This window comes from Micromonospora sp. NPDC048999 (assembly GCF_040649295.1).
GTDB lineage: Bacteria > Actinomycetota > Actinomycetes > Mycobacteriales > Micromonosporaceae > Micromonospora.
Window position 1 is genome coordinate 1 of record NZ_JBEZFI010000032.1, and the last position, 55,942, is coordinate 55,942.

At 71.8% G+C, this 55,942-nt stretch carries 56 protein-coding genes, 1 pseudogene and 1 riboswitch (1 of these 58 cut by a window edge); of the genes and pseudogenes, 24 read left to right on the top strand and 33 right to left on the bottom strand.

All coding sequences use genetic code 11. The features are described 5' to 3' along the window. Nucleotides 1-106: 106 nt before the first annotated feature. Entirely contained in the window at nucleotides 107-472 is a 366-nt protein-coding gene (locus AB0C02_RS25165; RefSeq protein WP_357551292.1) for a VOC family protein, read from the bottom strand. Between the two features lie 55 nt (nucleotides 473-527). Beyond that, nucleotides 528-2,234: an acyl-CoA dehydrogenase family protein gene (locus AB0C02_RS25170; protein ID WP_357551294.1), complete on the bottom strand. Its 1,707-nt coding sequence runs from the start codon at nucleotides 2,232-2,234 to the stop codon at nucleotides 528-530. 109 nt (nucleotides 2,235-2,343) lie between these two features. Between AB0C02_RS25170 and AB0C02_RS25175 the strand changes: the two genes are divergently transcribed. After that, nucleotides 2,344-2,802: a hypothetical protein gene (locus AB0C02_RS25175; RefSeq protein WP_357551295.1), complete on the top strand. Its 459-nt coding sequence runs from the start codon at nucleotides 2,344-2,346 to the stop codon at nucleotides 2,800-2,802. Between the two features lie 4 nt (nucleotides 2,803-2,806). Here the strand turns inward: AB0C02_RS25175 and AB0C02_RS25180 are convergent, their stop codons facing one another. From AB0C02_RS25180 to AB0C02_RS25190, 3 genes are all read right to left on the bottom strand, one after another. Continuing rightward, complete coding sequence (locus AB0C02_RS25180) at nucleotides 2,807-3,415, bottom strand: thymidine kinase (protein WP_357551421.1); 609 nt, start codon at nucleotides 3,413-3,415, stop codon at nucleotides 2,807-2,809. A gap of 166 nt (nucleotides 3,416-3,581) precedes the next feature. Next, nucleotides 3,582-4,976 carry an MFS transporter gene (locus AB0C02_RS25185; protein ID WP_357551296.1) on the bottom strand — a complete coding sequence of 465 codons (1,395 nt, stop codon included), beginning with the start codon at nucleotides 4,974-4,976 and terminating at the stop codon, nucleotides 3,582-3,584. A gap of 16 nt (nucleotides 4,977-4,992) precedes the next feature. Further along, a complete protein-coding gene (locus AB0C02_RS25190; protein WP_357551424.1) occupies nucleotides 4,993-5,760 on the bottom strand; it encodes a glycerophosphodiester phosphodiesterase family protein in 768 nt (255 codons plus the stop codon). A 99-nt stretch (nucleotides 5,761-5,859) separates the two neighbouring features. On the opposite strand from AB0C02_RS25190, the gene AB0C02_RS25195 reads away from it, so the two are divergent. Both AB0C02_RS25195 and AB0C02_RS25200 read left to right on the top strand, forming a co-directional pair. Continuing rightward, the gene (locus AB0C02_RS25195) at nucleotides 5,860-6,315 is read left to right on the top strand and encodes a helix-turn-helix domain-containing protein (RefSeq protein ID WP_357551298.1); all 456 of its coding nucleotides are present in this window, start codon (nucleotides 5,860-5,862) and stop codon (nucleotides 6,313-6,315) included. Further along, complete coding sequence (locus AB0C02_RS25200) at nucleotides 6,308-6,676, top strand: DUF4180 domain-containing protein (protein WP_357551300.1); 369 nt, start codon at nucleotides 6,308-6,310, stop codon at nucleotides 6,674-6,676. Before AB0C02_RS25195 ends, AB0C02_RS25200 begins: the two co-directional genes overlap by 8 nt. A 20-nt stretch (nucleotides 6,677-6,696) precedes the next feature. On the opposite strand, the gene AB0C02_RS25205 is transcribed toward AB0C02_RS25200, so the two are convergent. Further along, nucleotides 6,697-7,473, bottom strand: coding sequence for a lysophospholipid acyltransferase family protein (locus AB0C02_RS25205; protein ID WP_357551301.1), 777 nt, complete (start codon nucleotides 7,471-7,473; stop codon nucleotides 6,697-6,699). Nucleotides 7,474-7,651: 178 nt separating this feature from the next. Between AB0C02_RS25205 and AB0C02_RS25210 the strand changes: the two genes are divergently transcribed. The 4 genes from AB0C02_RS25210 (at nucleotide 7,652) to AB0C02_RS25225 (ending at nucleotide 11,802) form a co-directional block, all read left to right on the top strand. After that, nucleotides 7,652-9,064 (top strand): cytochrome ubiquinol oxidase subunit I, encoded by a 1,413-nt coding sequence (locus AB0C02_RS25210; protein WP_357551302.1) that lies wholly within the window; start codon nucleotides 7,652-7,654, stop codon nucleotides 9,062-9,064. Nucleotides 9,065-9,076: 12 nt separating this feature from the next. Next, nucleotides 9,077-10,075: a cytochrome d ubiquinol oxidase subunit II gene (cydB, locus tag AB0C02_RS25215; RefSeq protein ID WP_357551304.1), complete on the top strand. Its 999-nt coding sequence runs from the start codon at nucleotides 9,077-9,079 to the stop codon at nucleotides 10,073-10,075. Between the two features lie 162 nt (nucleotides 10,076-10,237). Then, nucleotides 10,238-10,849: a dihydrofolate reductase family protein gene (locus AB0C02_RS25220; RefSeq protein WP_357551305.1), complete on the top strand. Its 612-nt coding sequence runs from the start codon at nucleotides 10,238-10,240 to the stop codon at nucleotides 10,847-10,849. Beyond that, on the top strand, nucleotides 10,846-11,802 hold the full coding sequence (locus AB0C02_RS25225) for a GNAT family N-acetyltransferase (protein WP_357551306.1): 957 nt from the start codon (nucleotides 10,846-10,848) through the stop codon (nucleotides 11,800-11,802). Before AB0C02_RS25220 ends, AB0C02_RS25225 begins: the two co-directional genes overlap by 4 nt. 89 nt (nucleotides 11,803-11,891) lie before the next feature. Here AB0C02_RS25225 and AB0C02_RS25230 read toward each other — a convergent pair whose 3' ends face one another. Next, nucleotides 11,892-12,572, bottom strand: coding sequence for a hypothetical protein (locus tag AB0C02_RS25230; protein ID WP_357551307.1), 681 nt, complete (start codon nucleotides 12,570-12,572; stop codon nucleotides 11,892-11,894). A 67-nt stretch (nucleotides 12,573-12,639) separates the two neighbouring features. Then, nucleotides 12,640-13,098, bottom strand: a complete 459-nt coding sequence (locus AB0C02_RS25235; RefSeq protein WP_357551309.1) for a peroxiredoxin — start codon at nucleotides 13,096-13,098, stop codon at nucleotides 12,640-12,642. A 145-nt stretch (nucleotides 13,099-13,243) separates the two neighbouring features. Between AB0C02_RS25235 and AB0C02_RS25240 the strand changes: the two genes are divergently transcribed. The 7 genes from AB0C02_RS25240 (at nucleotide 13,244) to AB0C02_RS25270 (ending at nucleotide 21,162) form a co-directional block, all read left to right on the top strand. Then, entirely contained in the window at nucleotides 13,244-13,972 is a 729-nt protein-coding gene (locus tag AB0C02_RS25240) for an SDR family oxidoreductase (RefSeq protein ID WP_357551311.1), read from the top strand. An 83-nt stretch (nucleotides 13,973-14,055) separates the two neighbouring features. Next, nucleotides 14,056-14,505, top strand: a complete 450-nt coding sequence (locus AB0C02_RS25245) for a helix-turn-helix transcriptional regulator (RefSeq protein ID WP_357551313.1) — start codon at nucleotides 14,056-14,058, stop codon at nucleotides 14,503-14,505. A 5-nt stretch (nucleotides 14,506-14,510) separates the two neighbouring features. Further along, entirely contained in the window at nucleotides 14,511-14,921 is a 411-nt protein-coding gene (locus AB0C02_RS25250; RefSeq protein WP_357551314.1) for a VOC family protein, read from the top strand. Between the two features lie 223 nt (nucleotides 14,922-15,144). Next, a complete protein-coding gene (locus AB0C02_RS25255) occupies nucleotides 15,145-17,538 on the top strand; it encodes an excinuclease ABC subunit UvrA (RefSeq protein ID WP_357551316.1) in 2,394 nt (797 codons plus the stop codon). Between the two features lie 840 nt (nucleotides 17,539-18,378). After that, the gene (locus tag AB0C02_RS25260; protein WP_357551318.1) at nucleotides 18,379-19,005 is read left to right on the top strand and encodes a GPP34 family phosphoprotein; all 627 of its coding nucleotides are present in this window, start codon (nucleotides 18,379-18,381) and stop codon (nucleotides 19,003-19,005) included. Nucleotides 19,006-19,051: 46 nt separating this feature from the next. Continuing rightward, nucleotides 19,052-20,575, top strand: coding sequence for an APC family permease (locus AB0C02_RS25265; protein ID WP_357551319.1), 1,524 nt, complete (start codon nucleotides 19,052-19,054; stop codon nucleotides 20,573-20,575). After that, entirely contained in the window at nucleotides 20,572-21,162 is a 591-nt protein-coding gene (locus AB0C02_RS25270) for a GNAT family N-acetyltransferase (RefSeq protein WP_357551321.1), read from the top strand. Before AB0C02_RS25265 ends, AB0C02_RS25270 begins: the two co-directional genes overlap by 4 nt. Here AB0C02_RS25270 and AB0C02_RS25275 read toward each other — a convergent pair. Together AB0C02_RS25275 and AB0C02_RS25280 are read right to left on the bottom strand one after the other, a co-directional pair. Beyond that, nucleotides 21,138-21,492: pseudogene (locus tag AB0C02_RS25275) on the bottom strand (FtsK/SpoIIIE domain-containing protein); the annotation flags it as partial. The gene AB0C02_RS25270 and the pseudogene AB0C02_RS25275 overlap by 25 nt on opposite strands. Before the next feature lie 254 nt (nucleotides 21,493-21,746). After that, the gene (locus AB0C02_RS25280) at nucleotides 21,747-23,852 is read right to left on the bottom strand and encodes a cellulose binding domain-containing protein (RefSeq protein ID WP_357551426.1); all 2,106 of its coding nucleotides are present in this window, start codon (nucleotides 23,850-23,852) and stop codon (nucleotides 21,747-21,749) included. Between the two features lie 372 nt (nucleotides 23,853-24,224). Between AB0C02_RS25280 and AB0C02_RS25285 the strand changes: the two genes are divergently transcribed. From AB0C02_RS25285 to AB0C02_RS25295, 3 genes are all read left to right on the top strand, one after another. Then, complete coding sequence (locus AB0C02_RS25285) at nucleotides 24,225-25,229, top strand: hypothetical protein (protein WP_357551323.1); 1,005 nt, start codon at nucleotides 24,225-24,227, stop codon at nucleotides 25,227-25,229. Nucleotides 25,230-25,237: 8 nt separating this feature from the next. After that, nucleotides 25,238-26,236, top strand: a complete 999-nt coding sequence (locus AB0C02_RS25290; RefSeq protein ID WP_357551327.1) for a tyrosine-type recombinase/integrase — start codon at nucleotides 25,238-25,240, stop codon at nucleotides 26,234-26,236. Nucleotides 26,237-26,531: 295 nt separating this feature from the next. Further along, entirely contained in the window at nucleotides 26,532-27,680 is a 1,149-nt protein-coding gene (locus AB0C02_RS25295; RefSeq protein ID WP_357551329.1) for a divalent metal cation transporter, read from the top strand. A 369-nt stretch (nucleotides 27,681-28,049) separates the two neighbouring features. Here AB0C02_RS25295 and AB0C02_RS25300 read toward each other — a convergent pair whose 3' ends face one another. The 3 genes from AB0C02_RS25300 to AB0C02_RS25310 form a co-directional block, all read right to left on the bottom strand. Beyond that, complete coding sequence (locus AB0C02_RS25300; RefSeq protein WP_357551331.1) at nucleotides 28,050-29,069, bottom strand: alpha/beta fold hydrolase; 1,020 nt, start codon at nucleotides 29,067-29,069, stop codon at nucleotides 28,050-28,052. A gap of 3 nt (nucleotides 29,070-29,072) precedes the next feature. Continuing rightward, nucleotides 29,073-30,020, bottom strand: a complete 948-nt coding sequence (locus AB0C02_RS25305) for a hypothetical protein (RefSeq protein ID WP_357551336.1) — start codon at nucleotides 30,018-30,020, stop codon at nucleotides 29,073-29,075. Nucleotides 30,021-30,130: 110 nt separating this feature from the next. Continuing rightward, a complete protein-coding gene (locus AB0C02_RS25310; RefSeq protein ID WP_357551338.1) occupies nucleotides 30,131-30,919 on the bottom strand; it encodes an endonuclease/exonuclease/phosphatase family protein in 789 nt (262 codons plus the stop codon). Between the two features lie 191 nt (nucleotides 30,920-31,110). On the opposite strand from AB0C02_RS25310, the gene AB0C02_RS25315 reads away from it, so the two are divergent. Beyond that, nucleotides 31,111-31,869, top strand: coding sequence for a TSUP family transporter (locus AB0C02_RS25315; RefSeq protein WP_357551340.1), 759 nt, complete (start codon nucleotides 31,111-31,113; stop codon nucleotides 31,867-31,869). A gap of 40 nt (nucleotides 31,870-31,909) precedes the next feature. Here AB0C02_RS25315 and AB0C02_RS25320 read toward each other — a convergent pair whose 3' ends face one another. Further along, nucleotides 31,910-32,509, bottom strand: coding sequence for a malonic semialdehyde reductase (locus AB0C02_RS25320; RefSeq protein ID WP_357551342.1), 600 nt, complete (start codon nucleotides 32,507-32,509; stop codon nucleotides 31,910-31,912). A gap of 95 nt (nucleotides 32,510-32,604) precedes the next feature. On the opposite strand from AB0C02_RS25320, the gene AB0C02_RS25325 reads away from it, so the two are divergent. Then, nucleotides 32,605-32,964, top strand: a complete 360-nt coding sequence (locus AB0C02_RS25325; protein WP_357551343.1) for a helix-turn-helix domain-containing protein — start codon at nucleotides 32,605-32,607, stop codon at nucleotides 32,962-32,964. Nucleotides 32,965-32,988: 24 nt separating this feature from the next. Further along, nucleotides 32,989-33,762 carry a GNAT family N-acetyltransferase gene (locus tag AB0C02_RS25330; protein ID WP_357551346.1) on the top strand — a complete coding sequence of 258 codons (774 nt, stop codon included), beginning with the start codon at nucleotides 32,989-32,991 and terminating at the stop codon, nucleotides 33,760-33,762. A 22-nt stretch (nucleotides 33,763-33,784) separates the two neighbouring features. Here the strand turns inward: AB0C02_RS25330 and def are convergent, their stop codons facing one another. Together def and AB0C02_RS25340 are read right to left on the bottom strand one after the other, a co-directional pair. Further along, the gene (gene def, locus AB0C02_RS25335) at nucleotides 33,785-34,294 is read right to left on the bottom strand and encodes a peptide deformylase (protein ID WP_357551350.1); all 510 of its coding nucleotides are present in this window, start codon (nucleotides 34,292-34,294) and stop codon (nucleotides 33,785-33,787) included. A gap of 80 nt (nucleotides 34,295-34,374) precedes the next feature. Beyond that, nucleotides 34,375-34,863, bottom strand: coding sequence for a MarR family transcriptional regulator (locus tag AB0C02_RS25340; RefSeq protein ID WP_357551354.1), 489 nt, complete (start codon nucleotides 34,861-34,863; stop codon nucleotides 34,375-34,377). Between the two features lie 52 nt (nucleotides 34,864-34,915). Here AB0C02_RS25340 and pip point away from each other — a divergent pair, with 52 nt between their 5' ends. Further along, nucleotides 34,916-35,863, top strand: a complete 948-nt coding sequence (gene pip / locus AB0C02_RS25345) for a prolyl aminopeptidase (RefSeq protein ID WP_357551356.1) — start codon at nucleotides 34,916-34,918, stop codon at nucleotides 35,861-35,863. A gap of 78 nt (nucleotides 35,864-35,941) precedes the next feature. Here pip and AB0C02_RS25350 read toward each other — a convergent pair whose 3' ends face one another. From AB0C02_RS25350 to AB0C02_RS25360, 3 genes are all read right to left on the bottom strand, one after another. Further along, complete coding sequence (locus tag AB0C02_RS25350) at nucleotides 35,942-38,479, bottom strand: FtsX-like permease family protein (protein ID WP_357551359.1); 2,538 nt, start codon at nucleotides 38,477-38,479, stop codon at nucleotides 35,942-35,944. Next, nucleotides 38,472-39,233, bottom strand: a complete 762-nt coding sequence (locus AB0C02_RS25355) for an ABC transporter ATP-binding protein (protein ID WP_357551363.1) — start codon at nucleotides 39,231-39,233, stop codon at nucleotides 38,472-38,474. Before AB0C02_RS25355 ends, AB0C02_RS25350 begins: the two co-directional genes overlap by 8 nt. A gap of 213 nt (nucleotides 39,234-39,446) precedes the next feature. Then, nucleotides 39,447-40,658, bottom strand: coding sequence for a chorismate-binding protein (locus AB0C02_RS25360; protein ID WP_357551366.1), 1,212 nt, complete (start codon nucleotides 40,656-40,658; stop codon nucleotides 39,447-39,449). Nucleotides 40,659-40,781: 123 nt separating this feature from the next. Here AB0C02_RS25360 and AB0C02_RS25365 point away from each other — a divergent pair, with 123 nt between their 5' ends. After that, a complete protein-coding gene (locus tag AB0C02_RS25365; RefSeq protein ID WP_089000314.1) occupies nucleotides 40,782-40,982 on the top strand; it encodes a DUF5999 family protein in 201 nt (66 codons plus the stop codon). Nucleotides 40,983-41,084: 102 nt separating this feature from the next. Here the strand turns inward: AB0C02_RS25365 and gcvP are convergent, their stop codons facing one another. Together gcvP and AB0C02_RS25375 are read right to left on the bottom strand one after the other, a co-directional pair. Continuing rightward, nucleotides 41,085-43,919, bottom strand: coding sequence for an aminomethyl-transferring glycine dehydrogenase (gene gcvP, locus AB0C02_RS25370; RefSeq protein WP_357551371.1), 2,835 nt, complete (start codon nucleotides 43,917-43,919; stop codon nucleotides 41,085-41,087). Nucleotides 43,920-43,993: 74 nt separating this feature from the next. Further along, nucleotides 43,994-44,091: riboswitch (glycine riboswitch) on the bottom strand. A gap of 65 nt (nucleotides 44,092-44,156) precedes the next feature. After that, complete coding sequence (locus AB0C02_RS25375) at nucleotides 44,157-45,089, bottom strand: NAD-dependent protein deacetylase (protein ID WP_357551373.1); 933 nt, start codon at nucleotides 45,087-45,089, stop codon at nucleotides 44,157-44,159. Nucleotides 45,090-45,147: 58 nt separating this feature from the next. Here AB0C02_RS25375 and AB0C02_RS25380 point away from each other — a divergent pair, with 58 nt between their 5' ends. Then, complete coding sequence (locus AB0C02_RS25380; RefSeq protein WP_357551376.1) at nucleotides 45,148-45,807, top strand: NAD(P)H-binding protein; 660 nt, start codon at nucleotides 45,148-45,150, stop codon at nucleotides 45,805-45,807. A gap of 138 nt (nucleotides 45,808-45,945) precedes the next feature. Here AB0C02_RS25380 and AB0C02_RS25385 read toward each other — a convergent pair whose 3' ends face one another. From AB0C02_RS25385 to AB0C02_RS25440, 12 genes are all read right to left on the bottom strand, one after another. Beyond that, on the bottom strand, nucleotides 45,946-46,698 hold the full coding sequence (locus AB0C02_RS25385; protein ID WP_357551378.1) for a DivIVA domain-containing protein: 753 nt from the start codon (nucleotides 46,696-46,698) through the stop codon (nucleotides 45,946-45,948). Nucleotides 46,699-46,750: 52 nt separating this feature from the next. Further along, the gene (locus tag AB0C02_RS25390) at nucleotides 46,751-47,917 is read right to left on the bottom strand and encodes a globin domain-containing protein (RefSeq protein ID WP_357551380.1); all 1,167 of its coding nucleotides are present in this window, start codon (nucleotides 47,915-47,917) and stop codon (nucleotides 46,751-46,753) included. A 2-nt stretch (nucleotides 47,918-47,919) separates the two neighbouring features. Then, entirely contained in the window at nucleotides 47,920-48,315 is a 396-nt protein-coding gene (locus tag AB0C02_RS25395; protein ID WP_357551382.1) for a group 1 truncated hemoglobin, read from the bottom strand. A 474-nt stretch (nucleotides 48,316-48,789) separates the two neighbouring features. Then, the gene (locus AB0C02_RS25400) at nucleotides 48,790-49,377 is read right to left on the bottom strand and encodes a MerR family transcriptional regulator (protein ID WP_357551384.1); all 588 of its coding nucleotides are present in this window, start codon (nucleotides 49,375-49,377) and stop codon (nucleotides 48,790-48,792) included. 210 nt (nucleotides 49,378-49,587) lie between these two features. Then, nucleotides 49,588-50,052, bottom strand: a complete 465-nt coding sequence (locus AB0C02_RS25405) for a bifunctional nuclease family protein (RefSeq protein ID WP_357551386.1) — start codon at nucleotides 50,050-50,052, stop codon at nucleotides 49,588-49,590. Nucleotides 50,053-50,260: 208 nt separating this feature from the next. Further along, nucleotides 50,261-50,962, bottom strand: a complete 702-nt coding sequence (locus AB0C02_RS25410; RefSeq protein ID WP_357551429.1) for a MerR family transcriptional regulator — start codon at nucleotides 50,960-50,962, stop codon at nucleotides 50,261-50,263. Nucleotides 50,963-51,012: 50 nt separating this feature from the next. Next, nucleotides 51,013-51,462, bottom strand: a complete 450-nt coding sequence (locus AB0C02_RS25415; RefSeq protein ID WP_357551389.1) for an FHA domain-containing protein — start codon at nucleotides 51,460-51,462, stop codon at nucleotides 51,013-51,015. A gap of 216 nt (nucleotides 51,463-51,678) precedes the next feature. Then, nucleotides 51,679-52,059, bottom strand: coding sequence for a glycine cleavage system protein GcvH (gcvH, locus tag AB0C02_RS25420; RefSeq protein ID WP_357551391.1), 381 nt, complete (start codon nucleotides 52,057-52,059; stop codon nucleotides 51,679-51,681). A 55-nt stretch (nucleotides 52,060-52,114) separates the two neighbouring features. After that, nucleotides 52,115-53,014, bottom strand: a complete 900-nt coding sequence (locus AB0C02_RS25425; RefSeq protein ID WP_357551431.1) for a DUF881 domain-containing protein — start codon at nucleotides 53,012-53,014, stop codon at nucleotides 52,115-52,117. 10 nt (nucleotides 53,015-53,024) lie between these two features. Next, nucleotides 53,025-53,357, bottom strand: a complete 333-nt coding sequence (locus AB0C02_RS25430) for a small basic family protein (RefSeq protein ID WP_357551394.1) — start codon at nucleotides 53,355-53,357, stop codon at nucleotides 53,025-53,027. Beyond that, a complete protein-coding gene (locus AB0C02_RS25435; RefSeq protein ID WP_357551396.1) occupies nucleotides 53,354-54,298 on the bottom strand; it encodes a DUF881 domain-containing protein in 945 nt (314 codons plus the stop codon). The genes AB0C02_RS25430 and AB0C02_RS25435 overlap by 4 nt, the downstream gene beginning before the upstream one ends. Then, a complete protein-coding gene (locus tag AB0C02_RS25440) occupies nucleotides 54,295-54,879 on the bottom strand; it encodes a CDP-alcohol phosphatidyltransferase family protein (RefSeq protein WP_357551434.1) in 585 nt (194 codons plus the stop codon). Before AB0C02_RS25440 ends, AB0C02_RS25435 begins: the two co-directional genes overlap by 4 nt. A 426-nt stretch (nucleotides 54,880-55,305) precedes the next feature. Between AB0C02_RS25440 and AB0C02_RS25445 the strand changes: the two genes are divergently transcribed. After that, nucleotides 55,306-55,942: the 5' portion of a universal stress protein gene (locus AB0C02_RS25445; RefSeq protein WP_357551436.1), read on the top strand. The gene runs 245 nt beyond the window's last position; only the first 637 of its 882 coding nucleotides appear in the window; the start codon lies at nucleotides 55,306-55,308; its stop codon lies beyond the right edge, outside the window.

Here is a 55,942-nt window from a genome sequence, read left to right on the forward strand (position 1 = left end):
AACGCGAACGCCTGAACACACTCGGCCTGCACCTGTGCACCGATCTCGACTGCGCGGTCAATACGCACACCAAGCTGGTGCCTGCCGAGCCGACGCCGGGCCAGCCTTACGGGCGGGGGCAGATGCAGAACGGTTGGCCGATCGGGTCGAGCAGCACGGTCCACCGCTCGCCGCCGGGCTGGAAGTCGGGCCTCGTCGCACCGGCTGCCAGGAGGTCCTTCTCCGCGACGGTCAGGTCGTCGACGTACAGGTCGAGGTGGTAGCGCTTGCCGGCGGTCTCGTCCGGCCAGGCCGGCGGGGCGTACCCGTCCACCAGGCCGAAGCCGATCGAGGTCCCGTTATTGCTGATCATGGCGTATTCGGCCTGGCTGTGGGTGACCTCCCAGCCGAGGGCGTGGGCGTAGAACGCGGCGTGGGCGGCCGGGTCGCAGCTGTCAAGGTTGACCATCGCGAGGTCAGCGTGCACTGTCATGCCGACGATCCTGCCGGCAGATCCTGACATCCTCTGGCAGGTACCGTCCGGAGTTTCAGCAGAGCAATTCCAGGTGCCGGTGGGCGTCGGCGGCGATGTCCTCGTGCCGCAGCCGGCGGCGCGCCCAGAGCCGGGCCGCCACCTCGGCCTGCTCGTCGCCCCACGCCGCGTGCTCCACCAGCAGCGCGGTGGTCAGCGCGTACGCCGCCCGCAGCGCCAGCCCGCGCGCCCCGGCGACCAGTTCGACGGCGGTCGGGTCGGCGGTGACCTCGCCGAGCCTGGTCCGCAGCTCGTCGGTGACCGCGGCCAGGGTGTCGGCCAGGGCGGGGGAGAGCGGTCGGGCCAGGTCGACGGCGGCGGCCAGCCGGCGCAGCAGCGGTACGCCGGCGTCCTCCCGGGCGACCGCGCGCAGCACGTCCAGGGCGAGCACGTTGGTGGTGCCCTCCCAGATCGGCAGCACCTGCGCGTCGCGCAGCAGCCGCGGCACCCCGGTGTCCTCGACGTAGCCGGCGCCGCCGAACGCCTCCACGTACTCGCTGGCGCAGGCCACGGCCAGCCGGCCGGTGGCCAGCTTGGCCAGCGGCGCCACCACCCGCAGCTCGTCGGCGGCGGCCGGGTCGCCGCCCACCTCGACTCGGCCGAGTAGCGCGAACGCGTGCCCGGCCAGGACGAACGCGCCGGCCGTGTCGACCGCGAGGGCGCCGAGGGTGGCCCGGTGCAGCGGCGAGTCGGCCAGCCGCCCGCCGGCGACCTGCCGCGCCTGCGCGTACGCGAGGGCGCGGGCCAGGCCCCGGCGCATGCCGGACGCGGCGGCGGAGGCGTTGTGCACCCGGGTCACCACCACCAGGGTCATCGCCCGGACCAGGCCGGGCACGGCCGGGTCGCCCAGCGGCAGCGCGTACGCGTCGCGTAGCCCGATCTCGGCGGTGGGCAGCGCCCAGGTGCCCAGCTTGTCCTTGAGCCGGTGCACGGTCACCCCGGGCGCCGGCGCGTCGGCGGCGACGGTCGCGCCGGCCAGGGGCGAGTCGCCCGCGTAGCGGGGCACCAGGAACGGCGCGAGCACCCGGCTGCCCCGGCCGGCCCCGTCGGGCCGGGCGAGCGCGACGGCCATCGCCGCGTCGGCGGCGGAGCAGAACCACTTCTCCCCGGTCAGCCGCCACGACCCGTCGGCGGCGGGCCGGCCGATGGTGCTGGAGCCGGACAGGTCGGACCCGCCCTGCGACTCGGTCATCCACTGCCCGCTGACGATCGCGGCGGCCGGGTCGGTGGAGATCAGCCGGGGCAGCCACGCGTCGCGGACGCCGCTGTCGACCTCGGGGAGGCTGAGCAGCGCCGCGGCGCCGTCGGCCATGGCCACCGGGCAGGAGAAGGTGGCCGACTCCGGGGCGTACAGGTGCAGCAGGGCGTGCTGGACGACCCGGGCGGCGGCCCCCCAGGTGCCGCGCGCGGACTCCAGGTAGGGCAGCGCGACCACGGCGTGCCGGGCGGCGGCGGCCCGCTGGGCCTGCCAGCCGGCGGAGGTGTCGATGCGGTCGACGCGGGCGCCCCACGGGTCATAGCGGACCAGGGCGGGCGGGTGGGTCTCGGCGTCGGTGTGCGCGGCCCGCAGCGGACCGGTGACGTCGGCGGCCAGGTCGGCCAGGCGCCCTTTCGCGGCGGCGTGCCCGGCCGGGCCGAGGTGCCGGTCCAGCCAGGAGTGCAGCAACGGGTCCGCGGTGTACGGGTCGTCGGGAGTGGGCACCGGCTGCACGTAACGGGTCATCCGTGGCTCCTGCTTTGAGGGTATGCACCGACGGTAGTCGATGCGGTCGCACCGGCGACAGGGCGCAACTTCCTGCGCGCCGCCGGTGCCGCTGCCTACGGTGCAGGTGATGGGCAAGGAGCGGGAGTGGGGCAAGCCGGGCCGACGCGTCCGGCCGGGACGCGCCGGGCTGCTGTTCGGCGGCCTCGGGATCGGCGTGTGCCTGATCGGGGTGGCCGGCCTGGCGTTGTGGAACGTGCAGGTGCTGTGGCGGGCCAACGGCCCGGTGCGGGAGACCGCCGACAACTTCCTGCACGAGGTCGCCGCCGGGGAGACCGACCGGGCCTACGACAGGCTGTGCCGGCAGGCGCGCAAGAAGTGGAGCGCGGTCGGCTTCGGCAGCTGGGTGCGTACCCCGCCGGAGGTCCGCGGCTACGAGATCACCGACGTGTCGGTGGCCACCCAGCGTGGCGTCCCGCGCGCTACGGTGAAGGCGCGGCTGACCCGCGACGGCGGGGCCAGCGAGGAGCGGACGCTGTCGATCGTGCAGGAGGACGGCAAGTGGCGGGTGTGCGGGGACCCGTTCTGAGTGATCAGCCGCGCGGGCCGAGGTCGCCGGAGCGGTAGTGCCGGCGGCACAGCACCTGGTAGCGCACGTCCGCGTCGTCGACGGTGTCGCCGATGACGACCTGTTCGCCCTGGCGTACCACCCGCCCTTGGACGACCCGGGCGTTGAGCCGCCCTTCCCGGCCGCACCAGCAGAGCACCTCGACCTGGATGCGGGCCACCTCGTCGGCGAGTTCGAACAGCCGCTGCGCGGCGGGGAACAGGCAGGACCGGAAGTCGGTGGCCAGGCCGAACGCGTACACGTCGACGTCGTAGTCGTCGACCAGCTCGGCCATCTGCTCGACGTGGTCCAGGTTGTAGAAGGACGCCTCGTCGCAGATCAGGTAGTCGACCCGGGCCCCCTGGTCGAGGGCGTCGCGGACCAGGTCGCGCAGGTCGAGGTCGTCGGTGACCTCGATGGCGGCGTGGGCCAGGCCGATGCGGGTGGTGACCTGCGGTCCGAGCGAGCGGTCGATGCGGGTGGTGACCAGGCCGCGGCGGCCCTGCCGGGCGTGGTTGTGGTTCATCTGCAGCGCCATCGTGGACTTGCCGCAGTCCATCGGCCCCCAGAAGAACTTCAGCGCGGCGGCGTGCAGCGGCCGCCCGTCGACGCCACGGGCGGCGGCGCAGCCGCCGCGACGGTCGTCGCCGGGGCCCGGGAGGGGCCGGGCCAGGCAGGTCGGGGCGGCAGCGTCGTCGTCGGTCACGTCCGGGCAGCCTAGTCGATCGACCACCCTTGATCAGGTCGGTGCGGCGGCGGTCCTACAGCACCCGGGGCGGGGTGTTGCCGGCCGCGACGATGGCCCGGCGCATCGGCACGGCGGCCAGCAGCGCGAACCCGACCACGAAGAAGATCAGCAGGGAGATCAGGCCCACCCGGTAGGAGGCGGTGAGCTGGAACACCAGCCCGAAGAACAGCGGCCCGAGCCAGCTGGTGCCCTTGTCGCTGATCTTGTAGAAGCCGTAGTACTCGCCTTCCTTGCCGGCGGGGATGAGCTGGCTGAACAGTGATCGGCTCAGCGCCTGGCTGCCGCCGAGCACCAGGCCGATGCAGCCGCCGAGGATCATGAACGGCAGCGGCGCCTCGGCGGGCAGCCAGAACGCGGCGATGATCACCCCCGTCCACCCCACCAGGGACAGCAGCACCGTCTTCCAGGCGCCGATCCGCCGCGCGAGGGCGCCGAGGGCGAGCGCCCCGCCGAAGGCGACGAACTGCACCAGCAGGATGGTCACGATCAGGGTGCTCTGCTCCAGCCGCAGCTCCTCGCTGCCGTACTGGCTGGCCAGGGCGATGACGGTCTGGATGCCGTCGTTGAAGACCAGGAAGGCCAGCAGGAAGAACAGCGTCAGCGGGTACGCCTTGATCCCGCGTAGGGTGCGGCCGAGCTGCCGGAACCCGTCGGTGAGCACGTTGCCGCCGCCACCGGCCAGCGCCGCGGCGGTGGGACGCTCGCGCAGCCAGCGCAGCGGCAGCAGGGTGAACGCCGCCCACCACACCCCGGCCGACACGATCGACCAGCGGGCCAGGTCGAGGGTGCGTTGCGGGTTGCCCTCCTCGCTGAACATGCTGACCGCGACCAGGTTGAGCGCGAGCAGCAGCCCGCCCCCGAGGTAGCCGATGGCCCAGCCGCGGCTGGAGATGCCGTCACGCTCGTCCGGGCCGCCCAGCTGCGGCAGGAACGAGTTGTAGACCACGATGGCCGCGCCGAAGCAGATGTTGGCGATCAGGAACAGCGCCCCGCCGAGCAGATACCGCTCGCCGGTGACGAAGGCGAACCCGAGGGTCGCCCCGGCGCCGACGAACGTGGCCACCCCCAGCAGCCGCTTCTTGTGCACGGTCCGGTCGGCGACCGCCCCGACCACGGGCAGCACGAAGACGGTGAGCAGCACCGACAGCGAGACCAGGTACGGGAAGAAGGAGCCGGCGGCGACCTTGATGCCCAGCGGATACACGTACCCGGCGCAGCTGTCCGCGCCAAGCTCGCAGCCGGCCGCGAGCTTGGTGAGGGTGGTGAGGAACGGGCCGAGGAACACCGTGATCACGGTGGTTTGGAAGGCGGCGCTGGCCCAGTCGTAGAAGTACCAGCCGGTGCGTTCACGGCGAGTGCTGCCCGGCTGGGCGGGTTCGGTGACGGCGGGGCGGACCGTCTCGGCCATCGGTGTCCTTTGAAGTTCAGGCGGCCCAGTGGCCGCGGCTGCGGTAGACGTCGCGCAGCACGCCGACGTGATCGGTCATGATGCCATCCACACCGAGATCAAGTAAGTGGTGCATCTCGGTAGGTTCGTCGATGGTCCAGACATGCACCTGCAACCCGATCCGGTGGCAGTACGCGACGAACCGCCGGTCGACCACCGGGATGCGCCCGTACCGGACGGGGACCTGGGCGGCGACCACGGACGGGGGCAGCCGCAGCGGCCGCCCGTGCAGGGACGCCATCCGCAGCCGGGCCACCCCGCGCATGCCGAGGCTGGTGGCGACGTTCGGTCCGGCCAGGGCGCGCAGCCGGGCCAGCCGGGCGTCGCTGAACGAGGCGAGCAGCACCCGGTCGCCGGCGCCGGCCCGGTCGAGGGTGTCGAGGGTCGGCGCGACGCCGCCGTCGGCCTTGACGTCGATGTTGAACCGCACCTGCGGCCAGGCGGTGAGGACCTCGTCGAGGCGGGGGACGATGGTGGCGCCGCCGACGCGGATCGAGGCCAGGTCGGCCCAGCGCAGGTCGGCGACGCGTCCCGGCTCGCCGGTGACCCGGCGCAGGGTGGCGTCGTGGAAGATCACCGGCACGCCGTCGGCGGTGGCGTGCACGTCGGTCTCCACGTACCGGTAGCCGAGGGCGATGGCCCGGGCGAACGCGGCGGCGGTGTTCTCGTCGCCGTCGGCCGCGCCGCCGCGGTGGGCGAAGGCGAGGGGCGCGGGGGCGTCGAGGTAGCCGTAGCGGGGCTGCACGCCGGCAGTATGCCGCGCGCGGATGGCGGTGGGGTGACCGGCCGGCGTCACGCAAACCAACTTCCCCATCCTTCCCCATCGTGCGTACGATAGGGGGCGATGAGTAATGATCTGTATTCCGTTGAGCAGGTGGCCGAGCTGCTCGGCCTGCACGTGCGCACCGTGCGCGGCTACATCCGCGCCGGCCGGCTGCGGGCGGTGCGGATCGGCAAGCAGTACCGGATCGCCCGGGCCGACCTCGACGCGTTGACCGGCCACCCCGAGCCGGCGCCGTCGGCCGGCCGGCCGACGCTGGAGGTGTCGAGCATCGTGCAGGTCGACGGGATCGATCGGGCCGCCGCCGACCGGCTCGCCACCCTGGTGCTGGCCGGCGTCAACACCGGCCACGACCCTGCGCGCCCGCTGCGCGTACAAACCGTCCACGACGAGGAGCGACACCGCATGAAGCTCGTGATCCTGGGTGACGCCGCCACCACCGCCGACCTGCTGCAGCTGGTCGACGCGGTGCTGCGCGGCGACAACGGCCTGCTCGCGGGGGAGGTGCGCGATGCCTGACCTGATCCAGGAGCGGGCCGGGGTGCCGGTGCTGGTCTGCGACCCGGCCGGGCCGCCGGTGGCCACCACCGAGCAGGCCCTCGACCTGATCGGCGCGGCCTTCGGCGGCGCCGAGGTGGTCGCCGTGCCCGCCAGCCGGCTCGACCCGAGCTTCTTCTCGCTGGGCACCCGCTTCGCCGGGGAGATCATGCAGAAGTTCGTCAACTACCGGCTGCGGCTGGTCGTGGTCGGGGACATCAGCGCGCATCTGGCGGCCAGCGCGGCGCTGCGCGCCCTGGTGGCCGAGTCGAACCGGCACGACCACGTGTGGTTCGTCCCCGACCTCGACGCGCTGGACGCCCGCCTCGCCGCCGCCACCTGAGGCGCCCCTGCCCGCCCGAGTCAACCCTTGGGCGGGCGGCGGTGGGAGCGGGCGGTGTCGGCCGGGCGGCTGGGGTCGACGTGGCGCGGCCAGTACGGCTCAGCGGGGCGCAGCGGCGCCAGGTTGTCGGTGATCGCGTCGATGATCCGGTCAGTGGCCCGCCGAGCGGCACCGGGCGTGCCGGGGTTCAGGTGGCTCAGCACCACCGGAGTGCCGAAGTGCACCCGGATCACCGGTCGCCGGACGAGCGCCCGGGCGACGCCACCCAGCAGGCCCTTGGGCGCCTCGTACGGCAGCACCTCGTGCGAGCCCCACTGGGCGACCGGGACGACGGCGGCGCCACTGGCGAAGGCGAGCCGGGCCGCGCCGGTCTTGCCCCGCTCCGGCCACATCCCCGGGTCCAGGCCGATGCGCCCCTCCGGGTAGAGCAGCACCACCGAGCCGCCGGCCACGGCCGCGGCGGCGACCTCGAGCGACTGGCGCACGGAGGTGGTGCCCCGGTCGACGCGGATGTGCCCGGCACGGCGCATCAGCGGGCCGACCACGGGGGCGCGGAACAGCCCGCCGGTGGCCATGATCCGCGGTGCGACGCCGCGCGCCCGGCAGGCGGCGGCGAGCACCAGCGGATCGAACGGGCTGATGTGGTTGGCGGCCAGGATCAGCGGCCCGTGACGCAGCTGCGCCGGCACGTCGCCGGTGACCTCGAGGCGCCCCAGCAGGGCGACGACGACGCGGGCGAGCAGTTGCGCGGCCCGCCACAGCAGCGGCGCGCGCCAAGGGGCAGTCGGGGTGTTCATCAGTGCTGGATCGTCGCACGCGTCGGGGTGGGTGGGAGACCCCGGTCCCGGGCCGTGCGGCAGAGGTGATCAGGGCCATTGGTCCCGGGCCGGGTCGGGCCCCCCGGCCCTGCCGCTCCTTCTACGACGCCGGGTAGTATTTACTACGTCTCGTAGTATGTACGGCTGGGGGTTTCAGGTGGACGCGTTGGACGTCGCCCGCTGGCAGTTCGGTGTCACCACCGTCTACCACTTTCTCTTCGTGCCGCTGACCATCGGCCTGTCGATCCTGGTGGCCATCCTCCAAACCATGTGGCACCGCACCGGCAACGAGCGGTACCTCAAACTCACCAAGTTCTACGGCAAGCTCTTCCTCATCAACTTCGCGATGGGCGTGGTCACCGGCATCGTGCAGGAGTTCCAGTTCGGCATGAACTGGAGCGACTACTCCCGCTTCGTCGGCGACATCTTCGGCGCCCCCCTGGCCATCGAGGCCCTGGTCGCCTTCTTCCTCGAATCGACCTTCATCGGCCTGTGGATCTTCGGCTGGGACCGGCTGCCCAAACGCCTGCACCTGGCCGCCATCTGGGCCGCCGCCATCGGCACCAACCTGTCCGCCTACTTCATCCTCGCCGCGAACTCCTTCATGCAGCACCCGGTCGGCTACCGGATCAACCCCACCACCGGCCGCGCCGAACTGACCGACTTCTTCGCCGTACTCACCAACAAGGTCGCCCTGATCACCTTCCCGCACACCCTCGCCGGGGCGTTCCTGGTCGCCGGGTCGCTGATCGTCGCCGTCGGCCTCTACCACGTCATCCGGCACCGCGACAGCGCCGACACCGGCGCCTACCGCTTCGCCACCCGGTTCGGCTCCTGGGTCGTGCTCATCTCCTCGGCGCTGGTGCTGCTCACCGGCGACATCCAAGGCAAGATCATGACTGACGTGCAGCCGATGAAGATGGCCGCCGCCGAAGGCCTCTACACCACCGAGAGCCCCGCCTCGTTCTCCGTGCTCACCGTCGGCAGCCTCGACGGCAGCCGCGAGATCTTCGCCATCAAGATCCCGTACCTGCTGTCGTTCCTCGGCACCGGCGACCCCAACGGCACCGTGCACGGCATCAACGACCTGCAGGCCCAGTACACCGCCCAGTACGGCGCCGGCAGCTACACCCCGATCATCCCGGTCACCTACTGGAGCTTCCGCTTCATGATCGCCTTCGGGCTCGCCGCCGCCGCGATCGCCCTGCTCGTGCTCTGGACCCAGCGCAAGGGCCGCACCCCCCGCAGCCGCTGGCTGCTGCGCGCCGGCCTGGTCATGCCCGTCCTGCCGCTGCTGGCCAACTCCTTCGGCTGGATCTTCACCGAGATGGGCCGCCAGCCGTGGATCGTCTTCGGCGAGATGCTCACCCGCAACGGCGTCTCCCGCAGCGTCTCACTGACCGAGGTGCTCACCTCCTTCACCGCGTTCACCCTGATCTACGCCACCCTCGCCGTGATCGAGTTCAAACTGCTGGTCCGCTACGCCAAGGCCGGCGTACCCGACGTCACCCCGGCGCCCGTTGACGACGCCACCGACGACGCCGAGCGCCCGCTGGCGTTCGCCTACTGACCGGAGCCCACCGTGGAACTGACGACCGTCTGGTTTCTCCTCGTCGCCGTCCTCTTCACCGGCTACTTCATCCTCGAAGGCTTCGACTTCGGCGTCGGCATGCTGCTGCCCGTCCTCGGCCGCGACGACCGGGAACGCCGCGTCATGATCAACACCATCGGACCCGTCTGGGACGGCAACGAGGTCTGGCTGATCACCGCCGGCGGCGCCATGTTCGCCGCCTTCCCCGAGTGGTACGCCACCCTGTTCTCCGGCTTCTACCTGCCCCTGCTGCTCATCCTGCTGGCCCTCATCGCCCGCGGCGTCGCCTTCGAATACCGGCACAAGCGCCCCGAGGCATCCTGGAAACGCCGCTGGGACCAGGCCATCTTCCTCGGCTCCCTGCTGCCGGCGGTCCTGTGGGGCGTCGCCTTCGCCAACATCCTGCGCGGCGTACCCCTGTCCGCCGACCACGAGTACGCCGGCGGCCTGCTCGACCTGCTCAACCCGTACGCCCTGCTCGGCGGCCTGACCACCCTGGGCCTGTTCCTCACCCACGGCGCGGTGTTCCTCGCCCTCAAGACCACCGGCGACATCCGTGACCGCGCCGGCGCCCTCGCCGTCAAGGTCGGCGCCGGCACCGCCGTGGTGGCGGTGGCCTTCCTGGCCTGGACGCTGACCATCCGCTCCAGCACCGCCGCCGTCGTGCTCGCCGTCGGCGCGGCCCTCGCCCTGGTCGCCGGTCTTGCCGCCGCCCGGGTACGCCGGGAAGGCTGGGCGTTCACCGGCACCGCCGTGGCCATCGCCCTGGCCGTGGCCACCCTGTTCGCCGCGCTGTTTCCCAACGTGCTGCCGTCCACCCTGGATGCCGCCGGCACCCTCACCACCACCAACGCCGCCTCCACCCCGTACACCCTGAAGATCATGACCTGGGTGGCGGTGGTGTTCACCCCGATCGTGCTGGCCTACCAGGGCTGGACCTACTGGGTGTTCCGCAAGCGGATCGGAGTACAGAACATCCCGCAGCACTGACCGCAGGCGCGGGGCCGGGTGCGAGAAGGTCGCATCCGGCCCCGCGTGGCTCTCCTGGGGAGATCAACTGCGCTTGCCAAACCGCCTTGATCAACAGTTGGCGAATGGGCGAGGCTGGTGGGAGCCGGAACACCAGCCGGCACCCCAGGCAAGGAGATGTTCGTGCGTAAGCTCGTGTATTACATCGCCGCCACCGTGGACGGCTTCATCGCCGGTCCCGACGGCGCCGATCCCACCGGCCCCGGCGGATTCTGGCCGATCCCGCAGGACTACCTGCACCACCTCGTCGCCGAATACCCGGAGACGCTGCCGGGCCCGGCCCGGCAGGCGCTCGGCATCCTCGCCGAGGGCACCCGCTTCGACACCGTCCTGGAGGGACGCCACTCCTACGAGCTGGGCCTCAAGGTCGGGGTGACCGACGCCTACCCCCACCTGCGCCACCTGGTGTTCTCGCGCACCCTGGCCCAGAGCCCGGACCCGGCCGTCGAGATCATCTCCGGGGACCCGATCGCCACGGTACGCGAGCTGAAACGGCACGACGGCAAGGACATCTGGGTGATCGGCGGCGGAGCCCTGGCCGGCGCCCTGTATCCCGAGATCGATCAGCTGATCGTCAAGCTCGCCCCGTTGACCGTCGGCGCCGGCATCCCACTGTTCGGCCGCGAGGCCGTCTTCGCGCCGCGCACCTGGCAGCTGACCGACCACACCGTACTGGACAGCGGCGCGCTCTTCCTGACCTACACCCGCACGAACGCCGGACCGGAGTCAGCATGACCAACAGCGGCACCACCACCGGCGACGTCACGATCCGCCCCATCCACGGGCCGGACGAGATCGCGATGTTCAACCGCCTGCCGTACACCATCAACCACGAACTCGCCGACGACCTCGCCGCACACCGCCGCCGACCCGAGTGGATGTGGATGGCCCTGCGCGGTGAACGCCTGCTGGCCAGAGTCGCCTGGTGGGGTCGCCCCGGCGACCCCACCCCGCTGCTGCTGGACATCCTCGACATCGACGACGACGGCGAGGACCTGACCGAGGTCGCGCGAGCGCTGTACGCGACAGCGGCGGCCCAGGTCGTACCACCCGGCGCCATCCCGCCCGAATACGGCCGCTTCATCCCGGCAAACTGGCGCGAGGACCCGGCCACGTACCGGGCGGTGCGATCCCGGATGGCCGTCGTGGAAAGCACCGGCGCCAGCCTGACAGTCGAACGATTGCGCCTGGAATGGCGCCCCGGCACAGCGCTGCCCGCGCCCGATCAACGCCTGGCCTTCCGCCCGGCCGGCGACCCCGACGAGCTGATCGCGCTGATGACCCGCGCCCTGGACGGCACCCTGGATGCGCACAGCCGCGCGGACCTGGCGCAGATGTCCGCCCACGACGCCGCCACCAAGCACTACGAACAGGAACTCGCGACCTACTCCAGCCCTCGCCAATGGTGGCGGATCGCCACGCTGGGCGAGGACGGCGAGCCGGTCGGGTTCATCCTCCCGGCCCGCAACGCCTACCACCCGGTGATCGCCTACCTCGGGGTGGTCCCGGAACACCGCGGCCACGGCTACGTTCACGGCGTCCTCGCCGAAGGCACCCGCATCCTGGCAGGCGAGAACGTCCCGCGCATCCGCGCCGCCACCGACCTGGGCAACACCCCCATGGCGAACGCCTTCGCCCGCGCGGGCTACGTCAACTTCGAGCGCGCCATCAACCTGGCCTGGCACTGACTCGGCCCCGGCCGAGAAACGCCGCGGCGGCACCGTGCCAGACGGCCCGGGCCCCGGCCGAGGCGTTCCTCGGCCGGGGCCCGCTGGTCTCAGTGGGCCTCGCGCAGCTCCGCCAGCCGCGCCTCGATCTCCGCCAGCTCGGCGCGCAGCTTCTCCGCCTGCTGCTCCGCCTCGGCCCGCTCCGCGGCCAGGATCTGCTCCACCGCCTCCTGCACGCCCGGCACGTCCACCAGCGCCACCATCCGCAGCGCCTCCGCCGGCTTCACCACGTACGGCTTCGCCAGGGCCTTCACGCCCTGCTGCGCCGCCACCGTCCACTCGCCCTCGGCGTACGCCAACGTCACGGTCAGCCCGGCCGGGCTCTTCGGCTTGACCGCCTTCACCGCCCGCTTCGCCGGTTTCGCCAGCGCCTGCTGTTCCACCTTCGGCTCCTCCCGTGGCGCCGGCACCGGCGGTGTGTCCAACACGAACTCCGGCTCCGGCGCCGACTCCGCCTCTACCGGCGGCTCCGGCTTCGACTCCGCCGGCTTCCGCCCGGCCCCCTTCGGCGCGATCGCCACGTCGGCGGGGGAGAAGGGCAACTCGTCCCGGCCGAACCGCACCACCACGAACTCCTCGGAGACCTCCGGATCGGTCAGCTCCACCACCTGCCCGAGCTGACCGGCCATCTGCCCGGCGGCCGCGGTGAACACCACCTTCGGCTTGCGGCCCGCCGCCAACGCCTCCCGGATCCCCTGTACCTCGTCAGTGGACAAACCCTGGCCCGCCATCACGCCCTCTTCCGTACACGTGTTTGATGTGCAGCCTTGATACCAGCCGGCTGCGACAACCGGAAGATCAGCCCCCGAGGGCGCGTAACGCGACGTCGGCGTGCTCGGTCATGCTCAACTCGCTGTGTACCACGGCCAGCACCCGCCGGTCCGGGCCGATCACGAACGTCATCCGCCGCGTGCTCAACGCCCCCAACGGCAGCCGGCGCCGCACCCCGAACGCCGCCGCCACCGTCCCGTCGACGTCCGACAGCAGGGGATAGTCGAAGCCGTGCCGGCGGGAGAACTCCGCCTGCTTCGCCACCGGGTCCCGACTGATCCCGATCCGCTGCGCGCCGACTGCCCCGAACTCCGCCGCCAGGTCCCGGAAGTGGCAACCCTCTACCGTGCAGCCCCGCGTCATCGCCGCCGGATAGAAGAACAACACCACCGGCCCCGCCGCCAGAAAGTCCGACAACCGCCGCGTCGTGCCCGTCTCGTCCGGCAGCTCGAAATCCTCGACCAGGTCACCGGCACCCACCGTCACGCGTACCTCCCAGGAACGAAGCCACCGTCGCGCTGAGCCTAAGCGACCAACCCCACGCAGCGTCACGGTGTGACCGTCCTCTCCACCCGGTCGCCGCTCCGCTCGCGGTAACGTCACCGCAACCACCAGGGCAGGGGAGAGGGCATTGACCTCCGTCACCATCATCACCGGCGGTAGCCGCGGCATCGGCGCCGCCACCGCCCGCCGACTCGCTACGGCCGGCCACGACATCGTCATCGGCTACCGCCGTGACCACGACGCCGCGAAGACCGTCCTCGCCGACGTCCACGCCGCCGGCCGGCGCGGCGTTGCCCTCCCCGCCGACACCACCGACCCCGACCAGGTCGCCGCCCTCTTCGACGCCGCCGCCGACCTCGGACCCGTCACCGGCCTGGTCAACAACGCCGGCATCACCAGCCCGATCGGCCCCTTCACCGACCTGCGCCACGACGACCTGCGCCAGGTCGTCGACGTCAACCTCATCGGGTACGTCCTCTGCGCCCAGCAGGCCGCCCGCCGGATGACCCGCGGCGGCGCCATCGTCAACGTCTCCTCCGCCGCCGCCACCCTCGGCAGCCCCGGCGAATACCTCCACTACGCCGCCGTCAAGGCCGCCACCGACACCTTCACCGTCGGCCTGGCCAAGGAGCTCGCCCCACGCGGCATCCGGGTCAACGCCGTCGCCCCCGGCATCATCCGCACCGACATCCACGCCCTCTCCGGCGAACCCGACCGCGCCGACCGCGCCGCCGGACGCATCCCACTGGGCCGCGCCGGCGAACCCGACGAGATCGCCGGCGCCATCGCCTTCCTCCTCGGCCCCGACGCCTCCTACACCACCGGCGCCGTCCTGCGCATCGCCGGCGGCCTCTGACCGGCCCACGCGGCCCCTGTTCCACCGCCCCGGCCCTCCGCGTAGCTGTGCAAATTTGGGCCTGATATGACACGATTTCGCAGGTGAGCAGCAGACCCGCCGAAGCCCAGCACCTGCGCGACCTCGCACGGCTGCGCCGCGTCCGCGACCGGATCGACCGGGAGTACGCACAACCGCTGGACGTCGAGGCCCTCGCCCACGGCGTGAACATGTCCGCCGGGCACCTCAGCCGCCAGTTCCGGCAGGCATACGGCGAGTCACCGTACGCCTATCTCATGACCCGGCGCATCGAGCGCGCCATGGCCCTGCTGCGCCGTGGCGACCTCACCGTCACCGAAGTCTGTTTCGCCGTCGGCTGCTCCTCCCTGGGCACCTTCAGCACCCGCTTCACCGAACTGGTCGGCATGCCGCCCAGCACCTACCGCCGTCACGCGACGCGCACGACTTCGGGGATCCCGCCGTGCGTGGCGAAACAGGTGACCCGACCGGTCAGGAATCGAGAAGCGCGACCCACCGAGCCGCAACTAGCCTGACCTGCATGAACATCACCATTCACGCAAGCTTCCTCCCGCAGGACGATCCGGAGGCCGCGCTGGCCTTCTACCGCGACGCCCTCGGCTTCGAGGTCCGCAACGACGTCGGGCAGGGCAAGATCCGCTGGATCACGGTCGGCCCTGCGGATCAGCCCGACACGTCCATCGTCCTGGCCCCGCCGTCCGTCAACCCCGGCCTCACCGACGACGAGCGGCGCATCATCGCCGAGATGATGGCCAAGGGCACCTACGCCATGCTCCTGCTGGCCACCCCGGACCTCGACGCCACCTTCGAGCGGCTGCAGGCCAGCGCCGCCGAGGTCGTCCAGGAACCGACCGAGCAGCCGTACGGCGTCCGCGACTGCGCCTTCCGCGATCCCGCCGGCAACATGATCCGCATCCAGGAACTGCGCTGAGCCGTCCCGCGACATCGACGCGCCGCCACGGGCCACGGCAGGTTGGTCTGACGCCCGGGCCGGATGTCCGGCTACCTTGGGGTGCGCCGCGACGTCCGGCCCAGCGTCAACCGGGGGCATCGCGGCACCCCGAATCCACTCGAAGCTGACCAGATCGCACCAAACGGCGCAAGACGGGGGTCACGCACGCGGCCCCGCCCCACAGAGACGGAGACACGCAGAGATGGCCACGACGACGGACCCGCGGTCGCCGGCGCCGCACGGTGCCGACACCCACGACCTGATCCGCGTCCAAGGCGCCCGCGAGCACAACCTCAAGGACGTCAGCATCGAGATCCCGAAACGCCGGCTGACCGTGTTCACCGGCGTCTCCGGCTCAGGCAAGAGCTCCCTGGTGTTCGGCACCATCGCCGCGGAGTCGCAGCGGCTGATCAACGAGACCTACAGCGCCTTCGTACAGGGCTTCATGCCGACGCTGGCCCGGCCCGAGGTCGACGTCCTCGAAGGGCTGACGACAGCGATCATCGTCGACCAGGAACGGATGGGCGCCAACGCCCGCTCCACCGTCGGCACCGCCACCGACGCCAACGCGATGCTGCGCATCCTCTTCAGCCGACTCGGGCAACCGCACATCGGTTCGCCCCAGGCCTTCTCCTTCAACGTCGCCTCGATCAGTGGCGCCGGCGCGGTCACCGTCGAACGAGCAGGCAGGACGACAAAGGAGCGGCGCAGCTTCAACATCACCGGTGGCATGTGCTCGCGCTGCGAGGGCATGGGCCGAGTGAACGACTTCGACCTGTCCGCCCTCTACGACGACAGCAAATCGCTCAACGAGGGTGCCCTCACCATCCCCGGCTACAGCATGGACGGCTGGTACGGCCGCATCTTCACCGGCTGCGGCTTCTTCGACCCCGACAAGCCGATCCGCAAATTCACCAAAAAAGAGCTGAACGACCTGCTCTACAAGGAACCGACCAAAATCAAGGTCGAGGGCATCAACCTCACGTACGAAGGCCTGATCCCGAAAATCCAAAAGTCGATGCTCTCCAAGGACATCGACGCGCTGCAGCCACACATCCGCACCTTCGTGGAACGGGTCGTCACGTTCAGCACCTGCCCCGACTGCGGCGGCACCCGCCTGTCCGCGGCGGCCCGATCATCGAAGATCAACGAAATCAACATCGCCGACGCCTGCGCGATGCAGATCAGCGACCTCGCCGCGTGGGTACGCGCACTGAACGAACCCTCAGTCGCGCCGCTGCTGACCGCGCTGCAGCACACCCTCGACTCGTTCGTCGAGATCGGGCTCGGCTACCTCAGCCTCGACCGGCCCTCGGGCACACTCTCCGGCGGCGAGGCGCAACGCGTCAAGATGATCCGCCACCTCGGCTCCTCGCTGACCGACGTCACCTACGTCTTCGACGAGCCGACGATCGGCCTGCACCCCCACGACATCCAGCGAATGAACCGCCTGCTGCGGCAACTGCGCGACAAGGGCAACACCGTGCTGGTCATCGAACACAAGCCGGAAACCATCGCCATCGCCGACCACGTCGTCGACCTCGGCCCCGGCGCCGGCACCGCCGGGGGAGAGGTGATGTTCGAGGGCACCATCGACGGACTACGCGCCAGCGGCACCCTGACCGGCCGGCACCTGGACGACCGAGCCACCCTGAAACCGTCGCCGCGGACCCGATCGGGCGTGCTGGAAGTACGCGGCGCCAACACCCACAACCTGCGGGACGTCGACCTCGACATCCCACTCGGCGTGCTCGTCGTCGTCACCGGGGTCGCCGGCTCAGGCAAGAGTTCCCTGATCCACGGCTCGGTGTCCGGGCGCGACGGGGTGGTGTCGGTCGACCAGACCCCGATCCGCGGCTCACGACGGAGCAACCCGGCCACGTACACCGGGCTGCTCGACCCGATCCGCAAGGCGTTCGCGAAGGCCAACGGCGTCAAGCCCGCCCTGTTCAGCGCCAACTCCGAAGGCGCCTGCCCCACCTGCAACGGCGCCGGTGTCATCTACACCGACCTGGCGATGATGGCCGGCGTCGCCACCACCTGCGAGGAATGCGACGGCAAGCGATTCCAGGCCTCGGTGCTGGAATACCACCTCGGCGGCCGCGACATCAGCGAGGTACTCGCGATGTCGGTGACCGAAGCCGAGGAGTTCTTCGGCTCCGGCGAGGCCCGCACCCCCGCCGCGCACGCCATCCTCCACCGCCTCGCCGACGTCGGGCTCGGCTACCTCAGCCTCGGCCAGCCACTCACCACACTGTCCGGCGGCGAACGGCAACGACTCAAGCTGGCCACCCGCATGACCGACAAGGGCGGCGTCTACATCCTCGACGAACCGACCACCGGCCTGCACCTCGCCGACGTCGAGCAACTACTCGGCCTGCTCGACCGACTCGTCGACTCCGGCAAGTCGGTCATCGTCATCGAACACCACCAGGCGGTCATGGCACACGCCGACTGGATCATCGACCTCGGCCCCGGCGCCGGCCACGACGGCGGCCGGATCGTCTTCGAAGGCACACCCGCCGACCTCGTCGCCGCCCGCTCCACCCTCACCGGCGAACACCTCGCGACCTACGTGGGCAGTGGCAGGAAGTAGGGAAGGCCGCCACTACCGCCGCTGGGAATGTGGCGACACCGGGCTGTCGTGGGCGAGGTGCGCCTCATCTTGAAGCGATATGCCTGTGCGGAATATTTATGACTCACAGGCATATCGCTCTTACCCCTCCACAAAAGGCAAGCATTACCCTCGGCATCCAACGAGGCGCCTCACTGCCACCCGGCAACGGATCCCGATCAAGGGGAGAGGCGCATGCGCATCCCCGGAATGGGGATGCTTCGAGGCAGGCGGCCGCCAGATCAACTCCGCTCCAACGGGGCCGTAGCTGCACGTCCAGGTTCACCGGCCGCAGGGGCACCGAAGAATGGACCATGTCGCCGCAGATCGTGCTGCCCGAAGCTTCCGCCAGCTCTGCCTCAGGTCACCGTGTAGTCAGTCAGGATCGGCGGTCGTCGCAGCCCTTGGCGGTCTGGGCGAGGAAGACAAGTTCCTTCCGAACTGGTCAGGGGCCTGACGGACCTCAACGACGTTGAACCCGTGGTTGAGAAGACCAGGTTCAACCTCGTCACGCCCGCAGAAGCGCAGCGCCGAGGCAGATCGAAGGATCTCGTCTCCAACGGAGATCGAACCCTCGAACGTGACGAGGGGGAGTGTCACATCTGTCACGGTGCGTGCGACAACAGCAGCGCGCCCGTCCGGCAGGGTGATCGGGGCTCGTGCGACGTGGGGCTGGCGGTCACCCTCCGAGTCTGTCGCGGCAAGATTCGCAGGTCGCGCCGGTACGGAGTGCAACCATCGAGAGCGGGAGTTGCACCGCAGGAGCCTGAGGTGGATTCTCTTTGCGGTATCGATCGTTTGTGGACCAGCCAGGAGGCTCGTTTGCTCATCGCTGACGAGTTCTTTCTGGTGGCCCATAACGACGGCCGAGGCAAAGGCAAGCTGCACCCGACGGCCACCGGACTCGGGCTCCCAGCCGGCCTCCTCGGCGAGTTGCTTTTCTTCCGAGGGATCACCATCGAATCCGGACTGGTCACCGTGGTCGACCGCCGACCGCCGGACGACGCGCTCGCGCACCCCGTGCTGGACCAGTTGATCGGCAAGCCCCAGCACCGAGCGGTCCGCACCTGGCTCAGCTTCCTGGCTCAGACCGGGGTCAGCGCGGTCGGCGAGCAGCTGGCCCGCGCCGGCGTGCTGCGCCGCCAGGAGAACCGCCGGCTGCTGCGGACCAGCCTCAGCTACGTACCGGTCGACTCGAACACGGCGGCCTGGCCGGCGGCCCGGCTGTGGACGTTGCTGGAGCGCCCGGAGCCCATCGCCGCGCCGGACGCGCTGCTGCTCGGTCTGGCCGCCGCCACCGGGCTGGCCCGCGAGGTGTTGTTCGGCGCCGGACCGCAGGCCCACCATCGGCTGAGCGCGCTCATCCCGGCGCTGCCCGCGCCGCTGAAAGAACTGGTCGGGCACACCGAGGCCGCCGTCGGCGCCGCGGTGCTGCGCGGCATCCCCTGACCTCCGGGTCCCGCCCCCATCCCGCCCTCCCATCGGAGCAGCCCCCATGCCTCCTGCACCCACGGCCGAACGTCCGAGCAACGCCTCCGAGGCCCTGGCCCGCGGCCGGCTCGGCGTACCGTCGGTCATCTTCTTCGTCCTTTCCGCCGCCGCTCCGCTGACCGTGGTGGCCGGCCTGATCACCACGGGATACGCCGTCACCGGGGTCACCGGCATCCCGCTGGCGTTCCTGGCGGTCGCGGTGGTGCTCACCCTCTTCGCGGTCGGCTACGTGGCGATGGCCCGCCGGCTGACAAACGCCGGCGCGTTCTACGCGTACATCGCACGTGGGCTCGGCCGACCCGGTGGCGTCGGCGCGGCGTGGGTCGCGCTGATCGCGTACAACGCGCTGCAGGTCGGGCTCTACGGCGCGATCGGCGCCGCCGCCGAGCCGGTGCTGGACCGGCTCTTCGGCGGATCGCCCGCCTGGTGGGTGGTGGCCCTGGTGGCCTGGGCGCTGGTCGCGGTGCTGGGCGTGTTGCGGGTGGACGTGAACGCCCTGGTGCTCGCCGTGCTGCTGCTGGCCGAGATCACGGTGATCCTCGTCTTCGACCTGGGGCAGGTCACCCACCCGGCCGGCGGCTCGGTCAGCTTCGCCAACCTGTCGCCGGGCAACCTGCTGGTCCCGGGATTCGGCGCCGTCCTGGTGCTGGCCACGACCGGCTTCACCGGCTTCGAGTCCGCAGTGGTGTTCAGCGAGGAGAGCAAGGACCCGAGGCGGACCGTCCCGATGGCCACCTACCTGTCGGTGGCGATCATCGCCGGACTGTACGCCTTCTCGGCCTGGACGATGACCGTCGCCACCGGGCCGGACCGGATCATCGAGGAATCCCAGGAACAGAGCACCGGCCTGATCTTCAGTCTCGCCGGCGCGCACTTCGGCAACACCGCGGTGGCCATCGGCGAGGCGCTCTTCCTCACCTCGCTGCTGGCCGCGATGATCTCGTTCCACAACACCACCGCCCGGTACGCCTTCGCGCTCGGCCGGGAGCGGGTGCTGCCGGCGCTATTCGGGCGGACCTCGCCGCTCACCGGGGCGCCGCGGGTCGCCTCGCTGGCGCAGAGCGCCCTCGGCCTGGTCGTGATCGCCCTCTACGCGGTCGCGGGCTGGGACCCGCTGGTGCAGCTGTTCTTCTGGTGTGGCACCGGGGGCGGGTTCGGCGTGCTGCTGCTGATCACCGCCACCGCGGTGGCGGTGATCGCCTTCTTCGCCCGCACCCGTACCGAGGAGACGCTGTGGCGACGGGCGATCGCCCCCGCCCTCGCCGCGATCGCGCTGATCGCCGTCATCGTGGTCGCGGTGGACAACTTCGCCGTCCTGCTCGGAGTCGCCCCGGACTCGCCGCTGCGCTGGGTGATCCCGACGGTCTACCCGGTTGCGGCGCTCCTCGGGCTGCTCTGGGGGCTGGTGCTGCGCCGCTCACGGCCGGACGTGTACGCCCGGATCGGGCTGGGCGCCCAGAGCGCCGTCGTCGATCTGCCGCAGGACCCCGACGAGGTGGCCCCGGTTGGCGCGGAGGTGCCCCGATGACCAATGTGCCGGTCGAGCGGCTGGGCCCGGCGGACACCCGGGCGGTCGCCGAGCGGATCGCCCAGGCCTTCCGGTTCCTGGCCGTCACCCGGTGGCTCGTGCCGGACGAGGCGAAGCGGGAGGCGGTGCTCGCCGACAACTTCGAGATCCTGGTCGACCACGCGATGCGGCACGGGATCGTGCACGGCACCGCCGACCGGGCGGCGGTGGCGGTCTGGTTCCCGCAGGCCGGCGAGCCGGCCCCGCCGCCGGCCGACTACGACGCCCGGCTCGCCGCCGCCTGCGGCGAGTGGACGCCGCGGTTCCAGCACCTCGACGAGTTGTTCGAGGCACACCACCCGCACGTCGACCACCACCATCTGGCGTTCCTGGCGGTCGCGCCGGACCGCCAGGGACGGGGGCTGGGCACCGCGTTGCTGCGGCACCATCACGCCCTGCTCGACGCCGAGGGTGTGCCGGCGTACCTGGAGGCGAGCAGCGAACGCAGCCGCGACCTGTACGCCCGGCACGGCTACCGGGCCGCTGAGCCGTTCCGCATCCCCGACGGTGCCCCCTTCTATCCGATGTGGCGCGACCGGGACGGGTGAGCGGCCATGTCGTGGTACCGCATGTCCATCTCACGGACGACCCACTCGAGGGAGTCGGCGGCCATATTCGCGTTGGTGACGATCGGGGCGACCAGGTGCGGGATGCCCGCGTAGCCGGTGAGCTCAACCCGCTTCGGATCGATCAGCAGCAGCCGCACCTCGTCCGGCGTGGCCCGGGCCAGGATCGACACCAGCAGGCTATTCAGGAAGCTGCTGTTCCCGGCCCCCGGTTGCCCCTGCCACCAGCACGTGGGGCATCTTCGCAAGGTTGGCCGCCATGTAGCCGCCCTCGATGTCCTTGCCGAGGGCCACGACGAGCGGGTGCCGCTCCCGCCGCACCTTGGGGGAGCGCAGCACCCCCCTGACCTAAGCCGGCTCAAGATAGTGAGAATTTCGAAGCATCAACTCTTCTCGCTATCTTGAGCCGAGCGAGGATGGAAGTCTCAGGCGCCGGTACAGGACCGGCACTTGCACACGTCGTCCTGCCGGCACTCCGGCTCGGCCTGGTCGCAGCGCCTCATCGCGCGCGCCGAGCCGAGCCGGAACGATGGCGCCGGTCCGGGCAAGGGCTGACAGTGGTGATCTCACATGGTGGTGCAGAGGGTGCCGTTGAGGGTGAACGCGGTGGGCAGGACGTTCGGCCCGCTGTACGCGCCGACGAAGCCGACGCTGGTGCTACCCCCACCACCGGCGATCTGCCGGCTGTCGTTGTTGCTGGTGACCCTCACCGTGTTGCCGACCTGTTCCCAGTTGGCGCTCCAGCCGCCGCTCACTTCCTGCCAGGTGGTCGGCCAGGTCCAGGTGAGCGTCCAGCCGTTGATGGGGTTTGCCCCATTGTTGATGATGTCGACGGCGCCGATGTAGCCGTTGCCCCAGTCCGTGCTGTTGGTGAAGCGGACGCCGCACGTGCTCGCGGCCGGGCTGCCCGTGGCGAAGGTGAGCGGCGGGGAAGCCCAGGAGACCCGGCCCGCGGTGTCCCGGGTCAACACGTTCACCGTGTACCTGCTGCCAGAGTTGAGGTTGCCGACCGTGAACGTGGTGCCGGTCGTCTCGCCGAGCTGCTCGCTGATCGCCCCGTTCTGCCGGTACACCTCGTACTTGGCGATCGGGCTGCCGCCCGCAGCGGCCGCCGGCCAGGAGATGGTCGCCCGCCGATCGGTCACGCCGCTCGCGGTGGGCTGGCCCGGCGCACCAGGCTGACCGGTCACCGCGCCGGCCGGGCGCACCACGAGCGTGGTCAGCGAGTACGGCGGCAGGGTACGGCTGGTCGCGGTGCCGTTCTGGCCGGTGGCGATGGAGGTGGCGCCGTTGGTGTGCGTGTAGACCGTCGGCGCAGCGGTCGACGGGGTGAACCCGGCGTAGTCGATGGTGACCGGATACGCGTTGTTCGGGTCCTTGTTCACCAGCAGCACCGCGAGCTCCCCGTTGCCCCGCCGGACGGCGTGCGCGGTGACCAGCGGCTGGTCGGTGCCGGCGCGGATGAACTGGTCACCGGCCCGGGCGAAGACGTTCATCATGGACAGCCCGTGGTACGGCGCGAACGGCGTGTTCAACGGCGGTTCACAGACCGTCCCGTCCGAGGTGCAGCCGCCGCTGGAGAGCAGGCCGAAGTCGTCGTAGTCGGTCTGTCCCGCCACGGTCGACACCGTGCCGATGCCGTTGTGCACGTTCCACCAGTGGACCGTGAAGGCCCCGTTCTCCAGCAGCCCACTGTACGCGTCGGCCAGGAACAACGCGCCTGGCTGGGTGGTTCGGCCGGCGTCGACGTTCAACTCGGTGAAGCTGATGCCGATTCGCGCCGCGTTCGCCCCGGCGTACCGGTTGAGCTGCTGCCGGAGCAGGTACATCGCGTCGCTGATGTGGCTGGTCCGGGCCAGCGACTCGGCGGCGCTGCCACCCGGGTACCAGTGCACGTCGACAAAGTCGATCTTCGGGCCGGCGAGGGAGAGGACCGTCTGGTTCCACGGGCCCGGATCGCTGCCGGCGGTCAGCCCGTCCGGCCAGTTCGCCGGCATGGTCAGCACCGCGCCGACCTTGATGGTGGGGTCGACCGCCTTCATCGCGTCGGCATACTCCACGACCAGCTTCGCGTACTGGGTCGCGCTCTTGTCGGGGTGGTTGTCAGCCTCCCAGTCCGAGCCGTAGTGGCCGTTGCCGTAGTTCTCGTTGCCGACCGTCCAGTACTTGGCGCCGTAGCGCTTGGTCAGGTTGGCGTACCGCACCCACTCCGCGGCCTCGGCCGGAGTTCCGGTGCCGTAATTCGCGATGATCATCGGCTGGGCGCCGACCCGGCGCACCGCCGCCATGAAGGTGTCGAAGTCGGTGCCGGGGGCGACGTACCCGCCGGGCGCGGTGTGGTCCCGCCAGTGGTAGATGTCGGCGTACGAGCCGCCCGGGTACCGCATCATCTGGACGCCGGCGGCCCGCAACAGGTCCGACGTCGCAGTGCTGCCGAGCTGCTGGTCCCAGATGGCGTGGTTGACGCCGAGCGCGGTGCCCGGCATGGTCGCCAGCCCGGCCCGCGCGTTCACGGTCACGGTCGCCGTGGTGGTCGCCGCGCCGGCACTCGGCGGGTGGATCCCGGACAGCGCGCCGGTGGCGAGCAGCAGGCTCGCCGCGAGCGACGTCCAGCGACGTCGTCCGGGCCGGGCACGACGCGCCGGCCCGGCGCCCCCTCGATATTCGTACATGCTGGGGTTTCTCATGACTGTTCCTTCACGACAGAGATTCGCCCAGCCGGTGACGGGTAGTTCGCGACGACGCGGCGGGCGGACCAGGGACGGACTTCTCCTGTGCTTGTCGCCGTCCACCGGAATTGGTTCCCGGTTGCCCCATTGGACGGCGGTCAGCCCCGCGCGCGGCATGTCATCGACGCACAACAATCCCACGGGACTCCCGGAGATCTCAAGCACGCCGGAGTGATTCCAGATTCGATAATGTACATTATGTCAAGTGACGAGAGGTGAGCCCTCTCTTTGCCGGGCAGCGGGCAGCAGATCGGATGATCATCCGCGGGCCGGTCGGTCGTACCGTGCCCGCCGACGCGCCCGTACCGTCGCCGGGTGGACAGACGCGCGGTCATCGTGGCGGGGCTCGGGGTCTTCGGCGCCGAGCTGATCATCAGCATCTGGTATCCGGTGCCGATCTACATCGCCTGCGCCGCGAGCGGGCTGATCCTGCTCGTCGCGGCCCTGATCCCGGTCTGGTGGCGCAGCAGACGGCCCTGGGCGACGTTTCTGGTCGACGAGCGCGACGGCAGCTTCCGCACCCCGATGTACGCCAGCAATGTCCTTCTCGGCCTGTCCTGCCTGCAGTTGGCCGGGCTTAGCCTGGCCTTCAGTCGCGAGGCATGGGTCGGTCTTGCCGCTGGGCTGCTGCTCAGTGGCATCCTCGCCGGGATGTGGCGGGCGCTGTGGCGGGGCGCCGGGTTGACCTTGCGGCCCACCGGGATCGAGGCCGACAAGATGGCCGGCGTTCTGCTCATCCCCTGGGAAGCGGTCGCACCGGAGCGGCCGGTCCGCGGCGACGAGTTGTGGAAGCTCAAGCTGCCCTACGCCCGGCCGGAGCTGGTCACCTCGACCGGATGGACACTGGAGCGCGACGAGGTCGTCTTCGAGGACGGGAATCCGGACTTCGTGGCCACGGTGATCGCCACGTACGCCGCCGAGCCGGACCGCCGGCACGCGATCGGCACCCGCGCCGAGCTCGAGCGCCTGCAGGCGGGCGTACCCGCGCAGCGGCGACCCCGGGCCCGGGAGCTCGTCAAACCGGCGCCGACCGGCACGACCGTCCGACGGGTGATCGTGGGGCTGGCCCTGATCGCCGGCAGCACGGCCGTCGAGGCGACCGTTACGGACCGGCAAAGCTGGCCGTATCTATTGGCCCGCCTGTTCGGCGGGATCGGAGCGGGCCAGATCTACTGGGCGGTCGCCGGATGGCGGGCGGGCCGTCGGGCTCGGCGGGCCGCAGCCGAGCCCGCGCCAGGACCGACCACTGGACACGACGGTGGATCGCCGCCCCCCGCTCCCCTCAGCCCGGCCGGCCCGAACACGAAAAATCATGCATAATATGACTTATGCATGACGAACCGGACGAGTTGGTAGGGCGGTTGATCGACGAGTTCCTGACCGCCCGGGCCACTCGCAAGCCCTCCCCCCACACCCTCGCGGCGTACCGGCGGGACCTGCTCACGGTCGCCCAGCTCGTGGCCGAGGACGCCGCCCCTCCCCTCCCCCTCGACGAACTGGTGATCACCGCCCTCTCCCCCCGGGTCATGCGGGCGGCGTTCGCCCGGTTCGCCGCCCCGCGCGCCGCCGCCTCCGTCCACCGCGCCTGGTCCACCTGGAACAGCTACTTCACGTTCCTGGTCGCCGAGGGTGTCGTACCGGGGAATCCGATGCCGGCGGTGGGACGGCCCCGCGCGCCGCTCCCCCAGCCCAAGCCGCTGCGCGGCGAGGACACCCCGGAGGAGTTGCTGGCCGCGGTCGCCCGCGCGGAGGGCCGGCAGCGCGACCCGTGGCCGGAGCGCGACCTGGCGGTGCTGGCGCTGGCTCTCTGCGCGGGGCTGCGCCTGTCCGAGTTGCTGGCGCTGCGGGTGGCATCGCTGGCCGGGCGCGACGGTGAGCGGCGGGTGGACGTGGCCGGCAAGGGTGGGCGGCCGCGGACGGTGCCGATCGAGGCGGGGGTGGACCGGGTGCTGCTGGGCTACCTCGACAGCCGTCGTCGCCGGTTCGGGGCGCGCAGCGTGCGGCCGGCCTCGCCGTTGCTGGTGGACCGGCGGGGTGAGCCGCTGCGCCGGGGTGGACTGCAGTATCTGGTGGAGTCCTGCTACCGGCGGGCGGGCATCGGTGACCGGGTGCCGCGCGGGGCGCGGCTGCACGCGTTGCGGCACACGTTCGCGACCCGGTTGGCCGAGGACGGGGCGAACGCGGCGGAGATCATGCGGTTGCTGGGGCATGCGTCGTTGGCGTCGTCGCAGACGTACATCGAGGTGACGGCGGGTCAGCAGCGGGCGGCGGTGCGGTCGAATCGAACGAATCGGGCGTTGGCGGAGTTGGTGGGGCCGGCTCGTTGACGAGGTGATGCTTTCCGGAACCCGCTCCTCGGCCGTCGGCGCACTGTCACACTCTGACAGTGCGCGATCACTGACGGTTTCGAGGATCGGGCAGCGGCCGGTGGCGATTGGTCCGGCCGTCTTGTCGGGCTGTGCCGGGGTGGCGCTGTGGACTGGGATCGCGGTGGGTGAGCGACGGCTGTCGCGGGCTGGTCGCGGGCGCGGGGCGCAGCCGTCGGCGGGCTCCGGCCGGTTGGGGTTCCGGTCGCTCGGTACGGGACTGGTGTCGGGGGCTGCCGACACCGATCCGACGACGGTGGCGACGTTGGTCGTGGTCGGGGCGAGCACGATGTTCGGGCTGGCGTGGCTGACCTTGTTGATAATGCCGGCGCTGGTGGTGGTGCAGGTTCTCGCCACGCGGGTGGGCGTGTTGTCCGGGCGTGACCTTCAGCGGGCGGTGCATGACGGGTACGGCCGCCTGGTGAGTGCCCTGTTGCTGGTCTCCATTCTGGCGGTCAACGTGGTGACGATCGCCGCGGATGTGGCTGCCGGGGCGACGGCGATCGGGCTGCTGATCGGGAGTCAGTCGCGTTGGCTGATTCCCGCTTTCGCCGCCGGGGTGCTCGTTCTGCTACTGCTCGGCAAGTACGACGAGGTCGAGCGGGTGTTGAAGGTGGTGATGCTGGGGCTGCTGGCGTACGGGGCGGCGGCGGTGCTGGCGCGGCCGGACTGGCGGGCGGTGGCGTGGGGCAGCCTGGTTCCGCGGGTGCCGTTGACTCGGGAGCACGTGGCCGGCATGTTGGCGATCCTGGGCACCACGCTGACCAGCTACATGTATGTGTGGCAGACGGTGGGGCAGGTCGAGGATCGGTGTTCCCGGCAGCATCTCCGGTTCCGCCAGTTCGACGCGGTGGTGGGCGCTGGTCTGGCCGCGGTGGTCTTCTGGTGCATCCTGGTGGCCAGCGGTGCGACCCTCGGCGAGCATCATCAGCAGGTCGAGACGGCTGAGCAGGCCGCGCAGGCGCTTCGGCCGTTGGCGGGGCCGTTGGCGGGTGCGATGTTCGCCGGCGGGTTGCTGGCCTCCGCGGTCATCGCCGTGCCGGTGATCGCGGCCAGCGGCGGGTACGTGACCGCCAGCGCTTTTGGTTGGCCGCGTGGGCTGAGCCGTACGCCTCGCCGGGCGCCCCGCTTCTACGCGGTGATCGTGGCGCAGACGCTGGCCGGCGTCGCGCTGGCCCTGACGGGTATCGGTCCGATCCGTCTGCTGTTTCTGGCGAGTCTGATCGGTGGTATCGCGACTCCACTGGGGCTGGTCCTGTTGGTGCTGGCGGCGGGGAATCCCGGGCTGGTCGGCCCGGCCCGGCTTCATGTCGGTCTCAAGGTGGGGGGCTGGGTGGTCGCCGTGGTGGTCGCCGCGATCAGCGTGATTTTCCTGGCTCAGCAGGCGCATCTGCTTCCGGGTTGAGGGCAGCGCCAAGGAATCGGGGCGGCGCGAATCGTGCTGGCCGGTACGCCCGAACGCGGGTCGGGTTGGCGGTGACGTTCGACGAGGCGGTGCGGGTGGCGCGTACCCGGTTTCCGTTCGGCGCGGACATCACGCCGGCGGGGCGGCCGGTGGTGGACGGTAGCGCGGAGCTGGTCGGGGTGGGTGCGCACCGGGAGGCGATGTTTTGGATCGTGGCGTCGTACGCGCGGTGTCACGCGATCCTGGCGGCGGACGCCCCGGGGCGGGAGCGGGTGTTGCGGCCGGTGTTCGAGGCGGCGGTGGCGCATCTGGGGGTGGGGTCGGCGGTGGACCGTCGCGCGGCGGGCGTCCGGGTTGGGCTGAGCTGGGTCAGTGGAGGGGGCGGCCGAGCCAGGTGGAGAGCCAGTCGAAGGCGGGGGCTTCGGCGGCTTCCCAGACGGCCATGCTGTGGCCGCCCCCGTCGGCGTAGTTGGTGGTGACGGTCAGTGGCGGGTGGGCGAGGTGGGCGAGGGTCTCGGCGTCGTGGTGGGCTTTGTGGTCGGCGCGGCCGCTGGCGAGGTAGAGGGCGATGGCGGGTTGGGGCAGGTGGCGTAGTCGCCAGGTGTCGTCGTTGAGGGTGTGTTCGGTGCCGTCGCCGATGGTGATGCCGGGGGTGGCGTAGCCGGAGAGGCTGGCGGCGGTGGCGTACTTGTCGGGGTGGCGTAGGGCGAGGTTGGTGGCGCAGTAGCCGCCGGCGGAGTAGCCGATCAGTCCCCAGCCGGCGCGGTCGGCGCGTATGCGTAGGTGGGTCTGGGCGGCGGCGGGGACGTCGACGGTGAGGAAGGTTTCGGTCCTGGGGCCGCCGGTGAGGTCGGTGCATTCGGTGTCGAGCAGCGGGTTGGGGGTTTGTGGGGGGAACAGTACGACGGTGGGGGCCATCCGGCCGGCGGTGATTTCCTGGTCGAGGTGGCGGGTGGCGGCGAGCCGGTTGAGCCAGCCGGAGGGTGAGCCGGGGAAGCCGTGCAGCGCTTCGATGACGGGGAAGCGTGCGGTGGGCTGGTCTCGGTAGGCGGCGGGTAGGTAGGCGTGGATGGGCAGGGTGAGGCCGCTGGCAGTGCCGGGGACGGTGAGGGTGACGAGTTGTCCGTCGGTGTGGCCGGTGGCGGGGGTCGGGTCGGCGCCGGTCTTCTGGCCAGCGAGGGCGGACCAGGTCGGGAAGGTGTCGATCTGGTGGTTGATCCACAGGCCGGTGGCGGCCAGGGCGGTGGTGAGGCAGCAGACGGTGGTGGCGGCGCGCAGGGCGGCGCGGCGTAGGCCGGTGGCGCGGTCCCAGGTGGCGCAGAGCAGTACGGCGGCGAGGGCGGCGGCGGTGGTGGCGGACAGGGCGGTGGCGAGGCTGTCGGGGGCCATTGGTCAGCGTCCGGGGGGGATGGTGTGGGACGGGTGGCGGGGGGTGTGGCGCGGCGGCGCGGGGATCAGCTGGGCGGGTGCGCTGAGCGGCGCGGGTGTCTGCTGGCAGGCCCAGGTCAGGGCGGCGGTGAGTCGGTCGTCGGGTGGGGCGTCGAGGTGGGTGGCCGGGTCGCCGGGTCGGGTGGGTCCGCCGGTGACGGCGACGGTTTCGGTGGTGGGCAGGTCGGCGGGTGCGTCGGTGGCGGGATCGTCCGTGTCGTTGATCAGGACGAGGGTGGGATAGCGGGTGGGTGTGGCGCGGATGGCGGCCAGGGCGAGCGGGGTGAGGTGGTCGCTGGCGACGAGCGCCCAGCTGTGGGTGGTGACGCGCAGGTCGCGGGTGAGGCCGGTGGGCAGGGTGTCGGTGAGGATGTCGGGGGTGGCGGTGGGGCGCAGGTGGGTGAAGACGAGGATGGCGGGTCCGGCGTGCTCCTCGGCGGCGTGGGCGGCGTTGTTCTCCTGGGCGGGGGTGGCCGGGTCGGCGAGGACGACCACGGGGTAGCGCCAGGTGGGGTGTTGCGGGTAGTCGGCGGGGACGACGACCGTGGGGGCGGCGGTGACGGGCCAGCTGGTCCAGCGGGGTGGGTGCCAGGTGAAGCTGACGGGGGCGCCGGCGGTGTGGGCGGCGCGGCTGCTGATGAAGCGGTCGAGGTGGCCGGGGTGGGCGGGGCCGGTGTCGTGGCGGATGGTGTCGCCGGGCAGCAGGTCCGCCCAGGTGGGGTAGAAGCCGGCGGCCCGGTTGACGGCGAGGCCGGCGGTGAGCAGGGCGAGGGTTTCGGTGAGCAGGACGGCGGCGGCCCGGGTGAGCGGCGCCCAGCGGCGGTGGCGGCGCCAGGTGCGGGCGGTGGCCACGACCGCGGCGACCGCGGTGGCGGCGGCCAGCAGCAGCAGCGGCAGGCCGGTCAGCGACATGGCCCTCCCCTCGTTGCCTCATCGCACCATGGGTGGCCGGTGGCCGGGGTGTTTTCCGGGCCGTCGCGCCTGCGTGGCGGGGCATTGACGGTATGTGTGGTGGCTGAGGGTCAGTTGGAAGGGGCCAGGTCGACGATGAGGGGCCGGTGGTCGGAGATGGTCGACAGCGGCGTGTCGACGTGGGTGACGGGTGGCAGCCGGTTGAGGCCGTGCCGGTCGGCGAGGATGTGGTCGAGTTGGACGCGGGGTTGCCCGGCCGGGTAGGTGGGGCGTCGGCCCAGCGGCCGCCAGCGGGACAGCAGGGCGGCGGGCCCGGCGGGCAGGTTGAGGTCGCCGAGGAGGATCCGCGGGGCGGGCAGGGTGCGCAGGGCGCGTACGACGCGGCGTAGTTGCAGGATGTTCCAGCCGGGGACGAAGGACAGGTGGGTGGCGGCGACGGTCAGCGGCCCGTGTGGGGTGTCCAGGACGGCGGCGAGGACGACGCGGGGTTCGTCGCGTAGCAGCACCAGTCCCCCGTCGGGGCCGGGGATGTAGACCGGGGAGCGTATCGGGGCGGGGCGTAGTCGGGTGACCTGCCAGGAGCGGACGGGGTGGCGGCTGATCAGGCCGATGCCGTAGCGGGGTTGGTCGTGGCCGTCGTCGTCGTGGGTGAGGGGGCGGAGCTGTTCGCCGGGGGTGCCGATGACGGCGGCGGCGAAGCGGTGTTCGGGGGCGTGCAGGGCGCGGGCGGCGATGGCGGTGAGGTCGAGGTTGCCGCTGCGGGACTGTTCGTGGTCGACCTCCTGTAGGGCGAGGATGTCGGCGTCGAGTGCGGTGACGGCGGCGGTGAGCCGGTGGGGGTCGACGAGCCCGTCGGTGAGGGACCGGCCGTGCAGCAGGTTGAAGGTGACCAGGCGCACGAGTTCACCCTACGTGGGCGTGGCAGGCTGGCCGGGTGCTGAAGGCGTTGGTTTGTTCGGTGCTGGTGTTCGTGGCGGTGGCCCCGGTGGGGTTGTGGTTGCGGCGGCGCCGGGGGCGGTGAGTCTGGCCACAGCGGGGCTGTTCGGGGCGGTGCCGGTGGGAAGAATGGCCGCCTGTGGATCTTGTGTCGTTGACGACGCTGTTGGGTGCGGCCGCGATGGCGGGCTGGGTGGACGCGGTGGTGGGCGGCGGGGGCCTGTTGTTGTTGCCGGCGCTGTTGGTGGCGGCGCCGGGGGTGCCGGTGGCCACCGCGTTGGGTACGAACAAGTTGGCGGCGATCTTCGGCACGTCGACGGCGGCGGTGACGTACGCGCGGCGTACGAAGCTGGACTGGGCGGTGGCGGGGCCGGCGGCGGGGCTGGCGGTGCTGACGGCGGGGCTGGGTGCGGCTTTGGCGGGGGCGGTGCCGGCGGGGGCCTACCGGCCGGTGGTGCTGGTGGTGCTGGTGGGGGTGGCGGTGTTCGTGTTGACCCGGCCGCGGCTGGGGGTGGTGTCGCAGCCGCAGCGGCGTACGCCGGCGCGGGTGGTGGTGGCCGTGGCGGTGGCCGGCTTGGGTATCGCCCTGTATGACGGGTTGATCGGGCCGGGTACGGGCACGTTCCTGGTGTTGGCGTTCACCGCGCTGATCGGCGCGGACTTCGTGCAGGGTTCGGCGATGGCGAAGGTGGTCAACGCGGGTACGAACCTGGGGGCGCTGGTGGTGTTCGCGGCGACGGGGCACGTGTGGTGGCTGCTGGGGGCGGCGATGGCGGTGTGCAATGTCGCGGGTGCGGCGTTGGGTGCGCGGATGGCGTTGCGTCGCGGTGCGGGTTTCGTGCGGGTGGTGCTGCTGGTCGTGGTGGTGGCGTTGGTGGGCAAGTTGGGTTACGACCAGTGGGTGGCCGGTTGACCGGCCCGGGGTGTGGCCGGGCCGGTCGGCCGGGTTGTGCTCAGGCGTGCCGGACGACGTCGTCGTAGTCGAGGCGGGGCAGGCGCGGGAACCAGGCGTCCGGCCCGGGCTTGCCGAGGTTGACCACGAGCAGGGATCGCCAGTTGCTGTCGGCGAAGAATTCCTTGTCGAGGCCGGCGGCGTCGAAGCCGGCCATCGGTCCGGCGGCCAGGCCGGCGGCGCGGACGGCGAGCAGCCAGTAGGCGATTTGCAGGGTGGCGTTGAAGCGGGCCATCTGTTCGCGGCCGGCGGGGTCGTCGGCGAGGGCGTCGCGCATCTGCGGGCGGATCGGGAAGACCCGTGGGATGAGTTCGTGGAAGTCGGTGTCGGCGGCGAGGACGGCGACGAGGGGCGCGGCGGCGGTCTTGGCGCGGTTGCCGTCGTTCATGTGGGTGAGCAGCCGCTGGCGGGGTTCGCCGTCGCGGACGTAGAGCACCCGCAGGGGCTGGATGTTGGCGGCGGTGGGTGGGTACTTGGCGAGTTCGTGGATGGCGTGCAGTTGCTCGTCGGTGACCGGTTCGTCGGTGAAGGTGTTGGCGGTGCGGGCGTCGGTGAACAGCAGGGCCTGCGCGTCGGGGTGCAGGGTCATCAGGTGGTTCATGTGGTTCCTCGCTCTTGGCTAACTGCTACTCAGATGGCAGCAGCTAGCTTTTTAGTAGTGCCTCGGCTGTCAGGGTAGCCCCGTATCCTGAAGGGGTGACAGTCAGGCCGGAAGTGAGCCGTACCCCACGGTCCTGCGACGGGGGCCTCGCCCGGGCCTTCGCGTTCCTCGGCAAGCGGTGGAACGGCATGCTGCTGGGCACCCTCGCCAACGGTCCGGCCGGCTTCGCCGAGCTGGGCCGGGCGCTGCCGGGCATCAGCGAGTCGGTGCTGTCCGACCGGCTCGGCGAGCTGTGCCGGGTGGGCCTGGTCTCCCGCACGGTGCGGGAGGGGCCGCCACTGGGAGTCAGCTACCAGCTCACCGACCGGGGCTCCGCGCTGCTGCCGGCCCTGGACGCACTCGCCCGGTGGGCGCACGACCACCTGCCCGAGGCGGGGCGCGCCGGCGGCTGCTGACCACCGGCGTGTGATCATCGACGGATGCCCGTCCGCGCCGAACACGACCGAACCGTCCTGGCGCAGCTGCTGCGCCGGGACCCGCTGCTGCACGCGTACCAGCTGGGCGACCTGGACGACTTCTTCTGGCCGTACACCTCGTGGTACCGCCGCGGCGACCAGGTGGCGTTGCTGTTCCACGGTGTCGAGCTGCCGACCCTGCTCGCGTTGACCGCGCCGGAGCGGACCGGGGAGCTGGCGGAGCTGCTGGAGGAACTCGCGCCGGTGCTGCCGGCCCGGCTGTGGGCGCACCTGTCGCCCGGCCTGGACGTGACCGTGGCCCGCTGGTACGAGGTGTCCGACGCCGCCGGGTACCACCGGATGGCGCTGACCGACCCGGACCGGCTGGCCCGGGTCACCCCCGCCGGGGAGGTGCTCGACCGCGCCGACCTGCCGGCGCTGCTCGACCTGTACGCGGTCGCGTACCCGGGCAACTGGTTCGAACCGCGGATGCTGGACAGCGGCCCGTACGTGGGGATCCGGGACGGCGGCGACCTCGTCGCGGTGGCCGGGGTGCACGTCTGGTCCCCCACCTGGCGGGTGGCCGCGGTGGGCAACGTCGCCACCCATCCCCGGGTCCGAGGCCGGGGATGGGCCGGCGCCGCCGTGGCCGCGGTGTGCGCCCGGTTGCGCGCCGACGTCGACCACGTGACGCTCAACGTCCGGGCGGACAACACCGCCGCCGTGCGCCTCTACGAGCGGCTCGGATTCACCCGGGTCGCCGATTTCACCGAGTGCGCGTTGCGCCGTCGTACGTGACGCGCCCGCCGGTCGGGCGGGGTCACAGCCCCCGGCGGGGCGAGTCGAACCGGCCGGCGCGGATCTCCCGCAGCGCCCGGCGGCGGGTGTCGCCGCGCAGCGTGTCGACGTACAGGCGGCCGTGCAGGTGGTCGGTCTCGTGTTGCAGGGCCCGGGCCAGGAAACCGCTGCCGGAGATGGTCAGCGGCTCGCCGTGCTGATCGAGGCCGCGTGCGGTGGCGTGCATCGCCCGGGCCGTCGGGAAGTACAGGCCGGGGATGGACAGGCAACCCTCGTCGTCGTCCTGGAGTTCCTCGGACAACTCCAGCGTCGGGTTGATCAGGTGTCCGCGGTGGCCGTCGGCGTCGTAGACGAACACCTGCGCGCTCACCCCGATCTGCGGGGCCGCCACGCCCGCCCGGCCGGGCTCGCCGAGCAGCGTGTCCATCAGATCCTGCACGAGCGCGCGCAGGTCGGCGTCGAAGCTGGTCACCGGCTCGCAGGCGGTACGCAGCACGGGGTCGCCAATGATCCGGATCGGGCGCATAGTCATGCCCGGAAGGCTATCCGGACGTTACCCGCGGCGGCGTGCGCACCCGCGGGAGCCCGCGGGGCTGGCCGATGCGCGGCGGGTCAGGGCGCGCTGGTGGGGGCCAGGCCGGTGTCGGCGATCCGGTCGCGCAACGAGCGGCGGCGCAGCGCCGCGAGGACCGCGTACAGCTCGTCCGCGAGGGGTACGGGCAGTTCGGCGTCGAGTTGCCGCACGGCGCTGGTGGTGGCGGCCCATTCGGCCTCGATGACCGGCAGCAGCGCCCGGGCCCGGTCGGTGAGGGCGACGATGCGCTGCCGGGCGTCGGCGCCGGGGGTGAGGGTGATCAGGCCGGCGTGGCTCATCTGGGCGACGGTCTGGCTGGCGGCGGAGTGGGTGACACCGACCCGGGCGGCGAGGTCGCGGATGGGCAGCGGCCCGTCGGCGACCAGCACCCGCACCAGCGGTGAGTACCGGGGTCGGTAGTCGGCCAGGTCGAGGTCGGTGTAGACGGCGGCGACGTCGCCGTCGAGCAGTTCCAGGACGTGGCGCAGCAGGGTGCCCAGCGCCTCGCGGTCGGGGGTGGCGGTCACGTCCGCTAATGTAACAGCGCTGTTGGATCTGGCGTGTGGGAGGGAACCGGCGATGTATCCACCGATCGAGCCGTACGCGCACGGCCTGCTCGACGTCGGCGACGGCCAGCGGGTGTACTGGGAGACCTGCGGCAACCCCGACGGCCGGCCCGCCCTGGTGGTGCACGGCGGCCCCGGCTCCGGCGCCACCGCGTCCTGGCGGCGGCTGTTCGACCCGGCCGCCTACCGGATCGTCCTGTTCGACCAGCGCGGCTGCGAACGCAGCACCCCGCACGCCGGCGATCCGGCGGTGGACCTGTCGGTCAACACCACCGGGCACCTGCTGGCCGACATGGAACGGCTGCGCGCGCACCTGGACATCGACCGGTGGCTGCTGTGCGGGGCCTCCTGGGGCTCCTCGCTGTCCCTGGCGTACGCCCAGCGGCACCCGGAGCGGGTCACCGCGCTGGTGCTGTTCAGCGTGGTCGCCAACACCCGCCGGGAGATCGACTGGGTGACCCGGGACATGGGGCGGATCTTCCCCGCCGAGTGGGCCCGGTTCCGTGACGGCGTACCTGAGGCCGACCGGGACGGCGACCTGTCCACCGCGTACGCCCGGCTGGTCAACGACCCGGACCCGGCGGTGCGGGAGCGGGCCGAGCGGGACTGGTGCGACTGGGAGGATGTGCACGTCAGCCTCGCCGGCGGTGGTACACCCAGCCCCCGCTACGCCGACCCGATGTTCCGGGCCGCGTTCGTCCGGCTGGTCACCCACTACTGGAGCAACCTGGGTTTCCTGCCCGACGGGCAACTGCTGCGCGACGCCGGGAAGCTCGCCGGCATCCCGGGCGTGCTGGTGCAGGGCCGCCTCGACGTCAGCGGCCCGCCCGACATCGCCTGGCAGCTCACCCAGGCCTGGCCGCAGGCCCGGCTGGAGATCGTCGAGTCCGGCGGCCACGGCAGCGGCCACGGCGTGGGCGAGCGGGTGGTCGCCGCGCTCGACGAGTTCGCCCGGGCCTGAGAGGGGGCCGGCCGGCCGCGGGCGGCGCAACGACGCCGGGGGCGGTGCGTGCCGCACCGCCCCCGATCCGCCCGCCCGTCAGCCGGCGGCCACCGCCCGCAGCACGTCGACCCGGCTGGCCCGCCGGGCCGGCCCGACGGCGGCCAGAACACCGACCATCGTCGCGACGACCAGGTAGAGCGCCAGCGTCGCGACCGGCACGGTCACCGTGGTGATGCCCTCGTCGGTCAGCGACCGGGCCAGCGCCACCCCGGCGCCGGTGCCCAACGCCACGCCGGCGAGGGCGCCGAGCAGCGCCATGAGCACCGACTCGCGTCGGATGATGCCGCGGACCTGCCGGCGCGTCGCGCCGACCGCCCGCATCAGGCCCAGTTCCCGGGTCCGTTCCACCACCGACAGCATGAGGGTGTTGACGATGCCGAGCACGGCCACCACGACCGCCAGCAGCAGCAGCGCGGTCACCAGGCCCAGCAGCTGGTCCACGGAGGCCTGCGCGTCCTTGGTCAGCTCGGCCGGGTCGCTCACCTTGACGTTCGGGTAGGCGGCCAGCGCCTCGGTCACCGCGGTCTTGGCCGCCGCACGGTCGGCGCCCGCCGCGTGCGTGACCAGGATCGACTGGTCGAGCCGGGACGTGACGTTGCTGGCGAAGTCGGCAAGGGTGATGAGGTAACCGGTGCCGATGAGCGACTCGCGCTCGAACACGGCGGCCACCCGCAGCGTCCGGGGCCCCGTCTCCGGGAAGGTCACGGTCACCTGGTCGCCGACCTTCGCCCCCAGCACCTTCGCCTGCCTGCTCGACAGCAGCACCGTCCCGTCGCGGAAGTCGGCCAACGCCCCGGAGCGGATGTCCAGGTCAGCCACCTGGGACAGCCCGGCGGTGTCCAGGCCGGCGACATACCCGTTCTGGCCGTTCACCCGGGCGGCGCCGAAGCGCATCTCGACCACCGTGGCGCCGCTGTCGCGCTCGCGCAGCACGTCGGCGACGGACGCGCTGATCCCGCTGCCGGCACCCGCCGGCGCCAGGATCAGGTCGGCGCGGTTGCCGCCGGTCACCGCGTCGGCGACCGACGTCTTGACCGACGACGCGGCGACCGACACCGCGCAGACGACCGCGAGCCCGATGGTCAGCGCCAGCGCCGTCGCGGCGGCCCGCTTGGGCGCCCGCCCCACGTTGCGGGCGGCCAACCGCCAGCCGCCGCCCGGCCGGCCCCGGTCGGCCAGCCACGCCATGCCGCGGGCCAGCACCGGCCCGGCCGTCACCAGGCCCGCGAAGGCAGCCAGGGCGCTCAGCCCGGCCAGCGCCGGCTGGTTGCCGACCACCGCGGCGGTGACCAGCCCGGCGGCGCCGGCCAGCAGCAGCACCGAACCGACGACGCGTCGAGGCGCGCCGATGCGGCCGGTCGCCGGGGTCGCCTGCCGCAGCGCCTCGATCGGGGCCACCCGGGTGGCGCCCCACGCGGGGACCACGGCCGCCACGACGGTGACGCCGACGCCGACGACGAGGGCCGCCACGACGGTACGCGGCGCCACCACGGCCGTGGTGGTGGGCACCTCGACGCCGATCGCCTTCAACAGGCCTCGGATGCCGACGGCCAGCCCGACGCCGGCGCCCACGCCGAGCGCCGCCGACGCCAGCCCGATGACGACGGCCTCGGTGACGATGCCGCGCAGGACCTGCCCGGCGGTGGCGCCGACCGCGCGCAGCAGCGCGACCTCGCGTCGGCGCTGGGCGACCAGCACGTTGAAGGTGTTCCAGATGACGAACGAGCCGACCAGCAGGGACACCCCGGCGAACGCCAACAGGATCGTGGTGAAGATCCCGAGACCGTCGCGGACCGCCTTCGAACTCTCGTCGGCCGCCTCCTGGGAGGTGATCGCCTCGGTGTCGTCCGGGAGGATCTCGGCGATCCGCTCACGCAGCTGCGCCGGGGTCACCCCGGCCGCGGCGCGCACGGAGATCTCGTCGACCTTGCCGGCCTTGCCCAGCAACTGCTGCGCGGTGTGCGTCTCGAAGGCGGCCAGGGTGGCGCCGGCGAGGCTGTCGGTCTCGCCGAAGCCCACGATGCCGACCACGGTGAACTCACCGGTGCCGTCCTGGAAGACGACCTTGAGCCGATCGCCTACCTGGTAGCCGGCCTTGCCGGCGGTGGCCGCGTCGATCGCCACCTCGTCAGGGCGGGTCGGCGCGCCGCCCTGCCGGAAGCTGAAGTTCCCGGCCAGGTTGCGGTCGGTGGCCATGCTCCCGCCCAGCGTCGGCGCTCCGCCCGGCTGGATCGGCTCGCCCTGCTTGTCGAGCATGAGCGCGAACCCGGTCACCCCGCCCTCGGCGGACTCCACACCGGGCACCTGGCGCACCCGCTCGACGAGACTCTCGTCCAGCGGCCGGGCCTGGCCCTGGGTGCTGATGTCGGTGTAGGCGGCCGTGGCGCGGACCGTGACGTCGGTGCCCTTGGCCAGGCCGGCGTAGAGCTGGTCGAACGCCTTGCCCATGGTGTCGGACAGCACGAAGGTGCCGGAGACGAACGCCACGCCGAGGGTGACGGCCGCGATCGTGAGCACCAGGCGCAGCTTGTGCGTGAGCAGACTGCGCAGGGAGATCTTCAGCACCTCAGTCACCCAGCCGCTTCATCGTCTCCAGGACGCTGTCGCGGGTCGGCGAGGTCATCTCGTCGACGATCCGGCCGTCGGCGAGGAAGATGACCCGGTCGGCGTACGCGGCGGCGATCGGGTCGTGGGTGACCATGACCACCGTCTGGCCGAGATCGTCCACCGCGGAGCGCAGGAAGCCCAGCAGCTCGGCGCTGGTACGCGAGTCGAGCGCGCCGGTGGGCTCGTCACCGAAGACGACGTCGGGCTTGGACACCAGGGCCCGGGCGACGGCGACCCGCTGCTGCTGCCCGCCGGACAGCTGCGACGGGCGGTGCCCGAGCCGGTCGCCGAGCGCGAGGGTCGTCACGACGGTGTCGAACCACTCCGGGTCGACCTTGCGCCCGGCCAGGTCGGCCGGCAGGGTGATGTTCTCCGTGGCGGTGAGCGTCGGCAGGAGGTTGAAGGCCTGGAAGACGAAGCCGAGCCGGTCCCGGCGCAGCAGCGTCAGCTGCTTGTCGGAGAGGGTGGCCAGGTCGGTGTCACCGACGTACACCCGACCGGAGGTCAGGGTGTCCAGGCCGGCGAGGCAGTGCAGCAGGGTGGACTTGCCGGACCCGGACGGGCCCATGATCGCGGTGAACGCGCCGGTGGCGAACTCGACGGTGACGTCGTCGAGCGCCACCACCGAGGCGCCCTCGCTGCCGTATTCCTTGCGCGCCACCTCGGCGCGGGCGGCGGCGACGCGCGTCACGGCCCCGGCGGCCAGATCGATGCTGGTCATCGTTATATGGTCTCTCTCTTTGATCATCCTGGGTGCGCGTCGTTCGGCGCCTGGGCGCAGCCCGGACAACGGCGCTCACCAAACGCCGGAACGGTATGGTGAGCGCCGTTCACCCGTCAAAGGCATCGGCGCGGCTCAGTTCCACGCCTTCCCGCGATTCCGCAGCTCAAGCGCCCGGTTCGCGCCGCAGGGGGCCGCGGGTTGTTGCCGGGCTCACCCTGCGGGCACACCCGCGCCGGTGGCCAGCAGCGCGCGCACCGGGGCGGCCTTCGCCGCCGCCTCGGCCACCTCGGCCGCCGGGTCGCTGTCCCAGGTGATGCCGCCACCGGCCCACAGGTGCAGCCGCTGCGCGTCCGCCGCGGCGGTGCGGATGGTCAGGCCCAGGTCGACCCGGCCGGGCCCGACCCAGCCCAACGCGCCCATGCCGGCGCCCCGGCCGACCGGTTCCAGGGCCGCGATCCGCTCCAGCGCGGCGAGCTTGGGCGCGCCGGTCACCGACCCGCCGGGGCAGACCGCCCGCAGCAGCGCCGCCAGGCCCAGCCCGGGCGCGGGCGCCGCCGACACGGTCGACTCCGCCTGCCACAGGTCGCACCACCGGCGTACGGCGAACAGCTCGTCCACCCGCACCGAGCCGGTGCGGGCCACCCGCGCCAGGTCGTTGCGTTCCAGGTCGACGATCATCACGTGCTCGGCGCGTTCCTTGGCCGAGGCGAGCAGTTCCCGCCGGCCGGCGGGGGTGGCCGGCCGGGTGCCCTTGATGGGCCGGCTGACCAGGCGACCGCGGTGCAGGGCGATCAGCGTCTCCGGCGAGGCGCAGCCGATCGCCCAACCCGCGCCGCTCAGGGTGCCGCCGTAACGGGCGCCGGGCAGGGCGGCCAGCCGGGCCAGAGCCGGCCGCGGGTCCCCGGCGTACGGGGCGGCGGCGTGGCCTACCAGGTTGACCTGGTAGACGTCGCCGCGGCCGATGGCGGCGCGCACCGCCGCCACGGCGTCGGCGTGCTGGGCGGGGGTCCAGCTGTCCCGCCAGTCCCCCAGCCGCCAGCCGCCCGCGGCCGGGTGCTCGGGTGCGGACGGCCGGTCGGCGTGACCGTAGACGACCACCACCAGGTCGGGCAGCGCCGGGACCGGGGTGGGTGCGCCGGGTGGGCCGCCGATGGCGTGCGCGCCGCCGGCGGCGGACAGGTACAGGGCGGCGCCGCAGACGCCGTACGGGTCGTGGGCGTCCGGGCGGGCCAGGTCGTCCAGGGCGATCCCGTGGGCGGTGAGGAACTCCTGCGCGATCGTGGCCGGGTCGCCGCCGTCGGCGGGCCGCCACTGCAGGCGCGCCCGTTCCACGAGCCGTTCCCGGCAGCCGGCGGGGACGCCGGGCACGTCGATCACCCTCTGTGGGAGCGCTTCCACGCCGTCTGGCCCATCCTCGCTCATCCGTTCGGCCGATTTAAGGTGAACAAGACGGAAGCCTGCTCGATAGCGCGCGCTTCCGCTTGGTACTGTGCGTCACTGGTCATGTGAACCATGCCACAGCGCCCCCCAAGCCCGGAGAACCCGATGTGCCAGCACCAACCCACCTGCCCCTCCGCTGAGGCGACCGACCGGGAAGCCGCCCGCGTCCTCGCCTGCTTCCCTGAGCAGGGCTGGAGCCTGCTCTGCAACGGCGTCATCGTCTTCGAGGACACCGGCGAACTACTCCCCGACGGCAGCAGCATCGCCCCGCACCGCGGGCCCGCCCGCCACGCCCTCGTCGCCTGATCTCACCACGCTGCGTGACCGCAGCGTGGGCCGTCGACCCGGCCCCACCCCGGGTCGACGCCCCGACCGGGGCGGCCCGACGACCGCCCCGGCGTCCCCGCCTCACTCCTCGAACGCCTCCGGCGACGGGCACGAGCAGACCAGGTTCCGGTCACCGTACGCACCGTCGATCCGCCGCACCGGCGGCCAGTACCTGCCCGCCCGGTCCACCCCGGCCGGGTACGCGCCCACCGACCGCGGATACGGGTGCGGCCACTCGTCCCCGGAAACCATCGCCGCCGTGTGCGGAGCGTTCGACAACGGATTGTCACCGGCCGGCCACTCACCCGAACCGACCTTGTCGATCTCCCCCCGGATCGCGATCATCGCGTCGCAGAACCGGTCCAGCTCGGCCAGGTCCTCACTCTCGGTCGGCTCCACCATCAGCGTCCCCGCCACCGGGAACGACATCGTCGGCGCGTGGAACCCGTAGTCGATCAGCCGCTTCGCCACATCGTCGACACTCACCCCGGTCGCCTTGGTCAACGGCCGCAGATCCAGGATGCACTCGTGCGCCACCAGGCCCTTGTTGCCGGCGTACAGCACCGGGAAGTGGTCACGCAGCCGCACCGCCACATAGTTCGCGGCGAGCACCGCCGTCCCGGTCGCCCGGGCCAGCCCCTCGGCGCCCATCATCCGCAGGTACGCCCACGGGATCGGCAGGATCCCCGCCGACCCGTGATTCGCCGCCGAGATCGCCGGCCGGCCGTCCTCGCGCGCCCCCGCCGGGTCACCCGGCAGGAACGGCGCCAGGTGCGACCGCACCGCCACCGGCCCCACGCCCGGCCCGCCACCACCATGCGGAATGCAGAACGTCTTGTGCAGGTTGAGGTGCGACACGTCCGCCCCGAACCTGCCCGGCTTGGCGAACCCCACGAGGGCGTTGAGGTTCGCCCCGTCGACGTACACCTGACCGCCGGCATCGTGCACCTTCGCGCACAGCGACGCGATGCCCGTCTCGTACACCCCGTGCGTCGACGGATACGTCACCATGATCGCCGCGAGGGCGTCCCGATGCTTGTCGATCTTCGCGTCGAGGTCGACCAGGTCGACGTTGCCGTCCGCGTCGCAGCCGACCACGACCACCCGCATGCCGGCCATCACCGCCGACGCCGCGTTGGTGCCGTGCGCCGACGACGGAATCAGGCACACGTCCCGGTGCCCCTCACCGCGCTGCCGGTGATACCCGCGGATGGCCAGCAGCCCGGCCAACTCCCCCTGCGAACCGGCGTTGGGCTGCACACTGACCGCGTCGTACCCGGTCACCTCCGCCAGCCAGTCCTCCAACTGGCCGATCAGCTCCCGGTAACCGGCGGTCTGCTCCGCCGGCGCGAACGGGTGCAGGTGGGCGAACTCCGGCCAGGTGATCGCCTCCATCTCGGTGGTGGCGTTCAGCTTCATCGTGCACGAGCCCAGCGGGATCATGCCCCGGTCCAGGGCGTAGTCGAAATCGGCCAGCCGCCGCAGGTAGCGCAGCATCGCCGTCTCCGACCGGTGGCGGTGGAACACCGGATGGGTGAGGAACTCCGACGTACGGGCCAACGCCGCGGGCAGCGAACCGAACGGGGCCCCGGCCGCGGCGTCGACGTCGGCCGACACCCCGAACGCCGCCCACACCGACCGGACATGCGCCGCGGTGGTCGTCTCGTCGCAGGAGACACCCACCCGGTCGGCGTCGACCAGGCGCAGGTTCACGCCCTGCTGCGCGGCCGCAGCCACGACCTCACCGGCCCGGCCCGGCACCACCGCCGTGACCGTGTCGAAAAACGTCTCGTGTTCCAGCCGGACGCCCCCACCGGACAAGCCCGCCGCCAGGGTGGCCGCCATCCGGTGAACCCGCCCGGCGATCGCCCGCAGCCCGTCCGGCCCGTGGTAGACCGCGTACATGCCGGCCATCACCGCCAGCAGCACCTGCGCGGTGCAGATGTTGCTGGTCGCCTTCTCCCGGCGAATGTGCTGCTCCCGGGTCTGCAACGCCAACCGGTACGCCGGATTGCCGTCGACATCCTTCGACACGCCCACGAGACGCCCGGGCAGCATCCGCTCCAGACCCGCCCGCACCGCCAGGTAGCCGGCGTGCGGCCCGCCGAAGCCCATCGGCACCCCGAACCGCTGGGTGGTGCCGGCGGCGATGTCGACGCCGATCTCGCCGGGTGGGCGCAGCAGCGTCAACGCCAGCAGATCCGCGGCCACACACACCAGCGCCCCGACGCCGTGGGCCGCCTCGACCAGGCCGGCGTGGTCACGCACCGCCCCGGACGCACCCGGGTACTGCAGGTGCAGGCCGAAGAACTCACCGGGCAGCTCGTCGCACTCGACGTCGACCACCCGCACGTCGATGCCGAGCGGCTCGGCCCGGCCGGTGATCACCGCCAGGGTCTGCGGCAACACGTCCGCGTCCACCACGTACACGTTGCTCCTGCTCCGCGACGCGCGGCGGGCCAGGGTCATCGCCTCCGCCGCCGCGGTGGCCTCATCGAGCATCGACGCGTTCGCGGTGGCCAGCCCCGTCAGGTCGGTGACCATCGTCTGGAAGTTCAGCAGCGCCTCCAGCCGGCCCTGGCTGATCTCCGGCTGATACGGCGTGTACGCGGTGTACCAGGCCGGATTCTCCAGCACGTTACGGCGGATCACCCCCGGAGTGTGCGTGCCGTGGTAACCCAGGCCGATCATGGACACGGCGACCGTGTTCCGGCCGGCCAGGGCACGCAGCTCGGCCAGGGCCTCCCGCTCGCTGGCCGGCGCCGGCAGGTCCAGCGTGCCGTGCCAGCGGATCACCTCGGGAATCGCCGCGTCCATCAGCTCATCGACGCGGCTGTAGCCGACGGTTTCCAGCATTCGGCGCTCGTCGTCCGGATCGGGGCCGATGTGCCGATCGGCGAACTGCTCTGCGGTCATGCGCGTGCGCTCCTTGTCGGGGCGAGGTCGACAGGTCGGCCTCCCCCTGAGTCGCGCTCACGCACTCCACAGTGCCTGCCCACGTGGTCCTTTTGCCTGAGAGGTTCCGGGGAGGAATCTGCCCCTTCGGCGCCGCCCGGGTGTTCCGGGCGGTCTCTCCCGCGTGGGTGGTACCGGCAAGGTCAACGCTACCAGCGGCCAGGTTTCCGGCTCACGTCCTCCCCGCCGGGCCGCCCGCTACCCCACCGACGCGCCCCCGGCCACCACGCCAGCACCGACGGGCCCGGCCGGGCCGACGCTGATCGACGTCGCCGGGCCGGTGACCCGGTCGGCCAGGGCGGGCAGCACCTCACCCAACGGCCGGTCCAGCCGCACGGTGGCGTACCCGTCACCACGGGTCGACCCCTGGTTGACGATGGCAACCGGAATGCCCAGTTTCGCCGCCCGGATCACGAACCGGCGGCCCGACATGACCGTCAACGACGAGCCGAGCACCAGCACCGCCCGGGCCCGCTCGACCAGGGCGAAACAGTCCGCGACACGGCGCGCGGGCACGGTCTCGCCGAAGAACACCACGTCCGGTTTCAGCAGGCCGGTGCCGCAGACACCGCAGTCGACCGTCCGGAACCCGGCGACCGCCTCGTCGGGCAGGTCGACGTCGCCGTCCGGGTTGACCTGGGCCACCCGGGCGACGAAACCCGGGTTGGCCTCGCGCAGCCGCCGGTCCAACTCCTCCCGGGAGGTCACATTGTCGCAGCCCAGGCAGACCACCTGCTCGAGACAGCCGTGCAGCTCGACCACCCCGGTGCTGCCCGCCACGGTGTGCAACCCGTCGACGTTCTGCGTGATGATCCCGCTGACCAGGCCGGCGTGCTGCAGCCGAGCCACCGCCCGGTGCCCCACGTTCGGGGCGGCCCGCGCGATCAACCGCCACCCCAGGTGACTGCGCGCCCAGTAACGCCGCCGCGCATCCGGATCCCCGGTGAACGCCTGATACGTCATCGGGGCATGCCGGCGGGCCGCACCGCTGGGCCCCCGATAATCCGGGATGCCCGACTCGGTGGACAACCCGGCGCCGCTGAGCACCACCACGTCCCCGCCGCCCACCAGCCGGGTCAACGCGTCGAAAGTCCGCCTCACCCGTCCATGCTGCCTCAACCAGCACCCCATCGACGACCAGCCCGCGGTTACCCCGAGGACACGCCCGCCCGGCGGATAGTTTGACACCATGCGAGTCGTCATCGCCGGAGGCCACGGCAAGATCGCCAAGCTGTTGGAGCGGGAACTCGCCGGGCGCGGCGACACCGCCGTCGGGCTGATCCGCAACCCCGACCACGCCGCCGCGCTGCACGCCGCCGGCGCCGAACCGATCGTGGCCGACCTGGAACACACCGACGTCGACACCGTCGCCGCCCACCTCGCCGGCGCGGACGCGGTGGTGTTCGCCGCCGGCGCCGGACCGGGCAGCGGCGCCGCCCGCAAGGACACCGTCGACCGGGCCGCCGCCGTGCTGCTGGCCGACGCCGCCCAGCGCGCCGGCGTCCGCCGCTACCTGCTGGTCTCCTCGATGGGCGTGGACACCCCGCCCAGGCCCGGCAGCGACGAGGCGTGGGTGGCGTACCTGCGGGCGAAGAAGGCCGCCGAGCAGGACGTCACCGGCCGGGACCTGGAGGTGACCGTGTTGCGACCCGGGCGCCTCACCGACGACCAACCCGTCGGGCGGATCGCCCTCGCCCGACACGTCGAGCCCGGCGAGGTCACCCGCGCCGACGTGGCCCGGGTCCTGCTCGCGTTCCTCTACGAGCCGGCCACCGCCGGGCTGACCCTGGAACTGACCGGCGGGGAAACGCCACTCGCCGACGCGATCCACGCGGCCACCGCCCGCTGACCCGTCATCCCGGCCGGCGCCGCCGTGTGCGCCGCCCCGCCAGCACCGGCCGCAGCGCCGCCGGCGCGGCGGGACTCGGGCAGCCGCCGCCCGCGAGGCGGGTTCGGCCCGCCGCCGACCGGCGGGCCGAACCCCGGGTCAGCGCTGGTGACGGGGCGGCACGGCGACCCGCACCCGACCGCCACCCGCCGGCGCCGCGCTGCCACCGACCGCCGCGCTGCCGACGTTCACCGCCGCGCCACCCACCGCCACCGCGGCGCCGGTGACCTCCGCGGCGATCCGCTCCATCGTCCGCGCCAACTGCTCACTGCCGTCGTCCAGGTGCCGAGCCGCCGCCTGCATGTGCGAGATCATCATCTCGCCGAAGATCCGCAACGCCTCCCGCGCCGCCACGGAGTCGTCGAAACTCGCGCCGGCGTTGCTGCGGTAATCCGCCACCGCCCGCTCGGCCTCCTGCTTCGCCTCCTCCGCCGCCGCCCGCAGGTAACTCTCGTACTGCATCCGGGCGTACTCGGCCACCCGCTGCGCGTAGTCGTGCGCCTGGGCGATGATCTGCTCAGCCTCCCGCTGCGCCGCCGACAGCAGGTTCACCTCCTTCGCCGCCGGCAGCTTCGCCGCCGCGCCGGCGCTCGGAATCACCCCGTGCCGGTGCAACTCCAGATGGTCGTTGAGCCGCTCATTCTCCGCCCGCAGATTCGCCACCTGCGCCGCCAGCACATCCAACTCGTCGGCGACCTGCATCCGGAACCGGTCCACATCCGCCGGATCGTAACCGCGGCGGGTGAACGACGCCCCGTCGAACTCCCACCGACGCACCCGATCCGCGGTCATTCGAAACTGCACGCTGGACACCTGACCGCCGTCGTACCTGCTGATCGGGGTCGCGCTCACCGGGTCTCCCTTCCCGCCGCGGCTGCGAGGCTCGCCAGCTCACTGTTCGCCCTCACCGGACACCTCCGGACTCGTCAGGGGCGTTCGCCGTCCGCCACATCGGCCCGTACCAGTGCTTGCCGAAACCCTCGTGGTGCAGCTGACCGGCGTGGTAGCCCGCCCCGGTCAACGCCGCCACCGAATGGCTGACCATCTCGTCCGAGCCGCACATGTAGACATGCCGCGACCGCCAGTCCCCGTCGACCAACGCCTGGTCCACCACGTGCGCGAACTCCCCGGGCCGCTGGAAGTCGACCCCCACCACGTAGGTGACGGTCAACCACGGGTACGACGCGGCCAGCTTGTCGATGGCCTCGTTGTCATAGAACTCGCTGCGCGAACGGGCCCCCAGATACAGGTCGACCCGACGGCGGGAACCCTCCGCCGCGACCTGCTCCACCAGCGCCTTCAACGGCGCCCAACCGGTGCCGCCGGCCAGCAGCAGCAGATCAGCCGACCCGGCCGGCCACAACGTCAACCGGTCCCCCACCGGCGCGGCCAGATGCAACTGGTCACCCACCGCGCACCCGTACACCAGCCGCGACGACACGGCGCCACCCGGCGCCGCCCGCACATGCAACTCCAGCGTGCCGTCAGCACGCGGCGCGTTCGCCGGCGAGTAGTACCGCCACGACCGCACCGCCGGATGAGACACCCCGATCGACTGGCCCGGTATGAACGGCAGCAGGTACTGCGGGCGCAGCGTCAGCACCGCCAGGTCGAACGCCCGCCGCTCGTGCCCGAGAACCTCGGCCACCCACCACGGCGGGGCCTTCGTCTCGGCCGCCTGAGCGGCGTCGATCATCACCTGCGAGACCAACCCGTACGCGGCCGTCCAGTCCTGGGCCAGCTCGTCGGTCCACGCCTCGCCGAGGAAATGCCGCAGCGTCGCCACCAACGCCTCACCGACCGCCGGGTAATGCTCCGCGCGCACCGCGAACTTACGGTGATCGGCGCCAAGATCCTGCAGAAACCCGACCAGGCCGTCGACCTGGTCGACGTGGGACACGATGTGCCCCAACGCGGTCACCAACCGGTCCCGCTGCCCGGCCATGTTCGTCGGGAACATCTGCCGGGTCTCCGGATAAGCCAGGAACAACGTCGAATAGAAGTAGAGCGGCACCTGATCGCCGTGCGCAGCGACCAGGGACCAACTCTCCTTCAGCCGTGCCGCGTCCACCCTCAGACGCCCGTCCCGTGCCCCTGCGCCACCACCTGGTCCTGCACCTTCTCCAGAACGACCTGCACGTCACCGATGATGTCCCCCGGCACACCCAGCTCCGTCAGCGTCGCGGTCAGGTGCTCACCCACCTTGACGTAATGCGCCACCGGAATGTTCAACGGCTGGTGCGCCTCGGCCAGCTCACGACCGTCGTACTCGTTCGGTCCGCCGAGCACCACGGTCAGCATCAACGCCAGGTGCCGCCGCTGCTCCGGCATGTTGAGGTCGGCGAAGTAGCCGGCCAGCTCCGGGTCGGCGAGCACCTTGTCGTAGAACAAGGCCACCGCCGCCTTCACCGAACTGGCGCCGCCGATGCGCTCGTAGTGGGAGGGCACGGTTTCTGCAGCAACCGTCACGGTCGTTCCTTCCAGATCACAGGGCCGCGCCGATGCGCGGAGGGGCAGCCGGTCGCCTGGCGAACAGGTGCCGTGACGTCATTGCCGGACGACCAGTGTGGGACCCTAGCGCGCCAACCGGACAAGGTCACGACCGGCCTATCAGATTCTTGACAACAACCGACCGGCCAGCATCCTCATCGTCCACAAGGGCCATCGCCGACAACACGCCGACACCACAACAACCCGTCATCGACGGGCGGCCCGCCAACGCCACACCCTCCACCGAGGAGCAGCCCCCGCGCCGCCCGGCCAGGGCGCGAACACTGCCACTGACCAGCACCAACGCCAACCGCAACCAGGCACGGCCCGCCACCGGACGGCAGTCCCACCCAGCGCACCGAACCGCCCACCGCGCAACACGCTGCGTCACCAACGAAAGATCGCGCCGGGCCCCTGCCACGACGCGATCTATTGCTGAATGTTCCCGCCGGCTCAACCCGCCCGACGCCGCGCCCGACGCGCCGCCAACTCGTCACCCGCCGACTCCGCCGACTCCGGCGAATCCGCCACCACCGGCGGACCACCCACCTGCTCCGCCGGCAGATGCGACAACGACCCCTGGATCTCCTTGAACGCGCCACCGATCGCGATGCCGAACACCCCCTGGCCGCCCTGCAACAGGTCGACCACCTCCTCCGGCGACCGGCACTCGTAGACCGACGTCCCATCGGAGATCAACGTGATGCCCGCCAGATCCTCCACCCCACGCGACCGCAGCGCCTCAATCGCCCTCCGGATGTTCTGCAACGACACCCCGGCGTCCAACAGCCGCTTCACGACCTTCAACACCACAAGATCACGGAAGGAATACAACCGGGCCGTCCCCGAACCCGACGCGTCCCGCACGCTCGGCACCACCAGAGCCGTCCGGGCCCAGTAGTCCAACTGCCGGTAACTGATACCCACCGCGTGGCAGGCCGTCACACCCCGGTAACCGACCTCACCGTCACCGCCCGGCACAGGCCCCACCACACCCGCCTGCTGCTCCGTACCCGGACCAGGATCCCGCGGCTCGTGCATCCGGACAACCTCCCCGCCCGTGCGGTGACACGTCATCTCCCCGTACGCGCACCCCTCGATACCGCAACCCTATAACCGCCATCGAGAGCCACCACGCAAGAAGCACCGCGACACGCCGCGCACCAACTTGGAAGATCGCCCACAGCAACCAACCGTCACCCACGGTAACGGACGCTGCCGGTCCACACCGACCACCCGGCCGGCCACCACTCAACCCGCGAAGTCCTCCGGCCGAACCTGCTCCAAGAACTCCCGGAACTTCTCCACCTCGTCCTCCTGCTCGTCCGGGATCACGATCCCCGCCTCACTGAGGACCTGCTCGGCACAACGAATCGGAGCCCCGACCCGCAACGCCAACGCGATGGAATCGCTCGGCCTCGCCGACACCCGCACCCCGTCACCGATCAACAGATCGGCGTAGAAGACGCTCTCCTTCAACTCGGTGATCTCCACCGCCCGCAACGGCGCCTGCAACGCCGCCAACACATCCCGCAGCAGATCATGCGTCAACGGTCGAGCCGGCTTGACCCCCTGCTGCTCGTAGGCGATCGCCGTCGCCTCGACCGCACCGATCCAGATCGGCAGATAGCGGTCCCCCTCGACCTCCCGCAGCAGGACGATCGGCTGGTTGCTGGGCAGCTCCACCCGAACTCCGACCACGCTCAGCTCGCGCACCGCCGCCTCCGTGTCGTCGTCGCCTACGCACCGCGCCCTTCCCTGCACGGTACACGGACCGCGACACGAGAGCCCCATGCGCTACGTGCACCACGCCTCGCCAGGAAGGGGTTACCCCGGCAAGCCTACGACACGCTCCCCGAGCCAGATCTTTCCGAACCCCACCAACGGCCGAGGCCGGGCGCCCCACGGCACCCGGCCCCACATCTCACCGGCCCAACGTCGACCGCAGCCCCACCCGCACCAACGCCGCGTGCAACCGCTGCGACAACGCCACCAGCTCCCGCGCCGTCTCCGCCGCGCGAGCCCGCGCCGCCGGATCACTCTGCCGCGCCACCGGAGCCACCAACTGCGCGAACAGACCGACCTCCCGATCCGCCGCCGTCCGATACCCCCGCAGATGCCGCGGCTCCAACCCGTACGCCGCCAACCCCGCCACCGCACTCGCGATGATCAACGCATCCGCGTCATACCAACCCGGCGGATCCGACACCAGCACACCCAGCCGCTCCAACTCGGCCAACGTCGACTCGTCGAGCCCACTACGGGACAGCAGATCCGCCCGCCCCAGCCGCACCTCGGCCGGCTCGACGGACTCCGCCGCCCCCCGGCCCGGCACCTCACCACCGGGACCGACCGCCACCAACGTCGGCCGCTGCCGCCCCGACGCCGCGCCCGACCCGTCCCACTCCGCCAACTGGTCACGAATCACCCGCAACGGCAGATACTGGTCCCGCTGCGCGGTCAACACAAACCGCAACCGCGCCACATCGTCCCAGCTGTACTTCCGATACCCCGCCGGCGTCCGCTGCGGCTCCACCAGGCCCTCGGCCTCCAGAAACCGCAACTTCGAGATGGTGACGTCCGGAAACTCCACCCGCAACTGCGCCAACACCTCACCGATGCTCATCAGCGCGGTGGAATGCGCCGCCGCGGACGACGCCGAAGCCGCAGGCTCGTTCACCCCCGGCCGGCCTCCTCCGGACGCGGACCGGCGATGAACACCACCCGGAACTTGCCGATCTGCACCTCGTCACCGTTGCTCAACGTGGCCGCCTCGACCCGTTCCCGGTTCACGTACGTGCCGTTCAGACTGCCCACGTCCCGCACCGTGAACGTGCCACCGTCCCGGTGGAACTCGGCGTGCCGCCGAGAAACCGTCACGTCATCGAGGAAGATGTCACTGTCCGGATGCCGGCCGCTGGTCGTCACATCATGATCCAACAGGAACCGGGCACCCGCGTTCGGACCCCGACGAACCACCAGCAGCGCCATCCCCGGCGGCAACGAACCGGACATCCGGCTCGGCACCACATCGGTGTCCGGTCCCTCCAGCACTTCTTCGAGCGAACCGAGATTGAGCGTCGAAGTGACGTCGAGCGGGGGAAACTCGTCGCCTGGGCGCGTCATGCGGACCACCTCACGGATCTGTTTCGGTCGGCGTCGGGTAATGGCGGGTCTGGCCGCCGGGCAGTCCCACACCCGGCGGCTGGCTCCCCGTGCCCGGGAAGGCGCACTCCACAACGCTCAACTATTGGGTTCTCGGTCGACTGGGCGAGCCTAGCCAGCGCCGAAATGCAGGGCAACCGGACGCGCGGAGACAAGCCCGCCGCCCGGAACGACACATCAGCTCTCAGTGAGCTCGCGGTACGCACCAGCGGTCAACAAACCCTCAACCGCCACCGGATCATCCGGAGAAATCTCCACCAACCACCCAGCACCGTACGGATCCGTGTTGATCGCCTCGGGAGCGTCGGTCAACGCCTCATTACGCGCCACGACCCGGCCACCCAGCGGGGCGTAGATCTCCGACACGCTCTTGGTCGACTCGATCTCACCCAACGACTCACCCGCGGCCACCACCGCACCCGCCTCGGGCAACTGGACGAACACAATGTCACCCAGCGCTTCCTGCGCGAAGTGCGTGATACCGATCCGGACGGCCCCGCCGTCCCCACCAGCCACCCACTCGTGCTCGGCGGTGTACCGCAGATCCTCAGGAATCACCAGCTGCATCCTTCATCCATCGGTGCACCGGGGAAACCGGCGCGGCCACGACCAGTCAGGAAACCGGCCGGGCGTGTTCCAGCTTGATCGGCGCGTGCAGCTGCGAAACCTCCACAACCTCACGATCCTCAACGATCACGTTACCGCCGTCATCCGCCACCGATGCGACCACCCCGCCGGGGATGTTCAACGCCGTACGCATCGTCGCCGGATCACCGATCACCAGAATCGTGTACGGACCGGTCAACCGCCGCCCGTCCACCACCAGGCCACCGCCCTGCGCATCGACGAAATACGTCGACGCGATGACCCGCACCGCCGCGCCGTCCGACCCGACGATCTGCATCGCCTCCGCGCCCGCCCCCCGCAATTCCTGCACCGCATCCAGGAGCCGCGTCGACGAGATCGCCTTACCGCCAGCCTCGAACCGCACCGACAACCCGGGCCCCACCGCGCGCAAACTACCCGCCAGGATGCCCAGCTCGTCCGCCCGCCGCGTCGCCTCCTCCAACGCCGCCTGCTGACCCAGCTCACCCGAACGCAACTGCCGCTGGCTGTCCTCCAACGTCGCGATCTCCTGCCGAAGCCGCCGCTCCCGCGAATCCAGATCCGACGAGATCCGGACCAGATCATCCTCACGCATCGCCGCCAGGGTCGGATCCGTCGACGTCGTCTTCAACTGGACCACCAGGGTGAACCCCAGCAACGCCAACAGCACGGCGATCATCGCGCCCGCCGACGTCAACCGCCGCGCCACCGACCCGCGCGGCCCACCCTCCACCGACTCCTCAGCCGGCGACGCGTCCACCTCCCGCTCGGCCGGTGCCAACGGGCTCAACTCGTCCGGATCGGGCGCCTCCGGCCGTGGATCCGGCTCACCCGCCGGACCCGAGGGCCGCGCCGGCTCATCCGGCGTGGGCCAGCCGGTACCCGTCTCCCTGTGTTCCTCGCTCATCGCCCCAAACCTACGCCCGGAACAGGTGCCGGCGGATCGCCGCCACGTTTCCGAAGATGCGAACCCCCAGCACGACCACCACAGCGGTGGACAGAGCGCTGCCCGCCCCCAGTTGGTCACCCAGATACACGATCAGAGCCGCCACCAGCACGTTCGAGATGAACGACACCACAAACTGCTTGTCGTCGAAGATCTTGTCGAGCTTCGCCCGAACCCCGCCGAACAGCGCGTCGAGCGCCGCCACCACAGCGATCGGCAGGTACGGCTGCAACGCCGCGGGCACGGTGGGGTCCAGATACACCCCGAGCGCCACACCGACGAGCAACGCCAGCACCGCGATCATCGAACACCTCCGGAGGGGCTGGGAGACGTCCCCGAGCGGGACGGCCCGGAACTGGAAGTACCGGCGGCCTTCGAACCCGACGGCGACGGGCTCGGACTCACCGAGGGCACGGCGTAGCGTAGCCGCGGCTGCGGGGCTGCCGGCAGGGTGAGACCCCCCGCCTTCTTCACCCCGAACGACAACCCGGTGGTCCTCGCCACCTCACGCATCAGCGCCGCCGCCCGACTGTCGTCGAACCGGTTCCGCATCGACCCCGGCCCGATCGCCGTCACCTCGTACGGGCTTGTCACCGGCCGGTAATCCACCAGGATCGCCTCACCCGCCGAACGGATCGTCGACGTCGCCGTCAACCGTTGCCCGTTGATCGCGACCGCCTCCGCGCCCGCCGCCCACAGATCGTTCGCCACCTTCTGCAGGTCCGAGTACAACACCCGGGACGGGCCGGCATCCGCACCGGTCACCGTATTCTTGTCCGCCGGCGCGTCGGCCAGCCGCACCACCACACCGTCGCCGCGCACCCGGCCCAGGCCCGTGCCGGCCTCCAGGTTCCGCAGCCGGTACGCCTGCGAACCGCTCAACGCCGCGTCCCGCTCCCGGCCGACCTCCTCGCGCAACTGGTCCGCGCGGTCCGTCAGCCGGTCCGTCTCCGCCTCCCGCCGCTTGATCTCGGCGATCAACCCGGCCCGCGCCTTCGCCCGGCTGGGCTCCTCCGCGACCGTCTCCCGGTACGCCACCGCGAGCAAGAGCCCGATCGTCGCAAGGACCACCAGGCTGACCGGACCGAACAGCACGCGGCGCCACCGCGACGGCGGTGCCTGCTTCCGCCGCGCCGTCGCGGCGGCGTACCCCGGCTCAAGCGGGTTGCGGAACAACTCGGTGAGAAAGTCCGGCACGTACACCCGCGCCGACGGGTCCCGGCTGCCGTCCCCCGCCGCGGTCACGCCGTCGCCCCCGCCCGCCCTGCCCGCATCGCCCGGACCAGCCGGCCGGCCTGCATCACGTACATCACGCCGGCCACCCAGTAAAGCACCAGACCCCACCAGGCCAGCCCCCAGCCGATTGCCGCGGCCGCCGTGGCGATGGCCGGCGACGCGGTGGCCAGCAGCAGGATCGGAAACGCGGCCAACAGCAGGAACGTCGCCGTCTTGCCGACGTAGTGCACCGGCGGCGGCCCGTAGCCGTAGCGGCGCAGCACCCCGAGCGAGCCGAGCAGCAGCAACTCGCGGGCCAGCAGCGCCCCGGTGAACTGCCACGGCACCACCTCGCGCGCGGTGAACGCCAGCAGCGTGGCCAGGATGTAGAGCCGGTCGGCGAGCGGATCCAGCAGCTCACCCAGGCGGCTGACCTGGTTCAGCCGGCGGGCGAGCCAGCCGTCCACCCAGTCGCTCGTACCACCGATCGCCAGCACGACGATCGCCGCCACGTCCGCGCGGGCGACGAGGAAGAGATAGAGGAACAGCGGTACGCCGACGAGCCGGACGAAACTGATCAAGTTTGGCAGGGTGAGGACACGGTCCCCCACCACCGCGGTCGAACCACCCGGAGTCGAGTGCTCCGACGGAGCCGGCCGACGCGACACCGAACCCTCCCTTCGCGGCACGGTCCAGCGGCCGACCGCGGTCGGCCGCTCCTCCTGGAGGACGTGCGCGTTGCCGGCCGGTCATCGCCGGCGCCTTTTGCGATCCCGGGCTGGGACCTCCCCCGATGCGGCCCACGATCGCGTCGATCATGGGCCGGCCAGTTGCGCTGCCACTATATCGGGCTGCCTCGGCGTAGCTCGGACCCTGCTTTGGGTGGTTTTTCGTGCTGTTCTGTCGTGCGCTGGCGCACCACCTCTAAGGCATCCTAGGAAGGATGGGTGGACGCCCGGCTCCGGCCGTATCGCCGCGCCGACACCCCGCCGGCCGCGATACTGGCCGCGCGGGCGTCGGCGGCAGGAGGTGCGGCGGTGAACTCGGCGAACGGCGCGGCCGTGGTGGTCGGCGTGGACGGGTCCGAGCCGGCGCTGCGCGCCGTGCGCCTCGCGGCGGCCGAGGCCACCCGCCGGCACCGACCGCTGCGGGTGGTGCACGGGTTCATCTGGCCGCTGCTGCGCGTACCCGGGTCGCCGCCGGCCGGGGCGCCACCCGGCGGCGGCCTGCGGCACCAGGCCGAGGAGATGGTCTCCGCGGCGGTCGCCGAGGCGGAGGCGGTCGCGCCCGGGCTACCGGTCTCCGGAGAGATCATCGACGGGCAGGCGGCCGCGGTGCTGCTCAGCGAGTCCCCCACCGCCACGATGATCGTGCTCGGCGACCGCGGCCTGGGCGGTTTCGCCTCTCTGGTGGTCGGCTCGGTGGCCATCCAGGTCGCCGCGCACGCCGACTGTCCGGTGCTGGTGGCCCGGGGCACCCCGCGCACGGCCGGCCCGGTGGTGGTCGGGGTGGACGGCTCGGCGCTGTCCCGGGCCGCGATCCAGTTCGCCGCCGAGGAGGCGGCGACCCGGGACGCCCCGCTGCACGCCGTACACGCCTACACCCACCCCAGCTCCAGGGGCCCCGGGGACATGCAACCGCTCGTCTACGACGAGCGCCTCCTGCGCGACGAGG

Coding starts and splice junctions, on each gene's coding strand:
- AB0C02_RS25415 (WP_357551389.1), bottom strand. CDS start 51,462: ATGACGCGCCCAGGCGACGAGTTTCCCCCGCTCGACGTCACTTCGACG.
- AB0C02_RS25165 (WP_357551292.1), bottom strand. CDS start 472: ATGACAGTGCACGCTGACCTCGCGATGGTCAACCTTGACAGCTGCGAC.
- AB0C02_RS25330 (WP_357551346.1), top strand. CDS start 32,989: ATGCCCGTCCGCGCCGAACACGACCGAACCGTCCTGGCGCAGCTGCTG.
- AB0C02_RS25305 (WP_357551336.1), bottom strand. CDS start 30,020: ATGTCGCTGACCGGCCTGCCGCTGCTGCTGCTGGCCGCCGCCACCGCG.
- AB0C02_RS25185 (WP_357551296.1), bottom strand. CDS start 4,976: ATGGCCGAGACGGTCCGCCCCGCCGTCACCGAACCCGCCCAGCCGGGC.
- def (WP_357551350.1), bottom strand. CDS start 34,294: ATGACTATGCGCCCGATCCGGATCATTGGCGACCCCGTGCTGCGTACC.
- AB0C02_RS25255 (WP_357551316.1), top strand. CDS start 15,145: ATGGCCACGACGACGGACCCGCGGTCGCCGGCGCCGCACGGTGCCGAC.
- AB0C02_RS25425 (WP_357551431.1), bottom strand. CDS start 53,014: ATGAGCGAGGAACACAGGGAGACGGGTACCGGCTGGCCCACGCCGGAT.
- AB0C02_RS25270 (WP_357551321.1), top strand. CDS start 20,572: ATGACCAATGTGCCGGTCGAGCGGCTGGGCCCGGCGGACACCCGGGCG.
- gcvP (WP_357551371.1), bottom strand. CDS start 43,919: ATGACCGCAGAGCAGTTCGCCGATCGGCACATCGGCCCCGATCCGGAC.
- AB0C02_RS25175 (WP_357551295.1), top strand. CDS start 2,344: ATGGGCAAGGAGCGGGAGTGGGGCAAGCCGGGCCGACGCGTCCGGCCG.
- AB0C02_RS25410 (WP_357551429.1), bottom strand. CDS start 50,962: ATGAGCATCGGTGAGGTGTTGGCGCAGTTGCGGGTGGAGTTTCCGGAC.
- AB0C02_RS25200 (WP_357551300.1), top strand. CDS start 6,308: ATGCCTGACCTGATCCAGGAGCGGGCCGGGGTGCCGGTGCTGGTCTGC.
- AB0C02_RS25430 (WP_357551394.1), bottom strand. CDS start 53,357: ATGATCGCGGTGCTGGCGTTGCTCGTCGGTGTGGCGCTCGGGGTGTAT.
- AB0C02_RS25225 (WP_357551306.1), top strand. CDS start 10,846: ATGACCAACAGCGGCACCACCACCGGCGACGTCACGATCCGCCCCATC.
- AB0C02_RS25320 (WP_357551342.1), bottom strand. CDS start 32,509: ATGAACCACCTGATGACCCTGCACCCCGACGCGCAGGCCCTGCTGTTC.
- AB0C02_RS25360 (WP_357551366.1), bottom strand. CDS start 40,658: ATGAGCGAGGATGGGCCAGACGGCGTGGAAGCGCTCCCACAGAGGGTG.
- AB0C02_RS25170 (WP_357551294.1), bottom strand. CDS start 2,234: ATGACCCGTTACGTGCAGCCGGTGCCCACTCCCGACGACCCGTACACC.
- AB0C02_RS25355 (WP_357551363.1), bottom strand. CDS start 39,233: ATGACCAGCATCGATCTGGCCGCCGGGGCCGTGACGCGCGTCGCCGCC.
- AB0C02_RS25205 (WP_357551301.1), bottom strand. CDS start 7,473: ATGAACACCCCGACTGCCCCTTGGCGCGCGCCGCTGCTGTGGCGGGCC.
- AB0C02_RS25365 (WP_089000314.1), top strand. CDS start 40,782: ATGTGCCAGCACCAACCCACCTGCCCCTCCGCTGAGGCGACCGACCGG.
- AB0C02_RS25400 (WP_357551384.1), bottom strand. CDS start 49,377: ATGCACGAGCCGCGGGATCCTGGTCCGGGTACGGAGCAGCAGGCGGGT.
- pip (WP_357551356.1), top strand. CDS start 34,916: ATGTATCCACCGATCGAGCCGTACGCGCACGGCCTGCTCGACGTCGGC.
- AB0C02_RS25250 (WP_357551314.1), top strand. CDS start 14,511: ATGAACATCACCATTCACGCAAGCTTCCTCCCGCAGGACGATCCGGAG.
- AB0C02_RS25280 (WP_357551426.1), bottom strand. CDS start 23,852: ATGTACGAATATCGAGGGGGCGCCGGGCCGGCGCGTCGTGCCCGGCCC.
- AB0C02_RS25375 (WP_357551373.1), bottom strand. CDS start 45,089: ATGGGGTGCTGGTTGAGGCAGCATGGACGGGTGAGGCGGACTTTCGAC.
- AB0C02_RS25380 (WP_357551376.1), top strand. CDS start 45,148: ATGCGAGTCGTCATCGCCGGAGGCCACGGCAAGATCGCCAAGCTGTTG.
- AB0C02_RS25265 (WP_357551319.1), top strand. CDS start 19,052: ATGCCTCCTGCACCCACGGCCGAACGTCCGAGCAACGCCTCCGAGGCC.
- AB0C02_RS25290 (WP_357551327.1), top strand. CDS start 25,238: ATGCATGACGAACCGGACGAGTTGGTAGGGCGGTTGATCGACGAGTTC.
- AB0C02_RS25300 (WP_357551331.1), bottom strand. CDS start 29,069: ATGGCCCCCGACAGCCTCGCCACCGCCCTGTCCGCCACCACCGCCGCC.
- AB0C02_RS25230 (WP_357551307.1), bottom strand. CDS start 12,572: ATGGCGGGCCAGGGTTTGTCCACTGACGAGGTACAGGGGATCCGGGAG.
- AB0C02_RS25195 (WP_357551298.1), top strand. CDS start 5,860: ATGAGTAATGATCTGTATTCCGTTGAGCAGGTGGCCGAGCTGCTCGGC.